The sequence below is a fragment of the uncultured Shimia sp. genome (genome assembly GCF_947493595.1).
In the GTDB taxonomy this organism is placed as follows: Bacteria; Pseudomonadota; Alphaproteobacteria; order Rhodobacterales; family Rhodobacteraceae; genus Shimia.
Window position 1 is genome coordinate 113,034 of record NZ_CANLRL010000006.1, and the last position, 54,192, is coordinate 167,225.

General features: G+C 57.6%; 61 protein-coding genes and 1 other RNA gene (2 of these 62 running past the window's edge). 26 read left to right on the forward strand and 36 right to left on the reverse strand.

The window, feature by feature from the left end; translation table 11 throughout:
* Nucleotides 1-58 carry the 3' end of a PAS domain-containing hybrid sensor histidine kinase/response regulator gene (locus Q0955_RS14725; RefSeq protein ID WP_299425413.1) on the forward strand. The gene continues 2,492 nt to the left of window position 1, outside the view, so only the last 58 of its 2,550 coding nucleotides appear in the window; its start codon lies beyond the left edge, outside the window; its stop codon occupies nt 56-58.
* Nucleotides 59-61: 3 nt separating this feature from the next.
* Here the strand turns inward: Q0955_RS14725 and Q0955_RS14730 are convergent, their stop codons facing one another.
* Entirely contained in the window at nt 62-970 is a 909-nt protein-coding gene (locus tag Q0955_RS14730; RefSeq protein ID WP_299425415.1) for a LysR family transcriptional regulator, read from the reverse strand.
* A gap of 90 nt (nt 971-1,060) precedes the next feature.
* On the opposite strand from Q0955_RS14730, the gene Q0955_RS14735 reads away from it, so the two are divergent.
* From Q0955_RS14735 to Q0955_RS14760, 6 genes are all read left to right on the forward strand, one after another.
* A complete protein-coding gene (locus Q0955_RS14735) occupies nt 1,061-2,245 on the forward strand; it encodes a lipid-transfer protein (protein ID WP_299425418.1) in 1,185 nt (394 codons plus the stop codon).
* A 4-nt stretch (nt 2,246-2,249) separates the two neighbouring features.
* Nucleotides 2,250-2,717 carry a MaoC family dehydratase N-terminal domain-containing protein gene (locus Q0955_RS14740; protein ID WP_299425421.1) on the forward strand — a complete coding sequence of 156 codons (468 nt, stop codon included), beginning with the start codon at nt 2,250-2,252 and terminating at the stop codon, nt 2,715-2,717.
* A gap of 12 nt (nt 2,718-2,729) precedes the next feature.
* Nucleotides 2,730-3,149: a MaoC family dehydratase gene (locus Q0955_RS14745; protein ID WP_299425424.1), complete on the forward strand. Its 420-nt coding sequence runs from the start codon at nt 2,730-2,732 to the stop codon at nt 3,147-3,149.
* 20 nt (nt 3,150-3,169) lie between these two features.
* On the forward strand, nt 3,170-4,318 hold the full coding sequence (locus tag Q0955_RS14750; RefSeq protein ID WP_299425427.1) for an acyl-CoA dehydrogenase family protein: 1,149 nt from the start codon (nt 3,170-3,172) through the stop codon (nt 4,316-4,318).
* 9 nt (nt 4,319-4,327) lie between these two features.
* The gene (locus tag Q0955_RS14755) at nt 4,328-5,152 is read left to right on the forward strand and encodes an SDR family NAD(P)-dependent oxidoreductase (protein ID WP_299425430.1); all 825 of its coding nucleotides are present in this window, start codon (nt 4,328-4,330) and stop codon (nt 5,150-5,152) included.
* A gap of 137 nt (nt 5,153-5,289) precedes the next feature.
* Complete coding sequence (locus Q0955_RS14760; protein WP_299425786.1) at nt 5,290-6,378, forward strand: CaiB/BaiF CoA-transferase family protein; 1,089 nt, start codon at nt 5,290-5,292, stop codon at nt 6,376-6,378.
* Between the two features lie 226 nt (nt 6,379-6,604).
* Here the strand turns inward: Q0955_RS14760 and hemE are convergent, their stop codons facing one another.
* The gene (gene hemE / locus Q0955_RS14765; RefSeq protein ID WP_299425433.1) at nt 6,605-7,639 is read right to left on the reverse strand and encodes a uroporphyrinogen decarboxylase; all 1,035 of its coding nucleotides are present in this window, start codon (nt 7,637-7,639) and stop codon (nt 6,605-6,607) included.
* Between the two features lie 198 nt (nt 7,640-7,837).
* Between hemE and hemC the strand changes: the two genes are divergently transcribed.
* Together hemC and Q0955_RS14775 are read left to right on the forward strand one after the other, a co-directional pair.
* Nucleotides 7,838-8,797, forward strand: a complete 960-nt coding sequence (gene hemC, locus Q0955_RS14770; RefSeq protein ID WP_299425435.1) for a hydroxymethylbilane synthase — start codon at nt 7,838-7,840, stop codon at nt 8,795-8,797.
* A gap of 105 nt (nt 8,798-8,902) precedes the next feature.
* The gene (locus Q0955_RS14775) at nt 8,903-9,469 is read left to right on the forward strand and encodes a hypothetical protein (protein ID WP_299425437.1); all 567 of its coding nucleotides are present in this window, start codon (nt 8,903-8,905) and stop codon (nt 9,467-9,469) included.
* 10 nt (nt 9,470-9,479) lie between these two features.
* Here Q0955_RS14775 and hemF read toward each other — a convergent pair whose 3' ends face one another.
* From hemF to clpS, 4 genes are all read right to left on the reverse strand, one after another.
* Nucleotides 9,480-10,373 (reverse strand): oxygen-dependent coproporphyrinogen oxidase, encoded by an 894-nt coding sequence (gene hemF, locus Q0955_RS14780; protein WP_299425440.1) that lies wholly within the window; start codon nt 10,371-10,373, stop codon nt 9,480-9,482.
* Between the two features lie 73 nt (nt 10,374-10,446).
* Nucleotides 10,447-11,247, reverse strand: a complete 801-nt coding sequence (locus Q0955_RS14785) for an SDR family oxidoreductase (protein WP_299425442.1) — start codon at nt 11,245-11,247, stop codon at nt 10,447-10,449.
* 45 nt (nt 11,248-11,292) lie between these two features.
* Nucleotides 11,293-12,276, reverse strand: a complete 984-nt coding sequence (locus Q0955_RS14790; RefSeq protein ID WP_299425445.1) for a class I SAM-dependent methyltransferase — start codon at nt 12,274-12,276, stop codon at nt 11,293-11,295.
* 27 nt (nt 12,277-12,303) lie between these two features.
* The gene (gene clpS / locus Q0955_RS14795) at nt 12,304-12,642 is read right to left on the reverse strand and encodes an ATP-dependent Clp protease adapter ClpS (RefSeq protein WP_299425447.1); all 339 of its coding nucleotides are present in this window, start codon (nt 12,640-12,642) and stop codon (nt 12,304-12,306) included.
* Between the two features lie 87 nt (nt 12,643-12,729).
* On the opposite strand from clpS, the gene Q0955_RS14800 reads away from it, so the two are divergent.
* Nucleotides 12,730-13,431 carry an HAD family hydrolase gene (locus Q0955_RS14800; protein ID WP_299425449.1) on the forward strand — a complete coding sequence of 234 codons (702 nt, stop codon included), beginning with the start codon at nt 12,730-12,732 and terminating at the stop codon, nt 13,429-13,431.
* A gap of 191 nt (nt 13,432-13,622) precedes the next feature.
* On the forward strand, nt 13,623-15,032 hold the full coding sequence (locus Q0955_RS14805; protein ID WP_299425451.1) for a D-alanyl-D-alanine carboxypeptidase family protein: 1,410 nt from the start codon (nt 13,623-13,625) through the stop codon (nt 15,030-15,032).
* Between the two features lie 84 nt (nt 15,033-15,116).
* Here the strand turns inward: Q0955_RS14805 and ccoS are convergent, their stop codons facing one another.
* From ccoS to ccoN, 9 genes are all read right to left on the reverse strand, one after another.
* On the reverse strand, nt 15,117-15,275 hold the full coding sequence (ccoS, locus tag Q0955_RS14810) for a cbb3-type cytochrome oxidase assembly protein CcoS (protein ID WP_299425453.1): 159 nt from the start codon (nt 15,273-15,275) through the stop codon (nt 15,117-15,119).
* A 1-nt stretch (nt 15,276) separates the two neighbouring features.
* Nucleotides 15,277-17,466, reverse strand: a complete 2,190-nt coding sequence (locus tag Q0955_RS14815; RefSeq protein ID WP_299425455.1) for a heavy metal translocating P-type ATPase — start codon at nt 17,464-17,466, stop codon at nt 15,277-15,279.
* Between the two features lie 3 nt (nt 17,467-17,469).
* Nucleotides 17,470-17,931 carry a FixH family protein gene (locus Q0955_RS14820; protein WP_299425458.1) on the reverse strand — a complete coding sequence of 154 codons (462 nt, stop codon included), beginning with the start codon at nt 17,929-17,931 and terminating at the stop codon, nt 17,470-17,472.
* Nucleotides 17,931-19,355, reverse strand: coding sequence for a cytochrome c oxidase accessory protein CcoG (ccoG, locus tag Q0955_RS14825; protein WP_299425461.1), 1,425 nt, complete (start codon nt 19,353-19,355; stop codon nt 17,931-17,933). Before ccoG ends, Q0955_RS14820 begins: the two co-directional genes overlap by 1 nt.
* A 133-nt stretch (nt 19,356-19,488) precedes the next feature.
* On the reverse strand, nt 19,489-20,484 hold the full coding sequence (locus Q0955_RS14830; RefSeq protein ID WP_299425464.1) for an AraC family transcriptional regulator: 996 nt from the start codon (nt 20,482-20,484) through the stop codon (nt 19,489-19,491).
* Nucleotides 20,485-20,801: 317 nt separating this feature from the next.
* Nucleotides 20,802-21,668 carry a cytochrome-c oxidase, cbb3-type subunit III gene (ccoP, locus tag Q0955_RS14835; protein ID WP_299425466.1) on the reverse strand — a complete coding sequence of 289 codons (867 nt, stop codon included), beginning with the start codon at nt 21,666-21,668 and terminating at the stop codon, nt 20,802-20,804.
* Nucleotides 21,665-21,850 carry a cbb3-type cytochrome c oxidase subunit 3 gene (locus Q0955_RS14840; RefSeq protein ID WP_299425469.1) on the reverse strand — a complete coding sequence of 62 codons (186 nt, stop codon included), beginning with the start codon at nt 21,848-21,850 and terminating at the stop codon, nt 21,665-21,667. The genes ccoP and Q0955_RS14840 overlap by 4 nt, the downstream gene beginning before the upstream one ends.
* Before the next feature lie 12 nt (nt 21,851-21,862).
* Nucleotides 21,863-22,594 carry a cytochrome-c oxidase, cbb3-type subunit II gene (ccoO, locus tag Q0955_RS14845; protein WP_299425472.1) on the reverse strand — a complete coding sequence of 244 codons (732 nt, stop codon included), beginning with the start codon at nt 22,592-22,594 and terminating at the stop codon, nt 21,863-21,865.
* A 15-nt stretch (nt 22,595-22,609) separates the two neighbouring features.
* A complete protein-coding gene (ccoN, locus tag Q0955_RS14850; protein WP_299425474.1) occupies nt 22,610-24,211 on the reverse strand; it encodes a cytochrome-c oxidase, cbb3-type subunit I in 1,602 nt (533 codons plus the stop codon).
* Nucleotides 24,212-24,431: 220 nt separating this feature from the next.
* Here ccoN and Q0955_RS14855 point away from each other — a divergent pair, with 220 nt between their 5' ends.
* On the forward strand, nt 24,432-25,271 hold the full coding sequence (locus tag Q0955_RS14855; protein WP_299425477.1) for a universal stress protein: 840 nt from the start codon (nt 24,432-24,434) through the stop codon (nt 25,269-25,271).
* Nucleotides 25,272-25,376: 105 nt separating this feature from the next.
* Here Q0955_RS14855 and fnrL read toward each other — a convergent pair whose 3' ends face one another.
* Nucleotides 25,377-26,117, reverse strand: coding sequence for a transcriptional regulator FnrL (fnrL, locus tag Q0955_RS14860; protein WP_299425479.1), 741 nt, complete (start codon nt 26,115-26,117; stop codon nt 25,377-25,379).
* Nucleotides 26,118-26,185: 68 nt separating this feature from the next.
* On the opposite strand from fnrL, the gene hemN reads away from it, so the two are divergent.
* Nucleotides 26,186-27,541, forward strand: a complete 1,356-nt coding sequence (gene hemN / locus Q0955_RS14865; RefSeq protein WP_299425481.1) for an oxygen-independent coproporphyrinogen III oxidase — start codon at nt 26,186-26,188, stop codon at nt 27,539-27,541.
* A gap of 45 nt (nt 27,542-27,586) precedes the next feature.
* On the opposite strand, the gene Q0955_RS14870 is transcribed toward hemN, so the two are convergent.
* From Q0955_RS14870 to Q0955_RS14900, 7 genes are all read right to left on the reverse strand, one after another.
* Nucleotides 27,587-28,033, reverse strand: coding sequence for a GNAT family N-acetyltransferase (locus tag Q0955_RS14870; RefSeq protein WP_299425484.1), 447 nt, complete (start codon nt 28,031-28,033; stop codon nt 27,587-27,589).
* A complete protein-coding gene (locus Q0955_RS14875) occupies nt 28,030-29,610 on the reverse strand; it encodes an ABC transporter ATP-binding protein (protein WP_299425485.1) in 1,581 nt (526 codons plus the stop codon). Before Q0955_RS14875 ends, Q0955_RS14870 begins: the two co-directional genes overlap by 4 nt.
* Entirely contained in the window at nt 29,607-30,713 is a 1,107-nt protein-coding gene (locus Q0955_RS14880; RefSeq protein ID WP_299425488.1) for an ABC transporter permease, read from the reverse strand. Before Q0955_RS14880 ends, Q0955_RS14875 begins: the two co-directional genes overlap by 4 nt.
* The gene (locus Q0955_RS14885) at nt 30,713-31,801 is read right to left on the reverse strand and encodes a microcin C ABC transporter permease YejB (RefSeq protein ID WP_299425491.1); all 1,089 of its coding nucleotides are present in this window, start codon (nt 31,799-31,801) and stop codon (nt 30,713-30,715) included. Before Q0955_RS14885 ends, Q0955_RS14880 begins: the two co-directional genes overlap by 1 nt.
* A gap of 4 nt (nt 31,802-31,805) precedes the next feature.
* On the reverse strand, nt 31,806-33,749 hold the full coding sequence (locus Q0955_RS14890; protein ID WP_299425494.1) for an extracellular solute-binding protein: 1,944 nt from the start codon (nt 33,747-33,749) through the stop codon (nt 31,806-31,808).
* A 238-nt stretch (nt 33,750-33,987) separates the two neighbouring features.
* Nucleotides 33,988-34,086: signal recognition particle sRNA small type (ffs, locus tag Q0955_RS14895), an RNA gene on the reverse strand.
* A gap of 64 nt (nt 34,087-34,150) precedes the next feature.
* Entirely contained in the window at nt 34,151-36,040 is a 1,890-nt protein-coding gene (locus Q0955_RS14900; RefSeq protein WP_299425497.1) for a bifunctional 2',3'-cyclic-nucleotide 2'-phosphodiesterase/3'-nucleotidase, read from the reverse strand.
* Nucleotides 36,041-36,250: 210 nt separating this feature from the next.
* On the opposite strand from Q0955_RS14900, the gene nudC reads away from it, so the two are divergent.
* The 3 genes from nudC (at nt 36,251) to Q0955_RS14915 (ending at nt 38,404) form a co-directional block, all read left to right on the forward strand.
* Nucleotides 36,251-37,225 (forward strand): NAD(+) diphosphatase, encoded by a 975-nt coding sequence (gene nudC / locus Q0955_RS14905; RefSeq protein ID WP_299425500.1) that lies wholly within the window; start codon nt 36,251-36,253, stop codon nt 37,223-37,225.
* Nucleotides 37,226-37,266: 41 nt separating this feature from the next.
* Nucleotides 37,267-37,734 (forward strand): SRPBCC family protein, encoded by a 468-nt coding sequence (locus Q0955_RS14910; RefSeq protein ID WP_299425503.1) that lies wholly within the window; start codon nt 37,267-37,269, stop codon nt 37,732-37,734.
* 127 nt (nt 37,735-37,861) lie between these two features.
* Nucleotides 37,862-38,404, forward strand: a complete 543-nt coding sequence (locus tag Q0955_RS14915; RefSeq protein WP_299425506.1) for a hypothetical protein — start codon at nt 37,862-37,864, stop codon at nt 38,402-38,404.
* On the opposite strand, the gene Q0955_RS14920 is transcribed toward Q0955_RS14915, so the two are convergent.
* Complete coding sequence (locus Q0955_RS14920; RefSeq protein ID WP_299425789.1) at nt 38,361-39,197, reverse strand: prephenate dehydratase; 837 nt, start codon at nt 39,195-39,197, stop codon at nt 38,361-38,363. The two genes, Q0955_RS14915 and Q0955_RS14920, sit on opposite strands and share 44 nt — an antisense overlap.
* 139 nt (nt 39,198-39,336) lie before the next feature.
* Here Q0955_RS14920 and Q0955_RS14925 point away from each other — a divergent pair, with 139 nt between their 5' ends.
* A complete protein-coding gene (locus tag Q0955_RS14925; protein ID WP_299425509.1) occupies nt 39,337-39,864 on the forward strand; it encodes a cytochrome c family protein in 528 nt (175 codons plus the stop codon).
* A gap of 69 nt (nt 39,865-39,933) precedes the next feature.
* Here Q0955_RS14925 and Q0955_RS14930 read toward each other — a convergent pair whose 3' ends face one another.
* Complete coding sequence (locus tag Q0955_RS14930; protein WP_299425512.1) at nt 39,934-40,428, reverse strand: protein-tyrosine phosphatase family protein; 495 nt, start codon at nt 40,426-40,428, stop codon at nt 39,934-39,936.
* A 111-nt stretch (nt 40,429-40,539) separates the two neighbouring features.
* On the opposite strand from Q0955_RS14930, the gene Q0955_RS14935 reads away from it, so the two are divergent.
* The 4 genes from Q0955_RS14935 (at nt 40,540) to recR (ending at nt 43,820) form a co-directional block, all read left to right on the forward strand.
* Nucleotides 40,540-40,818, forward strand: coding sequence for a hypothetical protein (locus Q0955_RS14935; RefSeq protein ID WP_299425514.1), 279 nt, complete (start codon nt 40,540-40,542; stop codon nt 40,816-40,818).
* 93 nt (nt 40,819-40,911) lie between these two features.
* Nucleotides 40,912-42,720, forward strand: a complete 1,809-nt coding sequence (locus tag Q0955_RS14940; RefSeq protein ID WP_299425792.1) for a DNA polymerase III subunit gamma/tau — start codon at nt 40,912-40,914, stop codon at nt 42,718-42,720.
* Nucleotides 42,721-42,818: 98 nt separating this feature from the next.
* Nucleotides 42,819-43,163: a YbaB/EbfC family nucleoid-associated protein gene (locus Q0955_RS14945; RefSeq protein ID WP_168591473.1), complete on the forward strand. Its 345-nt coding sequence runs from the start codon at nt 42,819-42,821 to the stop codon at nt 43,161-43,163.
* A gap of 66 nt (nt 43,164-43,229) precedes the next feature.
* Nucleotides 43,230-43,820 (forward strand): recombination mediator RecR, encoded by a 591-nt coding sequence (recR, locus tag Q0955_RS14950; protein WP_299425517.1) that lies wholly within the window; start codon nt 43,230-43,232, stop codon nt 43,818-43,820.
* A 68-nt stretch (nt 43,821-43,888) separates the two neighbouring features.
* Here the strand turns inward: recR and Q0955_RS14955 are convergent, their stop codons facing one another.
* The gene (locus Q0955_RS14955) at nt 43,889-44,644 is read right to left on the reverse strand and encodes a DUF1013 domain-containing protein (RefSeq protein WP_299425520.1); all 756 of its coding nucleotides are present in this window, start codon (nt 44,642-44,644) and stop codon (nt 43,889-43,891) included.
* 154 nt (nt 44,645-44,798) lie between these two features.
* Between Q0955_RS14955 and Q0955_RS14960 the strand changes: the two genes are divergently transcribed.
* Entirely contained in the window at nt 44,799-45,437 is a 639-nt protein-coding gene (locus Q0955_RS14960; RefSeq protein WP_299425523.1) for a ribonuclease T2, read from the forward strand.
* Here Q0955_RS14960 and Q0955_RS14965 read toward each other — a convergent pair.
* The 6 genes from Q0955_RS14965 to Q0955_RS14990 form a co-directional block, all read right to left on the reverse strand.
* Nucleotides 45,434-45,817, reverse strand: coding sequence for a hypothetical protein (locus tag Q0955_RS14965; RefSeq protein WP_299425526.1), 384 nt, complete (start codon nt 45,815-45,817; stop codon nt 45,434-45,436). The two genes, Q0955_RS14960 and Q0955_RS14965, sit on opposite strands and share 4 nt — an antisense overlap.
* A 134-nt stretch (nt 45,818-45,951) precedes the next feature.
* Entirely contained in the window at nt 45,952-46,515 is a 564-nt protein-coding gene (locus Q0955_RS14970; RefSeq protein ID WP_299425528.1) for a F0F1 ATP synthase subunit B, read from the reverse strand.
* Nucleotides 46,516-46,520: 5 nt separating this feature from the next.
* Nucleotides 46,521-47,042, reverse strand: a complete 522-nt coding sequence (locus Q0955_RS14975) for a F0F1 ATP synthase subunit B' (RefSeq protein WP_299425531.1) — start codon at nt 47,040-47,042, stop codon at nt 46,521-46,523.
* 81 nt (nt 47,043-47,123) lie between these two features.
* The gene (locus tag Q0955_RS14980; RefSeq protein WP_299425534.1) at nt 47,124-47,348 is read right to left on the reverse strand and encodes a F0F1 ATP synthase subunit C; all 225 of its coding nucleotides are present in this window, start codon (nt 47,346-47,348) and stop codon (nt 47,124-47,126) included.
* 55 nt (nt 47,349-47,403) lie between these two features.
* A complete protein-coding gene (locus Q0955_RS14985) occupies nt 47,404-48,162 on the reverse strand; it encodes a F0F1 ATP synthase subunit A (RefSeq protein WP_299425537.1) in 759 nt (252 codons plus the stop codon).
* A 2-nt stretch (nt 48,163-48,164) separates the two neighbouring features.
* Entirely contained in the window at nt 48,165-48,494 is a 330-nt protein-coding gene (locus tag Q0955_RS14990; RefSeq protein WP_299425540.1) for an AtpZ/AtpI family protein, read from the reverse strand.
* Nucleotides 48,495-48,834: 340 nt separating this feature from the next.
* Between Q0955_RS14990 and Q0955_RS14995 the strand changes: the two genes are divergently transcribed.
* A complete protein-coding gene (locus Q0955_RS14995; RefSeq protein ID WP_299425542.1) occupies nt 48,835-49,182 on the forward strand; it encodes a metalloregulator ArsR/SmtB family transcription factor in 348 nt (115 codons plus the stop codon).
* On the opposite strand, the gene Q0955_RS15000 is transcribed toward Q0955_RS14995, so the two are convergent.
* The 3 genes from Q0955_RS15000 to Q0955_RS15010 all read right to left on the reverse strand — a co-directional run bounded on the left by Q0955_RS15000 (nt 49,148) and on the right by Q0955_RS15010 (nt 51,538).
* Entirely contained in the window at nt 49,148-49,648 is a 501-nt protein-coding gene (locus Q0955_RS15000; RefSeq protein WP_299425544.1) for a ClbS/DfsB family four-helix bundle protein, read from the reverse strand. The genes Q0955_RS14995 and Q0955_RS15000 overlap by 35 nt on opposite strands.
* A gap of 127 nt (nt 49,649-49,775) precedes the next feature.
* Nucleotides 49,776-50,657 carry a DMT family transporter gene (locus Q0955_RS15005; protein ID WP_299425547.1) on the reverse strand — a complete coding sequence of 294 codons (882 nt, stop codon included), beginning with the start codon at nt 50,655-50,657 and terminating at the stop codon, nt 49,776-49,778.
* Nucleotides 50,654-51,538 (reverse strand): LysR family transcriptional regulator, encoded by an 885-nt coding sequence (locus tag Q0955_RS15010; protein ID WP_299425550.1) that lies wholly within the window; start codon nt 51,536-51,538, stop codon nt 50,654-50,656. The genes Q0955_RS15005 and Q0955_RS15010 overlap by 4 nt, the downstream gene beginning before the upstream one ends.
* 123 nt (nt 51,539-51,661) lie before the next feature.
* Here Q0955_RS15010 and Q0955_RS15015 point away from each other — a divergent pair, with 123 nt between their 5' ends.
* Nucleotides 51,662-52,207 carry an NAD(P)H-dependent oxidoreductase gene (locus Q0955_RS15015; RefSeq protein WP_299425552.1) on the forward strand — a complete coding sequence of 182 codons (546 nt, stop codon included), beginning with the start codon at nt 51,662-51,664 and terminating at the stop codon, nt 52,205-52,207.
* A gap of 63 nt (nt 52,208-52,270) precedes the next feature.
* Here the strand turns inward: Q0955_RS15015 and Q0955_RS15020 are convergent, their stop codons facing one another.
* Entirely contained in the window at nt 52,271-52,810 is a 540-nt protein-coding gene (locus Q0955_RS15020) for a prolyl-tRNA synthetase associated domain-containing protein (RefSeq protein ID WP_299425555.1), read from the reverse strand.
* Nucleotides 52,811-52,918: 108 nt separating this feature from the next.
* On the opposite strand from Q0955_RS15020, the gene Q0955_RS15025 reads away from it, so the two are divergent.
* Nucleotides 52,919-53,404 (forward strand): hypothetical protein, encoded by a 486-nt coding sequence (locus Q0955_RS15025; protein WP_299425557.1) that lies wholly within the window; start codon nt 52,919-52,921, stop codon nt 53,402-53,404.
* A gap of 158 nt (nt 53,405-53,562) precedes the next feature.
* On the forward strand, nt 53,563-54,192 hold the 5' end (the start) of the coding sequence (gene ffh, locus Q0955_RS15030; protein ID WP_299425560.1) for a signal recognition particle protein. 894 nt of this gene lie beyond the right edge of the window; only the first 630 of its 1,524 coding nucleotides appear in the window; the start codon lies at nt 53,563-53,565; its stop codon lies beyond the right edge, outside the window.

Sequence of the window (54,192 nt, forward strand, 5' to 3'; positions counted from 1 at the left end):
CCCAACCCTCTGGCGCGCCACACGCACGGATCTGAACGCACCGGACGTCGCCGAATAACCCCTAGGGCATTTCCGCCCCCAGCGTCGGTGGAAACTCCTGCACCGCCTTCAAGAACCAGCCCAGCGCCCGCCCCCGCTGCCCGCCACTGCGATAGGCCACCGCCATCGGCAACGACGTCTGTTGCGGGAAGTCCAAAATCTCAAACCGACTGCGAAAGTGGCGGCTCTGGGCATAGCTGTCCACCACAACACCCACCGCCTCACTGCGCTCAATCACCCCTGCGGCCATGGTGAAACTTGGCATGATGTGCAGCCGCCGCATCGGGTCCACTTCACCTGCCTGCACCAAATGCTGGATCGGTTCCGCATAAGGCCCGCTTGGCTCTGGCACAATCAGCGGCAACCCCGCCAAGTCCTCGCTGCTCACCGGGCGCCCCACCAACGGATGCCCCCGCCGCACAAAAAACAGCGCGTTGAGCGGCGGCAACGGATCACAGCGCACCCCAGCTTCCGCCATCAACGGCCGTGACGGGCCAATCACCGCATCCAGATCACCCTGCCGAAACAACTGCACCGCCGTCTCAAACGGGGCGCCGCGCAGATGAATGCGCACCTCCGGATGCGCCCCGACCAAAGCCCAAATCGCCCGGCTCATCAGCCCCTCCATCGAACTGGGTGACACGCCAATCCGCAGCACTTGTTCCCGCGTCTGCCGACCCTCATCAACATCCGCCACCAACTGATCCACATCCGCCAAAATCCGCGCCGCGCGATCAATAAACGCCCGTCCTTCTGCCGTGGCTGTCACCCCCCGCGCATGGCGTTCAAACAGCGCCGCGCCGACGTCCTGCTCCACGTCCGCCACCGCTTTGGTCACCGCTGATTGCGTGACATTCAGCGCCCGCGCGGCCGCCGAGATCGCGCCTTGTCGGTCCACCGCCACCACGTAGCGCAGCTTGGTCAGGTTCATCCATTCCCCCAATGAATAGCTCGAGAGAATATTGAATTTGCCAGATACCCCCGTCAATCCGATACTTCGCGTAAGCGAGGAGACATTCACATGAGCACAGAGACAATCGTTGCCGGCGTCGGCATGATCAAATTTGCCAAACCGGGCGCCTCAGATAGCTATGACCAAATGGGGGCTGCGGCCATACGCGCGGCATTGAAAGATGCCGGTCTGAGCTACAAAGACGTGCAACAGGCCTACGCGGGCTACGTCTATGGCGACAGTACCTGTGGCCAGAAAGCGCTCTACCACGTCGGCATGTCCGGCATCCCGATCATCAATGTGAACAACAACTGCTCCACCGGCTCCACCGCGCTCTACATGGCGCGCCAAGCCATCGAAAGTGGCATGGTCGACTGCGTGCTTGCGGTTGGATTTGAACAAATGCAACGCGGTGCCCTGACCAGCCACTGGACCGACCGCCCCACACCGTTTGATGACTTTGACACTGCCTGCGACACGCTTGTCGGCCACGCCGAAGTACCTCTTGCACTGCGCTATTTTGGCGGTGCGGGCAAATCACACATGGAGAAACATGGCACCGAACTGGCCGACTTTGCCAAGATCCGCGCCAAAGCCTCTCGCCACGCCACCAACAACCCTCTTGCCCTGTTTGCAACAGAGGTCACCACCGATGAAGTCCTGGCTGCGCCGGTCATGTGGGATGGCGTGATGACTCGCCTTATGGCCTGCCCGCCCACCTGCGGCGGTGCTGCCGCCATTCTCTGCTCTCCGGCTTTTGCCGCCAAGCACGGCATCGACGCCACTGTGAAAATCAAAGCACAATCCATGACCACCGACTACGCCTCCACCTTTGAGGCTCAGGACATGATGCAAGTGGTTGGCTACGACATGACCGCTGCGGCGGCCAAACAGGTGCAGGAAGCTTCTGGCATCTCTATCGATGATGTGGACGTGGTCGAATTACACGATTGCTTCGCCCACAACGAATTGATCACCTATGAAGGCCTCGGCCTCACGCCAGAAGGCACCGCGCAAAAGTTCATCGCCGATGGCAACAACACCTACGGCGGCAAGTTTGTGACCAACCCCTCCGGCGGCCTGCTCTCCAAAGGCCATCCTCTAGGGGCCACTGGCCTCGCCCAATGTTACGAGTTGACCCACCAACTGCGCGGCACAGCTGACGCCCGTCAAGTTGAGGGGGCAAGAACAGCCCTCCAACACAACCTAGGCCTCGGCGGTGCCTGCGTCGTGACCCTCTATCAGGCGGCATAACTCCATGGGCATTTTCAACCGATCCACCAAAGGCCATGTGACCCCACCCATTGAGGTCACCTTGGAACGCGGCGCGCTGGCGTTCTTCTCTGAAACCATTGGCGAGACAGACCCTGTCTACATTGATCCTGAAACCGCGCAGTCCGAAGGACACCCCGACATCCTCGCCCCCGCCACCTACGCTGTGGTGGTGGGCACCTTTGCCGACCAGGTCGCCCGCCGGAAAGATTTGCCCGACATTCTGGAACTGATCAACGGCGACCTGCGCGTACTGCTGCACGGCACCGAGGCCTACACCTACCACGGCCCGATGTTTGCCGGAGATGTGGTAACCGTGGAAAACGAGGTGACAGATTTCACCGACGCCAAGGGCGGCAAACTGGAAATCGCCCACATCACCACCCGCATCACCCACCCCACGCGCGGCCTCTTGGTAGAGGCCACTCGCGGCATCATCCACCGTCTGGGCTGAGGGAGAGACACAATGACCGTCACACCAACCAATGCCCAAGTCGGTGACAAGCTTCCTGAGCTCACCTTCGGCCCGATCTCCCGCACCACACTGGCGCTCTACGCTGGCGCATCCGGAGATCACAACCCGATTCACATCGATCTGGATTTTGCCAAAAACGCGGGCATGGACGACGTCTTTGCCCACGGCATGTTGTCCATGGCGCAATTGGGTCGCCTTGCCACCAATTGGGCAGGCCAAGACCGCATGCGCGCGCTGTCGACCCGCTTCACTGCGATCACCCCTGTTGGCGCCACCATCACCTGTACCGGCACCGTTGTGGACCGCCATGAGGAGCACGGCCGTGTCCTGCTCACCGTGAAACTCGCCGCCCATATCGACGACGGCACCCAAACCCTGCGCGGCGAAGCCAAAATCTGCGGCACGCCCTAAATTCACAATAGGATACTCCCATGCCCAATCACATGTGGATGAGCGAAGACCACGTAGCCTTCGCCGACACCGTCAAACGCTTCTTTGACGAAGAGGTCACCCCCAACAAAGACGCCTGGACCGAGGCTGGCGTCATCCCCAAATCCCTTTGGAAAAAAGCCGGAGACCTCGGCATCCTTGGTGCCACCTTCCCCGAAGAACACGGCGGACTTGGCCTCTCGCGCCACTTTGACGCCGTGACCTTTCTGGAGCAAACCAAGGCGGGCGACAGCGGCTGGGGTGTCTCCGTGCACAACATCGCCGCGCATTACATCACCGCCTTTGGCACCGACGAGCAAAAGGCCCGCTGGCTACCCGATCTGGCCACAGGTGACAAAGTCGCCGCCATCGCCATGACTGAACCCGGCACAGGGTCCGACCTGCAGGCTGTGAAAACCACCGCCATCCGCGACGGCAACGAATATCTCATCAACGGCTCCAAAACCTTCATCACCAACGGCGGTTCCGCCGACCTGATCGTGCTGGTCGCCAAAACCGACCCCAGCGCCAAAGGCCGAGGCGTTTCCCTGATTGTGGTGGAAACCGAAGGTCTCGAGGGGTTCGCCGTAGGCCGCTGTCTCAAGAAGATGGGCATGAAGCGCAACGACACCGCAGAGCTCAGCTTTACCGACGTGCGCGCGCCCCTCACCAACCTGATCGGCTCCGAGGAAGGCCAAGGCTTCATCCAACTGATGAAACAGCTGCCTTGGGAACGCTTGATCCTTGGCTACATGGCTCTGGGCGCTTCGCAATGCGCACTCGAGCACACGCTGGCCTATGTGAAAGAACGCAAAGCCTTTGGCAAACGGGTGATGGACTTCCAGAACACCCGCTTCAAACTGGCGGAATGCGCCACCAAAATTGAACTGCTCGCCTCTTTCTGTGACACCTGCCTGACCGAACTCGAAGCCGGGCAACTCACCGCCGAAAAAGCCGCCATGGTGAAATGGTGGGGCACCCAGACCCAATGTGAAATCGTCGACGAATGCCTCCAGCTACACGGCGGCTATGGCTACATGTCCGAATTTCCGATTTCGGAACTCTACACCGACGCCCGCGTGCAAAAGATCTACGGCGGCACCAACGAGATCATGAAAGAAGTGATCGCCCGCTCGCTGGACATCGACTGAGGACTGCAAATGAAACTCACCGGAAAAACCGCCTACATCACCGGCGCAGGCAACGGCATCGGCCGCGCCGTCGCCCTGAAACTCGCCGCTGAAGGCGCCAACATCGTGCTCAACGACCTAGAGGACGCCCCAGCCCAAGCCGTGGTTGAAGAAATCACCGCTGCAGGCGGCAATGCCATCGCCGTGGTTGGCTCGGTCACGGAAAACGGCTTTGCCGAGCGCTTCATCGGCGCAGGTGTGCAAAAATGGAACGCCATCGATATCATCGTCAACAACGCCGGCTATACCTGGGACAGCCTGATCGGCCACATGACCGACGATCAGTTTGACGCCATGATGGACGTGCACGTGAAAGCGCCCTTCCAAATCCTTCGCGCCGCCTCCGGCTTCATCAAAGGCCACGCCAAACAGGAAGCGCAAGAGGGCCGCGAGGTCTTCCGCAAGGTGGTCAACATCTCATCCATCGCAGGCACCGGCGGGAATGTCGGCCAAGCCAACTACTCCTCCGCCAAATCCGCCGTGCTGGGCCTGACCAAATCGCTGGCCAAAGAATGGGGCCGCTACAAAGTCAACGTGAACTGCGTCGCCTTCGGCTACATTGAAACCCGCCTCACCCAAGCCACCGACGACAAGAAATCCATCACTGTGGATGGCAACACCGTCGGCATCGGTATCCCAACCAAAGTCGCGGGCGGCTTTGCCGCCATGGTGCCCCTTGGCCGCCCCGGCACGCCCGAGGAAGCGGCAGACGGCGTTTACCTGATGTGCTGCCCCGAAAGCAATTACGTCTCCGCTCAAGTGCTCACAGTCGGCGGCGGGTTGAACGGGCTGTAAACCATGTAAAGCCAAATCGCAAAACTACGCGCCCGCGTCTTGTTAATTCTGACACAAAACTCTGCCTTCATGAGCCTGCAGAGTCGTGACGCCTCAAGCGCGCTGGAGCATCTGCGATGACCCAAAGGACCAAACCTATGCTGCAAGGCATCCGAATCATCGAAATCGAAGGCCTCGGCCCCGGCCCTTTTGCCGCCATGCATCTGGCAGACCTTGGCGCGGATGTGATCACCATCCATCGCAAGGGCGGCGGATCTATCACCGCCGACCAATCCGTGCTTGATCGTGGCAAACGCTCCATCGCGCTGGATCTCAAAGACCCCGATGACTTCTCTGTAGCCAAAAAACTCATCGATTCCGCAGATGCGCTGATCGAAGGTTTCCGCCCCGGCGTGATGGAACGGCTCGGCCTAGGTCCGGCGGACTGCCATGCCACCAATCCACGCCTGGTTTATGGCCGCATGACCGGTTGGGGTCAAACCGGGCCGCGCGCAGAAACAGCCGGCCACGACCTCAACTACATCGCCCAATCCGGGGCGCTCTGGTACGCCTCTGAACCCGGCTCCCCCCCGATCACTCCCGCGACCCTGGTGGGCGACATTGGTGGCGGCGCGTTGTATCTGGTGATCGGCATCCTGACCGGCATCTTGAATGCGCAGGAAATTGGCCAAGGCACGGTGGTGGACGCTGCGATTGTCGATGGCTCCGCTCACATGATGACGCTCTTGATGGCGCTGCGCCAAGCCGGTGGGCTGGCAATGGAACGTGGTCACAGCCTTCTTGACGGCCCACATTGGTCGCGCAGCTACGTCTGCGCCGATGGTGGCTATGTCTCCGTGCAAGCGCTGGAGCCACAATTCTACGCCGCCTTCCTCGACAAACTTGGACTGGCTGACGATCCCGAGTTTGCCAAGCAACACGATCGCGCCCTCTGGCCCAAACTCACAGCCCGCTTGACCGACATCTTTGTGCGCGAACCACGCCTACATTGGGATGACCTGTTTGCAGGCTCTGACGCTTGCGTCGCGGTTGTGCTCTCGCCGGAAGAAAGCGCAAATTCCGCGCATATGTCAGCCCGCCATGTCTGGCACCACACGGACGGCAACTTACAAGCCGCCCCCGCCCCGCGTTTTGACGACCACGTGGAAGACATCAAGCCCGCTCCCATGCGCGGCGAGCACACCGCTGCCATCCTCAAAGACCTCGGCATTGAACTGGACAGCTAAAACCCGTCCGCCCCCCCGACACACTCAAACTCACCCAGGTTTCTTCTTGCCAAAAATATCCCGGGGGAGTCGCACCAAAGGGGCGGCGGGGGCAGCGCCCCTTTTCCAAAACGCACCCTTGCGCACACCGCAACGCACGGTCTCTTAACGCAACGGAGGCGCGCCAATGGCGCACCTCCGCAAAACAGTCGCGATACAGACGTGATACCGACGTCAGAATCGGTGGTTAATTGCCACGCACCGTATCAATCATCAGCTGCACATTTTCCGGATCGGCGTCCGGGGTGATTCCATGACCCAGGTTGAAGATATGCGGCCCCTTGCCAAAGGCCTCGACAATCTTGCGGGTCTCATCAACCAGATCCTGACCACCGGTCACCATATGGGAAGACTTCAGGTTGCCCTGCACGCAGCCCGAGGACTGCACATTCGCCGCCGCCCAGTCCGGTGTCACACCATCATCCAGCGCCACACAGTCGGCTCCAGTGGCTTCAGCAAAGCCCACATAGCGGTCCCCTGCCCCACGTGGGAAGGCGATGATGGGTGTGTCCGGATGGCGCGCTTTCAAGGCCGCAATGATTTTCTTAGCCGGTTCAACAGCATAGCGATCAAAGTCCGCGCCTTTCAGCGAACCCGCCCAGCTGTCAAACAGCTTCACAACCTCAGCGCCCGCCTCGATCTGCTTAGACAGATATTCCACGGTGCCTTCGGTCAGAATATCAATGATCTGGTCAAAAACTTCCGGATTTTCATCCTTCAGCTTGTGCGCAGGGCCCTGATCCGGGGTTCCACGTCCCGCCACCATATAGGTCGCCACAGTCCACGGCATACCTGCAAAGCCAATCAGTGTTGTTTCTTCCGGCAATTCCCGGCTCAAAATTCGCACGGTTTCATACACCGGATTGAGCGTCTCGTGGATCTCGGAGACCGGCTTCAGCTTGTCAAAATCCGCCTGATTTTCGATGGTCGAAAGCCGTGGTCCTTCGCCGGTCACAAACCACAAATCCGCACCAAGCGCCTGTGGTAAAAGCAGAATATCGGCAAACAGGATCGCTGCATCAAAGCCATAACGCCGGATCGGTTGCAGGGTCACCTCAGCAGCCAGTTCGCTGTTGTAGCACAAGGACAGGAAGTCACCTGCCTCGCCACGTGTCGCGCGATATTCCGGCAGATAGCGGCCAGCTTGGCGCATCATCCAGATGGGAGGGGTGTCGAGTGTCTCGCCGGCCAATGCCCGCAGAATTTTCTTGGTCTGTGTCATGCGTCCCTCTTAGTCCTGCCCAATTCGCCGCTCGTTGATTTGAGTCAAGGAAGCCATGTGACTTTCCGTGCCTTTTCAACCCAACTCACCCGCCCTGCCAATTTGGCGAGGCTTCTCTACGCTAGGTCTCGCGCGCACCTCCTGTTGTCAACCCTTAGGACGCTTGCCAGACCCGCCACTCAGGATTAGACCGTCGCCATGACAGTGACTTTGCCAACCCCCGCCTCCCCGCTGAAAATCGGCACCCGCGGCTCCCCGCTGGCGCTTGCGCAAGCTTATGAAACCCGCCGCCGCTTGATGGCTGCGTTTGACTTGCCCGAAGAAGCTTTCGAGATCGTGGTCATCACCACATCCGGCGACAATGCGCAGCTGATTGCCAAGGACAAACCTCTCAAAGAGGTTGGCGGCAAAGGCCTGTTCACAAAGGAAATTGAAGAGGCCATACTGGTTGGCGGTATCGACATTGCCGTGCACTCGATGAAAGACATGCCGGTCCTGCAACCGGACGGTCTGCTGCTCGACACCTACCTGCCGCGTGAAGACACGCGCGACGCCTTTGTCTCTCCGCAGCATGCGACCTTGGCCGACCTGCCAGAAGGTGCGACCGTTGGCACTTCCAGCCTGCGCCGCCGTGCACAATTGTTGAATTACCGCAAAGATCTCAACGTCGTAGAATTTCGCGGCAACGTGCAAACCCGCCTGAAAAAGCTTGAGGACAAGGTCGCAGATTGCACCTTCCTCGCCATGGCGGGCCTCAACCGACTCGACATGAGCCACGTGGCATCCTCGGCGATTCAACCCGAAGAGATGTTGCCTGCCGTAGCCCAAGGCGCCATTGGCATCGAGCGTCGCGCCGATGACATGAGCACCGCCGCCTTGCTCGAAGCCATTCACGACGGCCCAACCGGCCAACGCTTGAACGCTGAGCGCGCCTTCCTCGCCGCACTGGACGGCTCTTGCGAAACCCCGATTGCTGGCCTTGCAGAGCTTGACGGCAGCACCCTCCGCCTGCGCGGCGAAGTGCTGCGTCCTGATGGTTCCGAAAGTCTGCGTGACGATCAAACTGCCCCCATTGAAGACGGTGCAGCATTGGGCGAGAGCATGGCAAAATACCTGCTAGAACGAGGTGGCGCAGGCTTTTTTGACTGGCGCAGCTGACACCAATTTTCGATTAATTTCCCCTTAACCGTGCCATTCCCGGCATGTTTCGGCCATGTTTTTAAAACACTCTGATCCCATCAACAGGGATCAGAGGACCAAGCCATGCACGCGTTGGGACAACTGGGCACTATCGACGATTATCGCTGGGACACATTGCAGCCACGGCCGTTAAACGCAGGGTATTGCGTTCGTGAAACCGACGGCGAGTTCCGTCATTCTTCTCTCAAAGAAACGCTACTACGCTTCATTGGGGTCGTGTTTGTCCTCAGTTCATTGGTGCAATGGAGCTTCCCGGACGCCAATTTTGCTGGCAACCCGATGATATCAAAGTCTTTGTTATCCATCGCTTTTGCGCTGATCGGCATGGCGGCCTACCGCTTCGCCATGAAGGGCCACCGCGCCGAAATCCGCTTTGACGGTAAGTCCCGCACCATCGTGCTCTGCGCCCTGAACCGCCGGGATCAACAGAAGGCCGCCCGCAAACTGCCGCTCCGCGACATCACTAGTATTTACGTGCGGCGCACCGATATGGCTGCTGGCAAAGCCGCCCTGCGCATCCGCTTGAAATCCGGCGGCGCAGAGCTCACCGCGTTACGCGGCGACCTGAGCGAAGTAGAAGCAGTCCACGCCTTACTATGTGGCAATATCCGCAAAGCGCAGCAGCGCTAACGTCCTGCTGTCACACCCATTTTGCCATGGGTGGCAAGCTCATTAGAACCGCATTTGCATCATGGCCAGTTTCCAGACCAAACTTGGTGCCGCGGTCATAGACAAGGTTGTATTCCGCATAGAGCCCGCGATGCACCAATTGCGCATCTTTTTCGGCCTCGCCAAAACCGTCAACACGACGCTTCTCAACCAAGGGTACAAAAGCCGGCAGGAACGCCTTGCCAATGTCCTGAATAAAGCCAAAGTCCGCCGCCCAATCACCGGTGTTGTGATCATCCAGAAAGATGCCACCAACCCCACGCGCGCGGTTGCGGTGCGGAATGTAAAAGTACTCGTCCGCCCAAGCCTTTAGCCGCGGGTAATGTTCGCTACCATGCGCGTCACAATGCGTCTTCTGCACCCCGTGGAAATGCGCGGTATCCTCGTCATACTCCAAACAGGGGTTCAGATCGGAGCCGCCACCAAACCACCAACCATGTGGCGTCCAGAACATTCGTGTGTTCATGTGCACCGCTGGGCAATGCGGGTTCTGCATATGCGCCACAAGGCTTATACCGCTGGCCCAGAACCGCGGATCTTCTTTCATACCCGGCAAGCCTTTGCGCGCCGCCATGGCGTTCTGCGCTCGCTCTCCCAACTCGCCGTAGACGGTGGAAATATTCACACCGACTTTCTCAAACACACGCCCGCCACGCATCACCGACATCAATCCGCCACCGGCGTCTGACCCGTCCGCACTGCTGCGCGTGGTCTCGGTCACTTCAAAACGACCCGCGGCTTGATCGGAAAACGGACCTTCACAGTGGCTGTCCTCCAACCCCTCAAAAGCAGCCACAATCTGATCTCGCAATTCACGAAACCATGCGCTGGCGCGTTGCTTTTCGGTGTCCATCTGATCAGACATGCCTGCCCCTCCGTTGTGTTCCGCACTGCCTATCATCGGCACAGAACAGACGCCAGCGGCAGAACAGCGCGGATTAATGCGCTGGCGTGCTCACCGTATCCAGAAGCGAGCGCCCGCCATCCACGGTCACAATCTGACCGGTCATAAACCCCGACGCCTCCGAGGCCAAAAACTGCACCGCATCCGCCAATTCGCCCGGCGCTGCAATCCGGCCCAGCGGCGTGTGCTGCTCAATTTCATTGCGACAATCGCGGTTGTCTTTCAAGGCGGTCTGCAGGCTTGCTGACATCACAGAGCCAATCGCCACCGCATTCACCCGGATACGCTCCGGCGCCAAAGCCACTGCCATGGCACGGGTCATTTGGTCCAATGCAGCCGTGGCAATCGAGTACCCCAGCAAATCGGGTTGCGAGCGCTGCGCCGCAATCGAGCTGAGGTTCACAATCGCCCCGGCAGGGCCTTCGTCGCGCCCTTCAGCCTGCTTGATCATGCGCTTAGCCACGATTTGGCTTAACCGCAGCGACGTCATCAGGTTCTGCTGGATCATCAGGTCCACCGACGTGTCATCCGGATTGAGCGGATCACTGGTGGTCACTTGCCGGCAGCCATTGATCAAAATGTCGATCTGATCAAAGGCGTCAATCGTGGCGGAGATCAGATTGTTGATCGTGAGCTTTTCACGCAGGTCGCCAGCGAAATACCGCACATTGCCCTCTTCAGGGCGCTCTCCAAATTCAGCGCACAGGCTCTTTTCATCCACATCGGCAAACATGACATTAGCGCCATGGTCCGCAAAGTGTCGCCCCACTGCCAGACCAATACCGTTGGCAGAGCCGGTGATAATGGCGGTTTTACCCGCGATATTAAAAGACATCTACGATCCCCATCACACTGTCCGTGAGCCTACACCAGCTCTGTGTCACCCTCTGGCCCGCGTAGGGCGCTGTGCATGCAATACCTTGAAACGGGTGTCCCCGGCAACGGCCTCGACAGATTGGAACGCATCCTGAAGCGTCGCCTCATAAGGCAGGTGACGGTTGGCGACCATCCAAAGATGCCCAGAGGGCGCCAGCATCTTGGCCGCAGCGCGGATAAAGCTCTCTCCCAAAGCGGGCTCTGCCTTCCGGCCAGTGTGAAACGGCGGGTTCATCACAACCGTATCCACACGGTGGCCTGGCTTGAAGTTGGTGGCGTCCGCCCAATGAAATTGTGCGCGCGGATCGCTCAGGTTTTCCTTGGCACATTCCAGCGCCACATGATCCGCCTCAACCAGATGCAACACATCAAACGCCTGACGCGCGGCCATCTCACAAGAGAGATAGCCCCATCCGGCCCCCAGATCCGCCACAACCCGCCCCAGTTTGGGCGGCAAAGCCGCTGCCAACATCTTGGACGCCGGGTCCACACCGTCTGCGCTGAACACGCCCGGACGGGTGATAAATCGATTTTCTATTTTTGCGGGGGCGCCTGCCAGCCAGTCGTCAAACGCACCGCCTTCAAACCAAAACAAGCGCCCATGGGATTTGGCAAAACTGCCCAATACATCGGCCCGCTTTCGACACTCTTTATAAAGCCCGTCAATGCCGTCGGTTTTCTGCCCATCCACAATGACAAGGTCTGCACACCTAGAAGCCCGCGCTATCAAATCCCGTGCCAGTGCCTTGGCACGCGGCAACACCACAACGGCGGCAGCGTAGCGACCTTCTTCAGCAACATCAGCGTCGTAGCCGACGCTAGAAAAGGCATCAAAATCGGGCTTCAGATGCTGAATCACATGCACCTGCACACGCGGCAAAGCGCTCAGGTCAAAGCCAACACGCGGCGCAAACACAGCAATCCGTCCGTCAGACGGCAAGGACAGGCCGTAGTCTTCTACAGCCAGTGACAATCGGGAATGGGACATTTTATGCGGTGAACCGGGCAGCCCCGGTCACTCCTTCTCCATCGTGCACTGCAGGGGATGCTGATGGCGCTGCGCCAAATCCATCACCTGAGTGACCTTGGTTTCTGCAATTTCGTGACTGAACACACCCACAACCGCCACACCTTTTTTGTGCACGGTGAGCATGATCTCAAACGCTTGCGCATGGGTCATCGAGAAGAACCGCTCCAGCACAAGCACCACAAACTCCATTGGTGTATAGTCATCGTTGAGCAACATCACCTTATAAAGCGGCGGCTTTTTGGTGCGCGTACGTGTCTCCAGCGCGACACCCAGATCGCCGCCATCATCGTCGCCCATGCTCATGTTCATCGTCTGCAATGGCATATTCACAAGAATCCGGTTTGTGGTTTGCTGTTTATATAGCCTGAAGTTGGCCATAGAAAAGAGGTCAGGAACAATCGGATCTTTTTCATGCCCAAGACCCTCACAACTGTTGCCTTTGATGCAGATGACACACTTTGGCACACAGACCGGTTTTTCCGTCTGACCCAAGCCAAATTTGCGGAGCTTCTTGCGGACTTTACGGAACCGGACCAACTCGAGGAACGACTGTTAGCGGCAGAGCGGCGCAATGTTGGGCACTACGGGTTCGGCACCAAGGGATTTGTCCTCTCAATGATCGAAACCGCCATCGAGGTCACCGAAGAACGTGTCCCAGCATCGGTGATTGCCGAACTGATGGCTTGTGGTCGAGACATGCTGCAGCACCCCATCGAGTTACTCCCGCACGCAAGGGAAGTAATTGAAACTCTGTCAAAAACCCATCGATTGTTGCTCATCACCAAGGGCGACCTGCTCGACCAGGAACGCAAAGTTGCCCAATCCGGTCTGGGTGAGGCATTTGAGTGGGTTGAGATTGTCAGTCACAAAACTGCCAACACCTACACAAGAGCGTTTAACACCTACGCAGACGGTCCAGATCGCGCCCTGATGGTTGGCGACTCAATGAAATCCGATATTGTGCCTTCCCTGTCTGTCGGCAGCTGGGCTGCGCATGTCCCCAATGGCCCAGCTTGGGTGTTGGAGCAGGCGGAAACACCAACAGACAACCCCCGATTTGTGGCGCTTTCGTCACTGTCAGAAATTTTGCCGCTGGTTGAAGAGATTGGCTAAGCGCGTCACAAAGCAGGTGTAGCGGCCAGCCACACTTTGGCCACAACATCTACTCCCCCACCTGAACAAGCCACTCCAAATCTGCAGAAACACACGCTTTATTCGTTTCCAACCCTGTGTTACGCTTCCTGTAATAATAATTGGTCAGACCGGAAAACCGGCGGCCTGAGGCAGAAAAAAGAGCAGTTCACATGAAGGCGCGGCGCATTCAGCCGGCCCGTTTCGGGCTATTTTTGGCGACACTGGCATTCTGTTCGGTGTTGACCCCCATGGTGTCTTTGGCAGCACCTTACGCAGCAATGGTGATTGACGCGCGGGACGGCAAAGTCCTGCACAGTCGCAATGCCGATACCCGATTGCACCCCGCCTCCCTGACCAAGATGATGACTCTCTACATTGCCATGGAAGCGGTGGAGAACGGCGAGATCAGCTTGGACACCAAGGTCAAAATCTCCAAAAATGCCGCCGCCGAACCACCTTCCAAACTGGGTTTGCAGGCCGGTCAGCGCATTGCGCTACGTTATCTCATCCGTGCGGCTGCCGTAAAATCCGCAAACGATGCTGCCACGGCCATTGGCGAGGCCATCGAGGGATCTGAGGCCGCTTTTGCCCGGCGCATGAACCGCACCGCCAAAGCGCTTGGCATGTCCAACACCACGTTCAAAAACATGCATGGTTTGACCCAGAGCGGGCACATGTCCACCGCACGTGACATGACCACGCTGGGCCGCCACGTGCTTTATGACTACCCGGACTATTATAACCTCTTCTCTCGCCGCTCGACCAGCGCAGGCATCAAGACCGTCAACAACACCAACCGCCGCCTTCTGGCTGCCTACAAAGGCGCAGATGGTATCAAAACCGGATACACCCGCGCCGCGGGCTTCAACCTTGTGGCCTCCGCAGAACGCGGCAACAAACGCGTGATCGCCACCGTGTTTGGCGGACGCTCGACCGCCACTCGCAATGCCAAAGTAGCAGAATTGCTGGATCTCGGCTTCAACCGATCCGCCAGCCGTGTCGCTTTGCGCAAACCTGGCTTGCCCGCCTACCAAGGCAAAACGCAGCCTGTAACCGGTAAAACAATCCGCGTGGCAACCGCCGTGAAAAAGTCGTTGCGCCCGGTCCTGCGCCCAACCGCCGCCACAGAAGACCAACCTTCCGCAGTTGTCGCCGCCGCCATGTCAGAGGCCACAGTCACCACAGAAACCTCGGTTGTGGCGGAAGCCACAATCATCGAGCACGACATTCAATCCGCTCTGTTGCAAGCCCAAGACAACACCGGCGTGACCCTGGTCAGCCTCCAAGAAGAGCCGACACCGCCACCGCAACCCAAGGTCGTGACCCGCATCTCCACCGCGGGCGGACGTCACTGGGGCATCAACGTTGGGCGCTACAACAGCCGTTTTGCCGCCGAAAAGATGCTGCTCAAGACCGCCCTAGCAGAGATGGCCACGCTGGATGGCAGTTTGCGCAAAGTCGTCAAAAACTCCCGTGGCTTTGAGGCCAACTTCCTTGGCATGTCCAAAGAAACGGCGGACTTGGCATGTCGCCGCCTGCAAGCGCGCCAGATCACCTGCTATACACTGGGCCCAGGTTAACCAGGTTAAAAAGACAACCAACTAGAAACGAAAAGACCGTCGCAGCCCCTGCGACGGTCTTTTTCATTGTGGCTTCAGGAAAATCTAGACCTTAGGCTTGTCGTCATACTGACCCGACAAAATGCGCTGTGCATCCCCTTCCGGATCATTATACTGATCAGATCGCACTGTGTAGACAAATGCGACCAAACCAACGCCCCCCAAAAACAACGAAATTGGAATCAGATAAGACAGAACTTGCATGTCATCCTCTCAGGCGCAGGGCGTTTAGGGAAACTGTAATCGAAGACGTGGACATCGCCAACGCAGCAATCAACGGCGTTGCCAGACCTGCCACGGCCAAAGGCACCGCGACGATGTTGTAGACCGTCGCAATTTGGAAGTTTTCACGGATACGTTTGATCGCGCTCTTGGCAACATCCACCGAATCCGGAATCGGCGAGAGGTCGCCCCCCAAAAGGACAATGTCAGACGCCACACGGGCCGCGTCCAACGCCGAGGCTGGTGAAATTGACACATGCGCCGAAGCAAGCGCCGCGGTGTCATTGAGACCATCGCCAACCATCAGCACAAAATGTCCGTCTGCCGCTAAGGTCTGCACACGCTTGGCTTTGTCTTCCGGCAAAGCTTCGGCCACCCATTTGGCAATGCCCAACCGGTCCGCCAGGCTTTCCACCGCACCGGTGGTGTCACCGGACATCAAGATCACCTCTTTGCCCGCTGCCTGCAGCGCCTTCACACAGGCCTCTGCACCATCGCGCAACGAGTCGGCAAAATAGAACCCAACGGGTGTGCCCTCCCCCACGCTCAAAAACGCGGCTGTCTGGGCCCCTGCCTTGGCGCCAACCCAGGCCGGGCGTCCCAGCCGCACCAACACGCCATCCAACATGCCTTGTGTGCCATAACCCGGCACCTCTTCAATTTCGCTCACCCGCGCCGGACGCACACCGGCCGCTTGCGCGGCTTTGGTGATCGCCGAACTCAGCGGATGCGCCGAGGCCATGGACAGCGCCAGCGCTACGGAGAGGGCTTTTTCTTCAAGTGTCTCAAGATTGATCAGTTCCGGCGCACCCGCTGTCAGCGTCCCTGTTTTGTCAAACACAACGGTGTCGACTTCTGCCAAACGCTCCAACGCGGTGCTGTGTTTGATCAGCATCCCTTTGCGGAACAGCCGTCCCGAAGCAGCAGTCGTCACCGCAGGCACAGCCAGTCCCAGCGCACAGGGGCAGGTGATGATCAAGACAGCCGCCGCGATGTTCAGCGCTGTGCGCATGTCAAACGTAAACAGATACCAGCCAAGAAAGCTCAGAGCAGACAGGATATGCACACCTGGTGCATAGAGTCTTGCGGCCTTATCGGCCAAAGACGTGTAATTTGACCGGCCAGACTCCGCAACCGCCACCAGATCCGCCATTCGGTGCAGACTTGTCTGTTCACCCACCGCGGTCGCGCGGATCATCAATGGCCCTGTCAGGTTCACTTCCCCCGCGCTCACCGCTTGGCCAGGCTCCGCAAACACAGGCAAAGTTTCCCCGGTCAGCAAGGACCGATCCAGTTCTGACCGCCCTTCGACAATCTCGCCATCCACAGGCATACGTCCACCCGGCTTCACCCGGATTAAATCGCCAACGGCAAGCTCTTTCACGGCAACCGTTTCGTCTTGACCGTCCACAACCCGCACAGCGCGAGGCACTTCCAAGGCCGCCAGTTCCTCTGCCGCAGATCGGGCCACCGCCCGTGTGCGGTGATCCAGATACCGACCTGCCAGAAGAAAGAATACAAGCGTCAATGCGGCGTCAAAATAAGCATGCTCGCCTGATAGCGTGGTCTCCCAAAGCGACGTGGCTACCGCCAGCACAATTGCCAGCACAATCGGCACATCCATATTCAGGCGCTTGTGCTTCAATGCGCTCCAGGCGTGCACGAAAAACGGCTTTCCCGAAAAGGCAATCGTCGGCAGCGCAATAGCCGCAGAAATCCAGTGGAACATGTCCCGCGTGGCCGCCTCAGCACCGGACCAAACCGACACCGACAACAGCATCACGTTCATCGATGCAAAGCCAGCCACTGCAAGTCGCATCAACAGATCGCGCCCGGCCTTGTCGTTTTGCGTCGCACTCAATGTGCCTGCATCAAGCTCGTGTGCCTCATAGCCCACTTTTTCCAGAACCGTTGCCAGCTCTTCAGCAGTCACATCAGACGCCGCTTCCACAGACGCGCGTTTGAGCGTCAGATTTACCCGGGCCGAATGCACCCCAGGATGACCGGAAAGCGCAGTTTCCACAGTGGAAATACACGCGGCGCAATGCACGCTTGGCACGGACAAAGCGATACGCGCGTCCTCCTGCAGAGCCCGTTCTGCCAGCGCTTCCGCTGCCGGAGCGGCATCACAGGCTGGACAGGCCGAGATATTTGGGCGCATCGCCGCAGTCATGGCTTAGCTCTTCTCCACACGCAGGATCACACGCTGCTCAAACGGCGTGCCGTCCAACGCAGTGGCATTCATACGAATGTTCCAATTGCCCGGCGCCAGTTCTTCACGGGCCACATAAGCTTTGCCATCAAACTGAAAGTCCGGTGTGCGGTCATCTTGAACATGGGTTGCCCGCCCAAGCACCGCATCCAGATTGGAGACCTGAACCGGCGCACCATGTTCATCGGTGATCGACAGGATCAACAAGCCGCCTTTGGCACGGGCGCTGACATCCCAGCCCAAGGCCTCTTGCGCGTCGCGGCGCGCGTCAAAACTCTGGCTGGCGACATAGGAATTTTTGACTTCCAGCCCCGGGAACGTGGCCACCGCATTCCATGCCAAAAACATGTTCACGGAGATGATGATGCCGAACGCTCCAACAAACACCATCAAGAAGTGTTTGCCAGTGAATTTTCTCTCAGCCATCACTGGCCCTTTCCATTAAATACAGTGTCTTTGTGCACCCGGTCCCCATTGCCTGTGTCCTCAAACCAGAAGCGGAAGTTGGTCAGACTGCCATTGGCTGGCGCCGATCCCGCTGGAGCAATGACATAAACACGTTGGTTTTTCATTTGGTCCGCTGGCACATTTACGGCCTCATATGGGGTGCCTTCAAGCTGCACCCGCAAGTTTGGCTCCCCTTTCAGAGAAATCCGGAACATGCGGTCTTCCCCATGCTTGTTGCGCAGACGCACCTCATAGGTGTTGCGAATTGAGCCATCTGACAAGGTCACAAAGGTGGGATTCCGCACCGGCGCAACGGTGGCTTCAATATCAGAGCGCATAAACAGAGCGACAACAAGCCCGATACCCACAAATGACCACAGCGATGTGTACATGATCGTACGAGGGCGGAAGATGTGTTTCCAAACGCTTTTGGGAGGATTACCTTCACGTTCCCGATCCTCATCGGAAAACGCCAGGTAATCAATCAAGCCACGTGGCTTGCCAACCTTTTCCATCATCTCATCGCAGGCATCAATACAGAGCGCGCAAGTGATACACTCCATCTGCTGCCCGTCGCGGATGTCGATCCCAACTGGGCACACATTCACGCAGGCCATACAGTCGATACAGTCGCCAAGTTCCGTGTCTTGGGTACGCTTGCCTTTGCCGCGCGGCTCTCCACGCCATTCGCGGTAGCCAACAGTCAAAGTGTCCTCATCCATCATCGCGGCTTGGATGCGTGGCCATGGGCAGGCGTAAATACAAATCTGCTCACGGGCAAATCCACCAAAGAAAAAGGTAGTGAACGTCAAAACCGCAACGGTGGTATAGGCGACCGGATGTGCATTACCTGTAACAAGATCCAAAGCCAACGTCGGCGCATCGGCGAAGTAGAACACCCACGCCCCCCCTGTGGCCATCGCAATGATGAGCCAGGAAATCCATTTGGTGACCCGTAGGCGCATTTTGCGGAAGTCCATCTTCTTCTGGCGATGTAGACGCAAGCGCGCATTGCGGTCGCCCTCAATCCAGCGCTCCACGAGAATAAACAAATCCGTCCAAACCGTCTGAGGACAGGCATAGCCGCACCAGACTCGGCCCAAGGCGGATGTGAACAAAAACAGCCCCAACCCCGCCATGATCAACAGACCTGCCACGAAGTAGAACTCATGCGGCCAAATCTCGATCATAAAAAAGAAGAACCGGCGGTTGGCGATATCGATCAAAACCGCCTGATCCGGCAGACTTGGCCCACGGTCCCACCGCAGCATCGGCGTCAGGTAATAAATACCCAACGTGATCGCCATAATGATCCATTTTAGATTACGAAACGGCCCATAAACGCGTTTCGGAAAAATTGGCTCTCGTGCCTCGTACAGGGACGGTGCAGGATTTTTGCTCACGGAATCACCCACATGTTTGGAGAGGAGATTTTTTCGATCTTGTCCCAACGATTGGACGTCAGAACATTGACCTGTGTCAAATCTCACATTTGTGACTCACCTTTTACACCTTTGAGGTTAGAACCACCCTGCGTCAGAGTAGCTCTGCGCGCATTTGCGCAGGGGTGCGACCGGTCCAATTCTGGAACGCGCGATAGAAGGAATTGGGGTCACGATAAGCCAGCAAATAGGAGATTTCCTCAACACTCATGTCCGCTTGACGTAAGTAATGTAAGGATAAATCAGACCGCGTGTCATCCAACACCGATTGGAAGGTCTGCCCTTCTTTGCTCAGATGGCGTTGCAAGCTGCGGCGGCTTGTCACAAGCCGGTCACTCACCGCATCCACCGACGCTTGGCCGGCCGGCAGGAGTTCCAAAAGCGCATTGCGCACCCGCACCGCCATAGACAGGTTCCGCCGATGCTCGGCCAGCTGCCGTGTCAATTCCCGCTCAAACCCAGCCCAAAGCTGCGGGTTCTCGGAGATCAACGGACGATACGCATCTTCCCGCGTCAGTGTCAGCCTTGGTCGTGGCGTGATCACTGCTTTGCGCCCGTAGTGGCGATCAAAAACCGCCTGATCTTCCATAAAGTCCGGCACGCCAACCTCCACCGGCAGGAAATCCACCCCGGTAAACGTGCGGCACATCTCCAGAAAATAGACCATCTCAAACGCCGCCATACATTTCGGCACATCCAGATTGGGTTCGGCCACATCAATATCCAAAACAAGATGCGACTCGGTTTCGGAAACCAAAAGCTTAATGGGTGCGACCAAGGGCTTAAACACCGCCTTGCGCCGCAAGCCCGTGGCGATATTGGGACTGCACGAAAAGGCAAACGCAGCGGGAATGAATGGTCCGCGCGCCATTGCCTTTGCCATCTCTACCACCACTTTGGGATCGTCTATTTCTTCTGAAATCGCGTCCCAGAGCGTGAAGAACTGCTGCGCGGTGACCCCACGGTTTTCCGTGTCGAAGAGATCAACCGGCATCTGGGCACGGCGCAAAACCCGCTCCGGAGAAATCCCGGAAGACCGCAACAGACCACCTGTCGATTTGTTGACCGGATACCGAACCAGCTTGTGCATTTGCGCCTCCCTCTAGGTGAGCTCAACATAAGCCAGATGGCACAGTTCGCCAACCAGATGGCGCAATCCGCGAGAAGATTCAAATGAGGGGAGTAATTGTGGGTGCCAATCTTTCCAGGAAACGCGCGAACAGGACGGAAAGATCGACACCCAACGAGCAGCTCCGGTTGCGGCGTGCTGCCCTTAAGACATTTCTACCAAGGCGGCGCGGTCAAAAACTTGATCTTTGTCAAATTGGCAAAAGAAACCTGTGGTTGGGCACAAAAAAGACCGCCCCGATGTCTCGGAGCGGTCCATGGTCTCACAGTGAGAGGTATTTACTCGCCGCCACCCAACTGGTGCACGTAAGCGGATACCGCACGCACTTGCGCTTCGGTCAAACGATTGCCCCAAGACGGCATCACACCGTAGCGGCTGTAGGTGACCGTCTCCTTGATGGAGTCGTAGTCCCCACCAAACAGCCAAATCGCATCCGCCAGGTTAGGCGCCCCCTGCGACCGATCTCCGGTGCCGTCTTCCATGTGGCAAGAGGAGCATTCATCCGCAAAGACTTCCGCACCTGCCGCCACAACGGAGGCGTCTTTCGCCTCACCAGACAGCGACATCACATAGTTCACAACCGCGTCGATCTGGTCGTCTTCAAGGTAATCATCCCCAAAGGCAGGCATCTCGGAATACCGCGCATCGTCGTCTTCCGTGTTACGGATGCCATGGTTGACCGTCAGGTAGATGTTCTCAATGTCACCGCCCCAGAGCCAGTCGTTGTCCAGCAGGTTGGGATAGCCAACCGCGCCAGCCGCACCAGAACCGTGACACTGTGCACACCAAGTTTTAAACACGGCACCGCCTGCAGATACTGCATAAGGGCCCAACTCAGGATCAGTGGTGATCTGGGTCAGCTCAGCGGCTTCCAGCTTGGCGTTGATTGGCGCCAGCTTGTCTTCGGCCGCCTGTATGTCAGCTGCAACGTTGGCACGTGTCGACCATCCCAGAACGCCTTTGGTGGCACCAGTGATACCCGGCCATGCTGGATACGCAATGACATAGCCAATGCCCCAGATGATGGTGACGTAGAACACCCACAGCCACCAACGCGGCATAGGATTGTCAAATTCTTCAATCCCATCCCAAACGTGGCCGGTGGTGTTTGGATCGCTGTCAAACTTTTTTGATGGCTTGCTCATGTCCGTGCCTCCTCAGTCGTGGCCGGTTTATCTTCATGACGGAACGGAATGCTGGCCGTGTCTTGGTACTCTTTGCTGGCACCAGGGCGGAACACCCACAGCACAATCGCAAGGAAGAACATGAACAAGAACAGAAGCATCCAGCTGTCCGCGAACTCTCGCAGGAAGGAATAGGTTTCCATTAGATCCCCTCCTTACCGCGACGCCGCCGGGGTGAAGGTCGAGAAATCAACCAACGTGCCCAACATCTGAAGATACGCAATCATCGCGTCCATTTCGGACACACCAGGCTGCCCGTCGAAGTTACGCACATTCACGCTCACTTCGCCGTAGCGCTCCAGAAGACCGTCATAATCGCTGTCCGGATCAGCCTGCGCCATGAAGTCAGACTGGGCATTTTCCAGCATATCTTCGGTGTAAGGCACACCCACAATCGCGTTCGCTTTCATCACGTCACCGATGTACTTGCCATCGATCATCTTCTTCTCGAGGAAGCCATACTTCGGCATGATCGATTCAGGAACCACGGACTGCGGGTTGCGCATGTGGTCCAGATGCCAATCATCGGAGTAACGGCCACCCACACGGGCAAGGTCAGGACCTGTCCGCTTGGAGCCCCACTGGAACGGGTGATCGTATTTGGATTCCGCTGCCAGCGAGTAGTGACCGTAGCGCTCCACCTCGTCACGCATTGGACGGATCATCTGGCTGTGGCAGACATAGCAGCCTTCACGCAGATAGATGTCGCGTCCCGCGAGTTCGAGAGGGGTGTAGGGGCGCATGCCCTCTACATCCTCAATGGTGTTTTCGAGCCAGAACAAAGGCGCGATTTGTACGATGCCACCGATGGTTACGACCAGGAAGCTGCAAACAAGCAGGAGGGTCGCGTTGGTCTCGAGGATCTTATGTTTGTCGAGAATAGCCATAGCTGCCGGCCCTCCTTATTCAGCCGGGACTGCGACGGACAGGCTGGCTTCTTTGGCCGGTGCCTTACGTACAGTCATCCACAGGTTGTAGCACATGATGATGGAACCGGTGAGGAACATAACCCCGCCCAGACCACGCACGATGTTCATCGGTTTCTTCGCAGCCACAGTGTCGGCAAAGGAGTTCACCAGGAAGCCATTGGCATCCACTTCACGCCACATCAGGCCTTCCATGATACCGGTCACCCACATGGACGCCGCATAGAGCACGATGCCGATGGTGGCGAGCCAGAAGTGCCAGCTCACAAGCTGCAGCGAGTACAAACGCTCACGTTTCCACAACACAGGCACCAGGAAGTAGAGACAGCCAAAGGTGATCATGCCGTTCCAACCCAACGCACCGGAGTGCACGTGACCAATGGTCCAGTCGGTGTAGTGAGACAGCGAGTTCACGGCGCGGATCGACATCATTGGACCTTCAAAGGTCGACATGCCGTAGAAACCCACCGAGATCACCATCATACGAATCACAGGGTCGGTGCGCAGCTTGTCCCAGGCACCAGACAGGGTCATCAGACCGTTGATCATACCACCCCAAGACGGCATCCACAGCACCACGGAGAACACCATACCAAGGGTCGAGGCCCAGTCAGGCAGCGCGGTGTAGTGCAGGTGGTGCGGACCAGCCCAGATATACAGGAAGATCAGTGCCCAGAAGTGGATGATCGACAGCTTGTAAGAGAACACCGGACGTTCGGCCTGTTTCGGGATGAAGTAGTACATCATGCCCAGGAAGCCCGCGGTCAGGAAGAAGCCCACAGCGTTGTGGCCGTACCACCACTGCACCATCGCATCTTGCACACCGGCCCAGACAATAACGGATTTGGAGCCGAAGATGGACACAGGAATGGTCAGGTTGTTGACCACGTGCAGCATCGCAACGGTGACGATAAACGCCAGGAAGAACCAGTTGGCCACATAGATGTGCGGCTCTTTCCGCTTGATCACGGTTCCGAGAAACACTGCCAAGTAAGCCACCCAAACAACGGTCAGCCACAGGTCAACATACCATTCAGGTTCCGCGTATTCCTTGGACTGCGTACCGCCCAGAAGGTAGCCTGTCGCTGCCAGAACGATAAAAAGCTGGTAGCCCCAGAAGACAAACCAACCAAGATTGCCCCCCCACAGCCGCGCCGCGCTGGTGCGCTGCACAACGTAAAAGGACGTCGCGATCAGCGCGTTACCGCCAAACGCAAAAATCACCGCCGAAGTGTGCAGCGGGCGCAAACGACCAAAGTTGGCGTAACCCTGTGCCCACTCAAAGTTGAGCACCGGGAAGGCCAGCTGGAACGCGATAAACACCCCTGCCAGAAACCCAACGACCCCCCAAAAAGCGGTTGCGATCACGCCGTAGCGGATCACGTCATCCATATATTCATCCTGCGCATGCACCGTGACGGTGCCCATGCCACGCAGGACCCAAATAAACAGCCCAAAGGACACGCCCGAAATAATCAGGGCGTGTACCATATAAGCTAAATCACGCGCATAGTTGGCCGCTATCAACGCAAAAAACGTGATGAGGCCTAGCGCGATCAGCTTGAAGTAATTTACCATTTCGCGTCCCTTCGTCTTGCCCTGCCCGATTCTTCTCCGGGCTTGGGGCGGATTTGACCAATCGTCTTTTGCAGGTGCAGCGAAACTTTCGCTTTGATCTGGGTCAAGGAAACTGACGGAGATCTCTGTCTGTATCTACTTCAAGAGAAACGGCTTTATCTACACCTACAAAGAAAAGTCGTATGCAATTTACACCTTTCCATAACACGGGTGAGTGACAATGAACTACAAATCTTTGCTGTGCGTTCTGACGGACTCTGACTTCACGGCTGCGCCTTTGGCGCAGGCAATTGCCCTGGCGGAAGCTCAAGATGCGCATCTGGATGTGTTGGCGCTTGGGGTTGATCGTTCGCAAACAGGCTACTTCTATGCGGGTGCCGACGCGCTTTTGATGCAGGAAATGCTCAAACGCGCCCATGAAGAGGCAGACGCTATCAAAGTGGCGGCAGAGGCTGCTTTGTCCAACACGGACATCCGCTGGGCCTGCGATACCGGCGTCACACAGATTGCCGACCTGGGGCGACATGTGGCCGCACGCTCGCGTTTCTCCGACCTTGTCGTCCTGCCAAAGCCCTACGGCAAGAATCAAGGCACTGAGCTCGAACCCACTTTGGAAGCGGCCTTGTTTGAAGGTCAGGCCCCGGTCCTGATGGTGCCTGAAACCGCAGCGCCCATTGCGACCCCCAAAACCATTTCTATTGGCTGGAACGAAAGCGCTGAGGCGCTGGTTGCCACCCGCGCGGCGCTGCCGTTCCTGAAAGCGGCAGATCTGGTGCATGTGGTGGTGATTGATCCCCCCACCCACGGCCCAAACCGCTCTGATCCCGGCGGGCTAATCTCGCAATTTCTGTCGCGCCATGGCGTGCGTGTCGAGGTTGACGTGCTGTCCAAAACCCAGCCCCGCGTCTCTGACGTGCTGCTGCGCCACGCCACCGACACCAAGACCGATATGATTGTAATGGGCGCCTACGGCCATTCGCGGTTCCGCGAAGCCATCTTGGGCGGTGCCACCCGCAACATGCTGGAACAAGCCGATATTCCGGTGTTCCTGTCGCACTAATCAAACCCATTTTGCCAGCCGATGTGTCGTGGGACACGCATCGGCTTGGCAAAACAAAAGGCGGGGACTACCCCGCCTTTTTCTATGTCTGAATGTGCGCTGTCCTTAGGCCATCATCCCACCGTCGGCGTCATCACCTGCCTCGTCCATCAGGCGCTCAAAGCTGGGCACCGTCACGTGGCGTTTGCCTTGCAGCTCGATCACCCCGTCCCGCTTGAGCGCAGACATCTGGCGGCTCACGGTTTCAAGCGTCAACCCAAGGTAGTCGGCCATCGCTTCGCGGGTCAGCGGCAGATCAAACACAATCTTGCCAATGGTGCCTTCCAGTTTCAGCGAGGCATCCCGACGCCCGATGATCGACAGCAGGCTGGCAATTTTCTCCCGCGCTGTCTTGCGGCCAAGCACCAACATCCACTCGCGCGCAGCGTCCAATTCATCCAGCGTCATTTCCAGCAACCGCTGCGCCACATGAGGTGTTTCCACCATCATGGCCTCAAACGGTTTGCGTCGGAAGCAGCACATCACCAGATCCGTGGTCGCAACCACGTCATAAGACGCGGTTTCCCGTCCCGGTCGACCAACAAAATCACTGGGCAGCAAGAGGCCCACCATCTGTGTCCGGCCGTCTTCCATCGTTTGCGTCAACGAGGCGATTCCTGACACGACAGAGCCCACAAACTCCATGCGGTCGCCGGACCAGATCACAGTCTGGCCTGCTTCAAAGCTGCGGTAGTATTTGATTCCATCCAAGGTCTCGAGTTCGTCCGCATCACAGCGCGCGCACACAGCACGGTGTTTGATCGGGCAACTTTCGCAGCCAATTGTAAGGTCCAATGTCTCGTTCATAACCTGTTCATACCTAGACTTGATCTGGGTCAAGGGTTCGCATTTCCCATTTCTCTATGAGTACGCTCATGGAACAGGAAAAACAATTGGCCAAACTCGGACTGTTTGACGCGAAAGTTCCGCGTTACACAAGCTATCCGACAGCCCCGCACTTTAACAACGACGTGACGCCAGACACTTATAAGGCGTGGATTGAAGCGATTCCAACCGGTTCGCAAGTCTCACTTTACGTGCATGTGCCGTTTTGTCGCCGCCTCTGCTGGTTCTGCGCCTGCCGCACCCAAGGCACGTCCACGCTCTCTCCGGTTGCCGCGTATGTGGAGACGTTGAAGGACGAACTCAAAATTCTAAAGGCGTCACTGCCTAAAGACGTCACACTCTCTCGTTTGCATTGGGGTGGCGGCACGCCAACCCTGCTTGACCCTGGCATGATGGAAGACTTGGCTGGCGCCATCTTCGACGTCGCGCCCATGGCAGCGGACGGTGAGTTCTCGGTTGAGATTGATCCAAATGAGATCGACGACGCGCGTCTGGCTGTACTTGCCAAAGCAGGCATGAACCGCGCCTCCATTGGCGTGCAGGATTTTGACGACGAAATCCAAAAAACCATTGGCCGTATTCAAGGCTATGACATCACCCGCGATGCGGTTGAGATGATCCGCGCACATGGCGTGAAAAGCGTAAACGCCGATATTCTCTTCGGCCTGCCACATCAGACCCAGGCCCGCATCACTGAAAGCGTCCAGAAACTCCTGTCGCTCTCCCCCGATCGCGTGGCGCTTTATGGCTATGCCCACGTGCCATGGATGGCCAAGCGGCAACAAATGATCCCGTCAGACGCGCTGCCAACCCCACAAGAACGCCTCGCGCTCTATGAAACCGCGCGCAAGCTCTTCCTCTGGGACGACTACGACGAAATTGGCATCGACCACTTCGCCACCAAATCAGACGGCCTGTCCGTGGCCCAACGCAATGGCACACTGCGCCGTAACTTCCAGGGCTACACCGACGACACGGCTGACGTGTTGCTTGCGGTTGGTGCGTCGTCCATCGCGCGCTTCCCGCAAGGGTTCGCACAAAACGCGCCGGCCACCTCGGCTCACACTGGCGCGATCCGTGAAGGACGTTTCTCTACCTCTCGTGGCCACACCTTCACCGACGATGACCGCCTGCGTGGCCGCCTGATCGAAGCTCTGATGTGTGACTTCCGCATTGATGCGGATGAGATTGTTAACCGTTTTGACATCACCCGCGCCGAGCTCAATGAGATGTTCTCCAAAGTCACGGCAGAATTTCCAGACGTGCTGGCACTGGAAAGCGGCGCTTTGGTCATCCCGGAGGCAACACGCCCGCTGACCCGCATCATTGCGCGCGCGTTTGACGCCTATGACATGAGCAAAGCTCAACACAGCGCGGCAATCTGATCTCTCCGACCTATTAAGACAAAAAGGCCGGCCCCCTGGGCTGGCCTATTTTGGTTCTGGCACCCACTGGTAACACGTGTCGAACTCTTCTTGGGTCGTTACCTCAAACCCATGCAGGCGGTAGAATTTGTTGGCCGGGCTCCCATTAAGCGCCATCAACCGCACTGGCAGGTCACGCTCCGACGCATCACGCAAAATCCATTGCAGGATCATACTCCCGATCCCACGCCCTTGCTCCTCAGGCGCGATATAGAAATGATCGAGGTACAGGTGGTCCTCGCAGTCGCGCAGCTCAAAAAAACCCAGCAATTGTTTGCCGGAAAATACCAACGTGGTGTCTTCGGGCACAAACGTGTCCAAAAACCGCCGCCGCGCCCGCTCCTGATTGAACCGACCCACAGCTTCAAGACTTGGCCGCATCGCCTTCACACGAAGGTTGGCCAATCGCTTTGCATCAGTTGGCTTGGCAGCATCAAAACGAAGACTGGTCACCCTGGGGCCGCCGCCAGCAATTCACGTGTGTAATCGGTCTGTGGGTTGTCAAACAGCGCCTCAGAGTCACCATGCTCCACCACATCCCCCGCCTTCATCACCATGATTTTGTGGCTCATCGCCCGCACCACATGCAGATCATGGCTGATGAACAGATAGGCCAACCCATATTTTTTCTGCAAGTTCCGCAGCAGGTCCACAATCTGCACCTGCACCGTCATATCGAGCGCCGACGTCGGCTCATCCAGCACAACCAGCTTGGGCCGCAAGATCATCGCCCGCGCAATGGCAATCCGCTGCCGCTGACCTCCGGAAAACTCATGCGGGTAGCGATCCATCGCCGCCGGATCGAGGCCCACCTCAACCATAACCTCGCCAACCAGCGTACGCGTGTCGCGCCCATCCGGGTTGCCATGCACACCAAGCCCTTCGGAGATGATCTGTTCACAGGTCATACGTGGGCTCAGGCTGCCAAACGGGTCTTGAAACACAATCTGCATGTCCTTGCGCAACGCTCGCAACTCTTTGGTGCTCCACTGCCGCACATCATGGCCGTCGAAGGTGATTTTGCCCTCACTGCCAATCAACCGCATGATCGCCAAGGCCAGCGTGGTCTTGCCGGAGCCACTTTCCCCCACAATGCCCAAGGTCTCCCCCGCCCGCACGGACAGGCTGGAATCATTCACCGCTTTCACATGGCCAACCGTTCGCTTGAGCAATCCCTGCTGGATCGGGAACCACACCCGCAAGTTCTCAGTCGACACCATTTCTTCGGCGTTGCTTTCCACCGGCTCAGGAATGCCGCTTGCCTGCGCACTCAACAGAAGCTGCGTGTAAGGATGCTGCGGATTGTCGAAAATCTCGGACACCGGTCCGGCTTCAACAATCTCGCCATCCTTCATGACGCACACTTTGTCGGCAATCCGCCGCACCACGCCAAGATCATGGGTGATGAATAACAACCCCATGCCTTCGCTGGCCTTCAACTCCGCAAGCAGCTCCAAAATCTGCGCCTGAATGGTCACGTCCAGCGCCGTCGTTGGCTCATCGGCAATCAGGATGTCCGGCTTGTTGGCCAGCGCCATAGCAATCATCACCCGCTGCCGCTGCCCACCGGACAGCTGGTGGGGATAAGAGCTCAACCGTTGTTCTGCATCACGCAGCCCAACCTTCTCCAGCAACTCCAACACCCGCGCACGCGCCTTATCACCAGTTACCCCTTGGTGCAGCGCCAGGCTTTCCGCCAGTTGCTTATCGATGGTGTGCAACGGGTTTAACGAGGTCATCGGCTCCTGAAAGATAAAGCTGATGTCGTTGCCGCGCACCTTGCGCAGCAGCTTACCCGATGCGCCAACCATCTGTTGACCGTCATAGGTCACCGAGCCCGCAACCTCTGCGCTCTCCGGCAACAAAGACACGGTAGACAAGGCTGTGACCGACTTGCCGGACCCGGACTCGCCTACCAACGCCACGGTCTCACCGCGATCCACGGTGAAGGACACGCCTTTCACGGCTTCAACCCGCTCTCCGTCCTGCCGGAATGCCACGCGTAGGCCTTTGACCTCCAAAACGCTCATGAAAAAGTCTTCCTTGGGTCAAACGCATCGCGCACGCCTTCAAAGATGAAGACCAGAAGCGACAGCATGATGGCAAAGGTGAAAAACGCGGTGAAAGCCAACCACGGCGCCTGTAGGTTTTGCTTCGCCTGAAGTGTCAGCTCGCCAAGGCTTGGCGCCGAGGACGGCAAACCAAAGCCTAGGAAATCCAGCCCAGCCAGCGTGCTGATCGTGCCCGTCACGATAAACGGCAACATGGTCACGGTCGCCACCATCGCGTTAGGCAACATATGGCGGAACATGATCACCCGGTTGGACACGCCCAGCGCTTTGGCCGCACGCACATATTCAAGGTTGCGCGCCCGCAGGAACTCTGCCCGCACTACACCCACCAACGCTGTCCAACTGAACAACACTGTCAGTAAGACCAACAGCCAGAAGCTGCGCCCCAAAATCGCGAACATAATGATGATGATATACAGACTTGGCGTCGCCCCCCAAATCTCGATCACCCGCTGAAAAATCAGATCCACCCAACCGCCAAAATAGCCTTGAACAGCGCCTGCGAAGATACCGATCAAGCTCGCCGCTGTGGTCACCACCAAGGTGAAGATAATCGACAGTCGGAAGCCATAGATCACGCGCGCCAACACATCACGCTTGCGGTCATCGGTGCCCAGCCAATTCTGGCTGTCAGGCGGCAACGGCGCCGCACCTGCGCGATCCACGGGGGTGTCGTAGCTGTAGGGGATCGGGGGCCAGAGCGTCCAACCTTTTTTGAAATCTGCATGGTCAAAGGTGCCATCCGCAACCTGTTCCAGCATGTCTTCCGGCACATCAAAACAATCTTCAATACCGCCGGTAGTGATCAAACACTCCACCACAGGATCGTTGTAAACCGCCTCGGTTTTGAAGTCCCCGCCAAAGGTGGTCTCAGGGTAAAAGTTGAAGATCGGCGTATAGAATTCCCCCCGATAGTTGATCAGGATCGGCCGGTCATTTGCGATAAACTCCGCAAACAGCGACAGCACAAACACCACCGAAAAAATGACTAAAGACCAAAGGGCGCGCCGGTTGCGCTTAAAATTGCTCCAGCGCCGTTGATTTAGGGGAGACAATGCCATCAGCCTTCCCTCTTCTCAAAATCAATCCGCGGATCGACAAACACATACATCATGTCAGAAAGGATCCCGACCACGAGGCCAATGAGGCCAAAGACAAACAACGTGCCAAAGATCACCGGATAGTCCCGCGCCACAGCAGCTTCAAAACCCAGCCGCCCCAATCCGTCGAGCGAGAAGATCGTCTCGATCAGCACCGATCCGCCAAAGAACACGCCGATAAACACAGCCGGAAAACCCGCGATCACAATCAACATCGCATTGCGGAACACATGGCCATAGAGCACACGCTTTTCCGTCAGCCCTTTGGCCCGCGCCGTCATCACATAGTGTTTCTTGATCTCATCCAGAAAGCTGTTCTTGGTCAGCAACGTCAGCGTCGCAAACGCCGCAATGGTCGAGGCCAGAACCGGCAAAGTTATGTGCCAGAAGTAATCCAACACTTTTCCGATCATCGTCAGGTCTTCAAAATTGTCCGATGTCAGTCCGCGCAGTGGGAAAATCTTCCAATAGGACCCTCCAGCGAAAAGCACCAATAGCATGATCGCAAACAAGAACCCCGGAATGGCATAGCCCACAATAATTGCACCAGACGTCCAGGTATCAAACGGCGTGCCATCTTTCACTGCCTTGCGAATACCGAGGGGTATCGACACCGCATAAGCAATCAAAGTTGCCCAAAGCCCCAGCGTTATCGACACCGGCATTTTCTCAAGCACCAGATCGATCACGCTGATTTTGCGGAAATAGCTCTCACCAAAATCCAAGCGCATATAGTTGCCCATCATGGTCAGAAAGCGCTCCAACGGCGGCTTATCAAAGCCAAACTCTTTCTCCAGCTCCTCAATGAACTCTTTGGGCAAGCCCCTTGCCCCCAAATATTCACTATCAGAGCCGAAGGTCTCCTCCGTGGCGATGTCTTCACCACCACCGGCAAAGCCCGCAAACACGTCGCCTTCGCCCTGCATCTTGGCAAGAACCTGCTCCACAGGCCCGCCAGGAACAAACTGCACCAGAGAGAAGTTGATGATCATGACCCCAAGCAAGGTTGGGATCACAAGCAATAGTCGTCGGAGGATATAGGCGCCCACCGGATTACTTCCGCAACGCGCCAGAGGCGATCAGCGCCTCATGCTTGTCTTTGTTGTACCACCAGAAATCGAGCACACCGACCGCATAAGGTGGCAGCTCTTCTGGACGTTCGTACATATCGAAATACGACACCCAGCTTTCACCGACATACCCTGAATGTGCCATGATGCGCTCATAGCGCAGGGCCCGGTCCAAAGCTGTCAACGCCACCACTTCGTCTTCACGTGTTGTGGTCGCCAGCGCCGCATCAATGATCGCATCCACTGCCGAACTACGCAGCGCGGCCGGGTTATACGTAGACACCTCTGCGGTTTTGGACCCAAACATCTGGTGCAAGCCCGTGCCAGCGGCGGCAAAAGACCGATAGCGGTTGTAGATCATATCATAGTCTTTATCGATCCACCGCTGCTGCGCCTGCGCACTGTCAACCTTATCGGCTTTCACTTTGATGCCCCAATTGGCCAGCGTTTTTACATAGGTTTCAATCAGCGCGAGGCGGGTTTCATCCCAGGTCGCAATCACAAGGCAATCCAGCGACATCTGCTTGCCGTCACCATCCACCATTTGTCCCGCATCATTCACGGTCCATCCGGCTTTCTCAAACAACTTCAGCGCCGCGCGCTTGTTGCGGCGGTCAATCGGATTGGACGCGTTAGACGTGTGTGGCACAACCGCCGGCTCCGTCAGCATTTCTGCGGGAATTGCATCGCCCAGCGATTTCAGAAGCGCAAGTTCCGCGCCTTCCGGCACCCCTTTGGCTTCCCACTCTTGGCCTTCAGCAAACGAACTGCGCTGCGTGGTCAACTCATACTGGAGCGATTCACGCACCCACTCAAAGTTAAACGCCAAAGACAACGCATGGCGCACATCGCGGTTGTCCAGCGGCGCGCGCAACGTGTTATACAACATGCCAAAATTTGTCGGCGCAGACCCGCTGGGCAGCGCCTCTTTCTTCACTGTGCCGTTTTGGATGCCAGGGAAGTCATAGCCCGTCGCCCAACGCTTGGTAGACCCTTCTGAGCGGTAGGTGAACTCCCCCGCCTTAAACGCCTCAAACTCAGCGGTTGCGTCGGTGAAATACTCAATCCGAACTTTGTCGAAGTTGAACCGGCCAACGTTGGCCGGGTGATCCCAACCCCAATAGTTTGGATTACGGACATATTCGACGTAGCGGTTAAACTCATAGTCGCCAACTTGATAAGGCCCGGAAGCCATCGGTGCCAAGATCGACGGTTCATCCAACCGCTCACCGGTCTCTTTGTACCAGGCTTCTGAGAAAATCGGCGTCCCACCCACCTGGCTAATCAATGACCGGCGCGAAATGCCCTCGGCGAAGGTGTATTTGATTGTATGATCGTCAATCACCTCAACGCCGGTGATCCGCTCTTTCACAGACCGCGCATAAGACCGGATGGCCTGCTCCAAGAACAGGTTGTGGGTAAACGCCGCGTCCTGCGCCCGAAGCGGGGAGCCGTCGCTAAATACCACATCATCACGCATGTGGAACACACACCATTCCTGACTCTTGGGGTACTCCACCTCTTTGGCAATCAAGCAATAGCTGTCCGTAATGGAATCCGCTGGCGCACCGCCGCCCCAAGGCATTTCGGCAAACATGCTTTCGGCCACAACACCCGCGCTGCTTTCCGGGTTGCCCCCTTTCCAGGAATACCGATTGAACCCGTCAAAGGTCCCGCGTGTGCTCAGGGTAATTGTGCCGCCTTTGGGGGCATTAGGGTTCACGTAGTCAAAATGCGGATAATCCGCCGGATACTGCAAGTCGCCAAAAAACGAATAGCCATGGGAGCGGATGAGTTCGTCCTCATTGGCCCATGCCATCCCGCCGCCAAGTCCGGCACCAATCGACAATGCGCTCCCGCCCATCAATCGCAGCGCCCCACGGCGATCAAACATTGGCCCGGCAATTTTGAATGTCTTTTCTTTCATTTGGCCCCTCCTGCGCCCGCGCGCTTGTCAGCGGAATTCTTACCTTTCAAGCTAAAGGGGGTGGGCAACAACATTCAAGTTCGGAATGTATCAACAGGCCGTGATTCCGCCCAGAGGCGGCAAAATCTCGCTTTTCTTAACACTTTCAATGCTCTGAGCTTCTGGGACCGAGTGGTGAGGCACCACCAAACCCACCGAAAAAACGGCAATCCATCACGTTCTGAAATGCAGGGAGATTGGGTGAGAGGCTGGACAACGACCCAAGCGGGGCTCGTTACGGCTGCTTCCTTCCGGATCTGACCGGGTTGGCGAGGCGCTCGCCCGCGCCAACCTCTCAAGAGGCGATATAGGCGGAACGGATCGAAGATGCAAGCCAGCCCACTCAAATGCTGCCTAACTTTTCAAAGCCGCGCCATATCCAGCTCAAAGCGGGCAAATCCACCCTCAACCGCGCCCAACCTGCGCATTGGTAACCCGGCCAAGTCTAGATACGCCGCCGCCCCCGGTCCCGTGTCAAACACGGCTTTCACGCCTTTCATCCGGTGCAACTGCCAAGTCTCTAACGTCTCGTCGCGCTGTCCCGATGTCTCCGCGATGTGCTGCGCCAAAATATCTCGCACCCGCGCGGGCGCAATCTCCACCGCTCGCTCTTGTCCCATGGCAGGAAAATTCCCACCGCCTCCGCCGCGATAATCGTTGGTCACAAGCAAGAAGTCCTGTGAAGGCGCAATTTGCACGCCCCGCCAGCAGATATCTCCGACCCGCCGGGCCTGCGGGTTGATCAGACTGCCATCCATCGCATAACGCGCTGGTTGCGACAGATCGACCGTGTACGACAGCCCATATATGGCCTCGCGATTATAGGTTGGCGTGTCCCTGTCATAAAGGAACTGCCCCTCCTCTCCGGCAAACAACTGATTGTATACGGCACAGCCTTTCTCCAGCCACTCCACCACATCCCGCCCGCACGTTTGGATCACGCTGACGTGGTTGGAATAGGGCTGCATATCCGCAATGACCCGCGCCGACACTGCCCCCGGGGCCACATCAACATAGTGAAACGGCCCTGCACGTCCGCCACATTTCAAAGGGGCCACTGAGGCCACCAACGGCATGTCTTCCAACCCGCTTCCGGCCAACTCGCGCCGCGCAAAGGCTAGCTTTGCCTCCGCCACCAACCGCGACGCGCAATCGTCCTTCACCATCGAAAAGTAGCTTGTCACTGGCCCCTTCACGGTGCCAATGGTGCGGCGCATATTGGCCAGGGTTTGGGCATGAGCCCCCTGCACGGCCGAAACGATGCGGGGCGATTCCACTGGCGCTGCGCCTTTTTCGGCGCGCAGATCATGCACCTGGACCTCTTGTGTCTCTACCTGCCATCCCTCGGCGCCGCGCACCAATGACAGATCAATCTGCCCCACGTGGGTCGCATAGACGCCCGGCATCACTGCAGGTGTGCCATGTAACGTCCCAGCCACCGGGTCTATTGCCTCGGTCAGTCCAAAACTGGGCGAGGGAAACACGCGGTGCACGTGCCCCGCGACAACCACATCCACACCGTCCAATCCGGCCAAAGGAACAGAAACATTTTCTGTTTCCTCAGTATGGTGATCGTCTCTGACGCCACTATGCGCCAAAGCCACAATTACATCCGCGCCTTGTCGTCGCAATTCCGCCACCTGCCGCCGTGCCGCCGCCATCATGTCCTCCGCAACCAGACGCCCGGCAATGCGCAACGCGTCCCAAGCCACCACTTGTGGAGGCAAGACCGAAAACACTCCCACCTGCAGATCATGATCCTGCCCGCGCTGATCTGTCACCGAGCGTGTCAACAACACATGAGACTGCCACAAATCCGCATAGACCGACGCATCCCGGTCTCGGCTCAAGCGCAGATTTGCACAAAGCACAGGGGGTAAAAGCGCCTGAAGCGCCGCCCGCACGTCCTCGGCTGGCATGTTGAACTCGTGATTGCCCAGCCCGATGGCATCATATCGCAAGGCATTCATGGCTTTCACAACCGGATTGTCCGCCCCAACACCAGCGCCTCCCTCATAAGGGTCAGCGATCGCGGCGCCTTCCAAAAAGTCGCCATTGTCGAACACCAGTGTCGCCGGCACCTCTTCCCGCGCAGCCTCAATCACCGTTGCCGCGCGCGCCAAAGACCCCAGCTCTGTCGCGCTGTCCTTACTGTAATCGTAATCAAGCAGCGTCGCATGCACATCGCTGGTCGCCATGATGCGCAGAGCAACACGCGCTCTTTCAGACCCTTTCAGGCGTGTGTGTGACACAACAGTTCCTTAGATTCGTTCCGGCGCCTAGGAGGACTAAATTCAAGTCGCACAGCCATCAGGCCACCCTAGTCCTGCCCAGTGTGCGCAACTTTAGAATGATTGTAAATCACAAACTAGCGCACCTTTGAGTACAAACCGTTCTATTCAAACAGATGTGATTGCAGCCCACCGCGCAACATGCCACCTCTGTGCCAACAGGAGAGCACAATGCGACACGCCGAAACCGTTACCTTTGGGGGGTCCGCCCTCAACCGCGCCGCCGAAATCCGCGGTGAAGACGCCAACGCCCACGTCACAAACCCCAACAGCCGCAGCATCGTCCTCTGGCGTGGCAAGCCGCTGTTTTGTGGGGAAAACTGCGCCCAATTGGCCTACCTACCCACCAACCATCCGCTGCTTCAAGAAGCCAAAGAGCCGCCGGTTCCACCAATCTTCCTGGGCCTTTCAGAGGACGGAAGTGCGCTCTACGCCCACGACATTTCCGCCTGGACCCCACCGGAACTGGACGAAGCCCAACTCCAGCAGTTCTTTGACCCCACCCAACAGCATCACCCGGCTCTCCCTGCCGATCATCTGTTTGTCGAGATACGCGGTGTCATGGCTCATCTTTCGCCACGCGACGCCGAACTGGCGGCCACTGCACGTTCCATTTTTGCTTGGCACCGCTCCCACCGTTTCTGCTCCAACTGCGGCGAGGAAAGCCGCATGGCGCAATCCGGCTGGCAACGGGATTGCCCCGCTTGCGACACCTCCCACTTTCCCCGCACCGATCCAGTGGTGATCATGCTCGTCACCAAAGGCAACAAGGTGCTGATGGGCCGCTCTCCCGGATGGCCCGAGGGCATGTACTCCCTTCTCGCAGGGTTTGTGGAACCCGGCGAAACACTCGAAGCCGCTGTCCGGCGCGAGGTCTTTGAAGAGGCAGGCGTGCGCGTCGGCGCCGTGTCCTATCTCGCCAGCCAGCCCTGGCCGTTTCCCTCGTCTCTGATGTTTGGCTGCGCCGGCGAAGCACTGAACGACGACATCACTCTGGACCCAAATGAAATCGAAGATGCACTCTGGGTCAGCCGCGAAGACATGCTCACCGTGTTCTCCGGTCAACACCCCACGTTGAAACCTGCACGCAAAGGGGCCATCGCGCACTTCCTTCTGCGGAACTGGCTTGCGGACAGGCTCGAATAACGCGACTATAGCCGCAAAATAGCAGCAGACGCAGAGGCACCATGGAACTCACCGGCAGAGAAGACGTCGACATCCCTATTGCACAGGCATTTGACATGCTGACGGATGTCGAAGTGTACGAACGCTCCGCCCTGCGCCGCGGTGCAGAGGTCACCCGCCTCGACTCTCTGGCCCGCCCCGGCGTGGGTGCCAAATGGGAAGTCGGCTTCCAGTTTCGCGGCAAATCCCGTGAGCTAAATCTGGAAATGACCGGATTTGACGCGCCCAATGAGATCGAGATGAAAGCCATTCTGCAAGGCTTGGAGACCGACATCAAAATCGAACTGGTCGCCCTCTCGCGCACCCGCACCCGCATTCAGTTCTGGTCCGGTATGCGCGCCAACAGCCTGTCAGCACGACTTTTGTTGCAGTCGCTCAAACTGGCCCGCAGCTCGCTGAACAAACGTATGGGCAAACGAATGGCAGCGCTGCGCGACGATTTGGAAGACCGCTACTCGCGTATGGCTTAAGGCCTACCAATCCACACACGCGTAAGTGGTTGCGCTTACCGCACACCATGGCCACATTGGCATTGTACAAGTGTGGGTAAAACGTTTTGTGGCTCCGTTACTTCGCAAGCCAATCTGGCATACAGCCATGGAGTATGCGCCATCTTTGGCCTTTCTCGCTGTGTCTCTGACAACTGACAGCCTGCGCAGCGCAGGCTGGAGTGGCGCAGGCCTCGCGCTGATCACCTGCTGTTTGTATGCTAAGCGCATCCTGTCACCGCACAGCTTATTCCTGGGCATCAACCTCTACTTGCTGAGTATTACCCCCACGATCGAGGCCCTCTATGCCTTGGACCTGGAGGCGGCCGGAGCAGTGTTAAATACCTACGCGCAACCTCTGCTATTCTTGTCGATATTGACTACAGGCTGCATTCTCGCGGTGGTTTCAAAAACCGGCTTCCTCAATATCCCTCACGTGAATGACAGCCAATCAACCAAACAAAGCAACCGTATCCTGATTGGTGTCAGCACAGCAGCAACGGTTTGGGCGCTGTCCTTTGACAGCAACCGATTTTTGCAGATGTCGCTTCCGATGATACTGCTCTTTGCAACACACAGAGCACTTGCCGCCCGTGCGATACGTAAGTCTACCGAACCGCGTCGCGCTCCGCTGGGTACACCCCCAGAATAGTCACGTCATTGGTGAAATACCGCAGCTCATCCATCGCCAGTTGGACAGAGCGATCCTCTGGATGGCCTTCAATATCGGAGTAAAACTGTGTCGCGGTGAAGCTGCCGTTGACCATATAGCTTTCCAGCTTGGTCATGTTGATGCCGTTGGTGGCAAAGCCGCCCATCGCCTTATAGAGCGCCGCAGGAATGTTGCGCACTTCAAACACAAATGTGGTCATCATTTTGTGGTCCGTGCGACGGGCATAATCCGGCTCACGCGACATAATCAGGAAGCGCGTGGTGTTGTGACCGTGGTCTTCCACATCTCGCGCCAGCACATCCAGCCCATAGATCTCCGCCGCCAGCTCTGACGCCAACACACCTTCGTTGCGAGTCTTATGCTCAGCCAACTCCCGTGCGGCCCCAGCGCTGTCCGCTGCAGAGTACCCTTTCATGCCATGCGACTTCAGGAAATTGGCTGACTGCGGCAACAGCACCAGATGCGCCCGCACCGTGTCGATCTCCTCCATCGGTACGCCCGGCAAGCCCATCAGACTGATCCGCACCCGTACAAAGGCCTCATCAATGATGTGCAAGCCGCTTTCCGGCAACAGACGGTGAATGTCCGCAACACGCCCATAGGTGGAGTTCTCGATTGGCAACATGGCCAGATCCGCCTGACCACTCTTCACCGCGTCAATCACCTCCTCAAAGGTGCGGCACGGCATCGCCTCCATTTCCGGCCGCGCTTTGCGGCAGGCTTCGTGGGAGTAAGCGCCCGCTTCCCCCTGAAAGGCGATCCGATTGGTCAATTGGTCCATTTTGTCCCTCTTCTCCCCGGTTTCTGCGCAATTTTTGTACCGAGGGCGTTTCGTCGCGGTAACTATACCTTGCGTTCGCTTAGGGGAAGCGGATAGATAGCCGACAAACGCCACGAGACGGAAACGTAGCATGTTCGACACGATGACAATGACCAAAGTAGTGGGCGCCCTCTGTGGGGCTCTGCTGGTATTCCTGCTGGGCGGCTGGGCCGCTGAAATCCTGTACCACACCGGCCCCAAAGGCCACGGTGACGATCACGCCCAACAGGCGTATGTGATCGAAGTGGAAGGCGGCGACGACGCCGGTGCCGCAGTTGAAGAAGGTCCCTCTCTGGAAGAGCTGCTGGCTGCTGCTGACGTCGACAAAGGCGCCAAGGTCTTCAGCAAGTGTAAAGCCTGCCACAAACTGGACGATGGTGCGAACGGCACCGGTCCTCACCTCTACGGTGTGGTTGACCGCGCCGTGGACTCTGTTCCTGGCTTCAACTACTCCGGCGCGCTCGTTGCTGTCGCTGACACTTGGTCCGCGGAGAACCTCGACGGTTTCCTGACAAACCCAAAAAGTTTCGCACCAGGCACCAAAATGGCTTTCTCCGGTCTGAAAAAGGCCACCGACCGCGCCAACCTGATTGCCTACTTGGCGACCATCGGCGGCTAAGCCTTACCGGTTTTGTGAATTTGGAAAGACCGCAGCATCGCCTGCGGTCTTTTTCTTTTGGTCTTCTGCCTAGGCTTGTGTGAGCACGCCATGTGTGGCCCAGGCCATCTGCGCATCGGTCTCCACCGCACAGGGCCGCACTTCGCGCAATCGTGCCAAAGCGTCAGATGGTGTTTCCCCTCCATCAAGCAGCACGCGCAGCAAAACCATACCTGAACGGCCGCACCCCCCCTTGCAGTGAATCAAGACGCGCGCGCCTGCGGCCACTTGCCCTGCCACATCCTCACAAAGCGCCGCCCACCGCACTCCCTCCTGTTCCGATGGGTTCTGAAAATCAACAATAGGCCTGTGCCACCACGCAATCTGATGCTCAGCCAACAGCGTTCCAAGGCCTTGCGCACCCGCCGCATCCAGTTCGTGCGCTTCGGTCAAAGTCAGGACCAGAGACGCCCTCCAAGCCGAAATGGTCTCAACAGCTTCCGCCACATCTCCATCGCCGCCCGGGATCGGGGAAATTCCCAGAGCACCTTCACCGAGCTCTAAAGTTGCAATCGCGAATCCCATTTTTCATCCTTTGCCTGAGTGTGCCTGGACAGAGGATTACAACCCCTGCCGAGTCGTCGACTCACCCGATTTTTGATACAATGTGACGCCTCTTTTCAGGAGGACCAACCCATGAAACTCAAGACAATTTTCCTAACCACAACTTTAATTCTAGCGTCCGCAAGCCTCGCAACGGCCGGTATCGGCAACGGCAAAGGCGTCGACAAAGGCAACAAAAATGGCTGGGGCGATTCTGGCGGCGGCTATGACGGCAAATCTCCCAAAGGCCTCAACGTGAGCGGTGACAACGGTCGCGTAGATAATGGCGGCGGCAATGGTGGTGAGAACCTTGAAGGCAACACCCCCAACAAAAACGGTGAAGACGGCGGCGGTGACGACGATCCAAATTGATGTGATCTGACGCTTCATTCACAACAATCGAACGCCCTGCAAATTGCAGGGCGTTTTGCACATGGAGTTGCTGGACGCAGACCGTTCCAGCGCATAGTTTGCCAAGGACAAACGGCACGAGGCACCATGACCGACTCTCCAGACACCGCCTATCAGGTTCTCGCACGCAAATACCGCCCCGAAACCTTTGCGGATCTGGTTGGGCAGGACGCGATGGTGCGCACCCTGAAAAACGCCTTTGAAGCGGATCGGATTGCGCAGGCCTTTGTCATGACCGGCATCCGCGGCACCGGCAAAACCACCACCGCGCGGATCATCGCCAAAGGCATGAACTGCATCGGCCCCGATGGCGGCTCTGGCCCCACCACCGAGCCCTGTGGTGTCTGCGAGCATTGCACCGCCATCATGGAAGGCCGCCACGTCGACGTGATGGAGATGGACGCCGCCTCCCGTACCGGTGTGAATGACATCCGCGAAATCATCGATTCCGTGCACTACCGTGCCGCCTCCGCGCGCTACAAGATCTACATCATCGATGAGGTGCACATGCTCTCCACCAGCGCGTTTAACGCGTTGTTGAAGACGCTTGAGGAACCGCCCGCGCACGTAAAATTCATCTTTGCCACCACCGAGATTCGCAAAGTCCCGGTCACGGTACTGTCGCGCTGCCAACGCTTTGATCTGCGCCGCATTGAGCCCGAAGACATGATTGGCATGTTGACCCGCATCGCCACATCCGAGGGTGCGGAGATTGCCGACGATGCGCTTGCGCTCATCACCCGCGCGGCTGAAGGCTCTGCACGGGACGCCACCTCTCTGCTGGACCAAGCGATTTCCCACGGTGCTGGAGAAACCACCGCGGATCAAGTCCGTGCCATGCTGGGGCTTGCGGACCGGGGCCGCGTGCTCGACCTGTTTGACATGATCCTTCGCGGCGATGCCGGTGGCGCACTCAACGAGCTGTCCGCCCAATATGCCGCTGGGGCTGATCCGATGGCGGTGCTGCGCGATCTGGCGGAGATCACCCACTGGGTCTCAGTGGTGAAGATCACCCCTGAAGCTGCCGAAGACCCCACTGTCAGCCCGGACGAACGCGCCCGTGGTCAGACCATGGCGACCGACTTGCCGATGCGCGTGCTCACCCGCATGTGGCAGATGTTGCTCAAAGCACTTGAAGAAGTCGCCGCCGCGCCCAACGCCATGATGGCCGCCGAAATGGCGATCATTCGCCTGACCCACGTCGCGGACCTGCCCAGCCCGGAAGAACTTGTGCGCAAACTGCAAGACACGCCCCCTCCCCCCACACCACCCAACGGTGGTGGCGGCTACGGTGGTGGCCCAGGCGCAGGTAGCACCAATGCACAAGGCGGCCCAATGGCTGGCGGTAGTGGCCCAATGCATGGCGCGCCAACAGCCCACGCCGGCGGCGGCACCGTGACAGCGCTGGCCGTGCAGAACGACGCTGCTCTGGCCAAATACCCAACCTTTGAACATGTAGTGGAACTGATCCGCCAACGCCGCGACGGCGTGCTGCGCGTGCATGTCGAAGAATACGTGCGCCTCGCCAACTACCAGCCCGGCCGCATCGAGTTTCAACCCGCGCCCGGTGCCCCCAACGATCTGGCGCAAAAGCTGGGCAGCCAACTGCAACGCTGGACCGGCACCCGCTGGGCGGTGATCTTGGTGAACGAAGGCGGTGCGCCTTCGATTGCCGAAATCCGCGACGCCGCTGAAAACGAAATGCGCGAGCAAGCGCTGGGCCACCCGCTGGTACAGGCGGTGATGGAAGCCTTTCCAAAATCTAAAATCACCGACATCAAATCCCGTCGTGAATTGGCAAATGAAGCGCTTGCAGAAGCTCTGCCCGAGGTCGAAGACGAATGGGATCCGTTTGAAGAGTGAGCCATTCTAGCGCTTAACGCTATTTGCCATCAAACCCTTGTTTATAAGCCACCTGATCCGTATCTAGGCGGCAAGCAATCACATTTAGGAGAGACCCAATGCTCAAAGGACTCGGCAATCTCGGCGACATGGCCGGCATGATGAAAAAAGCCCAGGAAATGCAGACCCGCATGACCGACATGCAGGACGAGCTGCACAACATCATGGTGGTGGGCGAAAGCGGCGCCGGTCTGGTGAAAGCCACCGCCTCTGCCAAGGGCGAGCTGAAAGCATTGGACATCGATCCTTCGATCTTCAACGGCGACGACAAGGAAGTGGTCGAAGACCTGATCCTGGCCGCAATCAAAGACGCGCAAACCAAAGCCAGCGACCGCGCGCAAGAAGAGCTTGGCAAAATCACCTCCGAGCTTGGCTTGCCAGCGGACATGAAACTGCCGTTCTAAGGTAGGTGTGTTCCGGGTTGGTTCTTGCTATAGTCCAACAAAAGGCATGCCAGAAAAGGCCCGGACATGAGCAGTTCCGAAATTGACACACTGATAGAGATGATGGCCAAGCTGCCCGGGCTTGGCCCCCGCTCAGCCCGGCGCGCGGTGCTGCACCTGATCCGTAAACGCGCACTTTTGCTCACACCATTGTCTGACGCCATGTTGCAGGTCGCCGCCACCGCGCGTGAATGCCTGAACTGCGGCAACGTGGGCACCTCCGATATTTGTGACATCTGTTCTTCCGAGAAACGCGCCACCGGTGTGCTGTGCGTGGTCGAAGACGTGGCTGACCTCTGGGCCATGGAACGGGCGCAGGTGTTTGACGGCCGCTATCACGTACTTGGTGGCACTCTCTCCGCGCTAGAAGGTGTTGGCCCTGAAGAGCTCTCTATCCCGCGCCTGATGGACCGCGTTGTCAGCGAAGGGATCTCTGAGGTCATCCTCGCGCTCAACGCCACCGTGGATGGCCAAACCACTGCGCACTACATTGCGGACCAATTGGAAGAGCACGTGCGCCTGACATCTCTGGCGCAGGGCGTGCCGGTGGGGGGCGAGCTGGATTACCTCGACGAAGGCACCATCAGCGCGGCCCTGACAGCCCGCAAAACCCTCTAATCCTCCCCTAAAACAAAAAAGGCCGCGCTGGGTAAGCACGGCCTTCCAATCTTGTACTGTTACAGCGCTTACCGCGGCTGCTCTTCCTCATCGCCACCCGGCAAGTTGAAGAAGCTGTCCGCATCCGCAAAGTCGTCGTCAGAGCGCTTATCGGTGTCATCTTCATCGTCATCCGCCAGAGAGAAGGTCTCCAGACCCTCAATCGAGGTCGGCATCTTCGGCTCCGCGTCCATCTCCAGCGATTGCTCGGTAGAGACCAGCTTACGACGCTCGTCATCCGACATCACAACGCCTTCGGCAGCGCGCTTAGCCGCAGCCTTCTGAACTGCTGCGTCAAGCTCAGACTGCTTACACAGGCCCAGAGCCACAGGATCAATCGGCTGAATGTTCGCGATGTTCCAGTGGGTCCGCTCACGAATCGCCTGGATGGTTGGCTTGGTGGTGCCCACCAGTTTGCTCACCTGACCGTCAGACAGTTCCGGGTGGAACTTCACCAGCCACAGAATAGACGCAGGGCGGTCTTGGCGCTTGGACAGCGGGGTGTAGCGTGGGCCGCGGCGTTTTTCTTCACCAGACGCCGCTGCGTTGAACTTGAGCTTCAGTTTCGCCAGCGGATTTTTCTCCGCTGCATCGATGTCCGCTTGAACCAGCTGGTTGTTGGTGATCGGGTCAAACCCCTTCACGCCCGCAGCCACATCGCCATCTGCGATGCCCTGAATTTCCAGCTCGTGCATGCCAACAAAATCCGCGATCTGTTTGAAGCTGATCGTGGTGTTGTCCACCAGCCAGACGGCAGTGGCTTTGGGGTGCAGCAGCTTGGCCATATCTCTACTCCTTACGACGTTTTTCCCCTGAAAAAGGATACAGATTTCCCGGCGCCTGACTTTTGCCAGACGGCACCGATGGTCTGGTGCGGGTTTCCGTTGTAGGGGAACTTGAGCCCGATATAGTGCGGCTGAACAAAAAAGGAAAGAGTGAATGCGTTCATTGCTGGGTATAGCCCTTGCCCTGTTGGTTTCTGGGCAGGCAATTGCCGACGGCGATAAAGCCGGTGAGTTTGACTATTATGTGCTGGCACTCAGCTGGTCCCCCAACTGGTGCGCCATCGAAGGCGACGCCAAAGGCAGCCCGCAATGCGATGACAGCGAAGACTTTGGCTGGGTTATGCATGGTCTCTGGCCACAGTATCATCGCGGCTGGCCGTCTCACTGCGTCACATCAGAACGCAATCCGCCGCGCCATGTGACCAACTCTATGGCCGACATCATGGGCACCTCTGGCCTGGCTTGGTACCAGTGGAAGAAGCACGGCAAGTGTTCCGGCCTGTCCGGCGAAGACTACTTCGCCACCGCGCGCAAAGCCTATGAGAGCGTCACCCGCCCGGCTGTGTTCCGCAAGCTAGACAAAACCGTGAAACTGCCCGCCTCCGTGGTGGAGGATGCATTCCTCAAAGCCAACCCACAGCTTGAGCCGGACATGCTGACCATCACGTGCCGTGACAGCTTCATTCAGGAAGCCCGCGTGTGTTTGTCCAAAGACCTGACACCGGTGCCCTGCGGCCGAGACGTAATCAAAGACTGCACGCTCCCCAACGCGCGCTTTGATCCCGTCCGCTAGACCTTATTGATACGCAGCGCGCCTCCACGCGCGTCTGCGCATTTCTCTGCGGAGAAATCGGCGCTGTCCGCACTGGTGTTCACAGCCTTCACTGTGCCGGCGCTGCGGCGCATGTAAAACGGCACAAAGCCCTCCGCGATCCCCGACCGGGACATGGCGTTCATTTCACCACAATAGACCCGATCGCCATTGCTCAGCGCCATAATCTCAAAGTTCTGAAACCGCGCTTCGCCAGGGAGGTCCGTCTGGACCGCCAATTGGTTTTTGGCCCAATACACCTCACCGGGTTCCAGCGGTGCGGATTTGGTTGAAACTTTTGTGGTGCCACCGGAGCAGCCCGTGGCCGCCGCGATTACCAAAAAAAGTGCCACCTTATACATCTCAAAACTCCCAGGTCGTGTCTCCGTTGGTCAGAGAAACACCATGAGAATGCGGCTGAAAGGCGGCAAAAATGCAGAAAACCCGGCCCATTCAGGACCGGGTTTTCTTAAACTTGTTCAGACAATCAGCAGGCTTAGTGCAGCTTGGCGTCTACTTCAGAGATACCAGCGTCGATCAGCTTGTTGGCTTGCGCCGCTGTCATCTGCTGGGAAATCACGTCACGAGCTGCGCTTACGGCGACAACAACCGCCTGATCGCGAACTTCTTTGACAGCCGCGGCTTCTGCCGAGGCAATCTGGTCTTCCGCAGCGGCCAGACGGCGCGCGATAGAAGCTTCCAGATCAACTTTTGCCTGGTCCGCAGCTGCCTGAGCTTCGCTCTTGGCGTGCTCTACGATGCGGGCAGCTTGCTCCTGAACTTCTTTCTGTTTGCGCTCATAAGACGCCAGAACCGTCTGGGCTTCCTCACGCAGGGCGCGGGCTTCGTCCAGTTCGGATTTGATGTCGTCTGCACGTTTGTCCAGAAGGCCGCCCAGAATGGAGGGCACTTTGAAGTACATCAGGATTGCGACAAACAGGATAAAACCCAGTGTCACAATAAAGTCAGTGTTGCGCAGCGAGAAGAATGGACCGCTTGCGGCCAGCGCCGGGGTGGCGCTCAGCGCCATGACAGCTGCAACTGTGGTCAGTTTACGCATGTGTCTTAGCCCTTCATCTGCGCATCAACGGCTTTTGCCACATCCGCATCATCAGCTGTGCCACCCAGGGCAGATACCAATTCAACAGTGGTGGTGTTGGCCACGTCTTTGATGCTTTCCAGCGCACCGGCACGGATCGCGGCAATCGCCTTCTCCGACTCGGCAGCCTTCGCTGCAATATCTGCGTCCGCCTTTTCGGTGGCCGCGTTCAGGTCAGCCTGGATCTCCGCTTTGGCTTCGGCAACGATACGCGCTGCTTCGGCTTTGGCGTCGGCGAGGGCTTTGTTGTAAGCCTCTTCCGCTTCCACGGCTTTCGCCTTCAGCTCTTCAGCTGCGGCGATGTCATTCGTAATGGTCCCCTGACGCTCTGCCAGAACCGCAGCGATGCGCGGCAGCGCAATGCGCGACAGGACGAGGTAGATCACAACAAGTGTGATCAGAAGCCAGACCACCTGGTTGCCCCAAAACGAGGGTTCCAGCTGCGGCATTGGATGTACCGCTTCAGCGGCGTTGGTATTGGTCGCCATAGCGTCCTCCTTGGGAACTTCCTGGTTACACTGGGTGAGCGCGTGGCGCCCACCCAGCCGTAAGGATGTATTCCGCTAGGCTTAGACGGCGAACATCAGCAGCAGAGCGATCAGGAACGAGAAGATGCCCAGTGCTTCTGCAAACGCGATGCCGATGAAGAGAGTTGCAGTCTGGGAAGCAGCTGCGGATGGGTTGCGCAGAGCGCCGGCCAGGAAGTTGGCAGCAACGTTACCAACACCAAGTGCTGCGATGCCTGTACCCATGCCTGCGAGACCTGCGCCGATGTGTGCGAGTTGACCTTCCATGAGTGTATCTCCTTACGATTGGAAGTTAATAGATAGAGTTCGAGTTCTGGGACCGTTAGTGCGAAGGATGCAGCGCATCTTTCAGATATACACAGGTCAGAATGGTAAAGACGTAGGCCTGGATGAAGGCAACAAGCACCTCAAGGCCATACATTGCGGTGATCGCGACCACGGACACCGGGCTGATCACCGCCACAGCAGCAAAGCCTGCGAACACTTTGATCACGGCGTGACCGGCCATTACGTTGCCTGCCAGACGAACGCTGTGACTCACCGGACGGACAAAGTAGGAAATCACTTCGATCACGGCCAGCACCGGACGCAGCGCCAGCGGCGCGCTGGACACCCAGAACAGGCCAAGGAAGCTTGCGCCGTTTTTCACAAAGCCAACAACGGTCACGGTCACAAACACCAGCAGCGCCAGCACGATGGTCACGGCAAAGTGGGATGTGGTTGTGAAGGAACCAGGGATCAGACCCAGGAAGTTGGACATCACGATGAACATGAACAGCGTCATGATATATGGGAAGAACTTGACGGCGTCTTTGCCGGCTACGTCTTCGACCATTTTGTAGATGAAGCCATAGGCCAGCTCACCGATGGACTGTCCGCGGCTCGGGATGATCGCGCGACGACGTGTGCCCACAACCATCATGGCAACTACCGCCACAACAGCCAGCGCCATCCACAGGGTGACGTTGGTGATGGTGAACAGGCCAACTTCGTGGCCGCCAAACAAAGGCTTCACCAGAAACTGATCCATTGGGTGGAATTCTAGGCCGCCTTGTTCTGCGCCGTGTGCTTCGCTTGCCACGTTCAGTCCCTCTCGTCTCTCTCAGTGGCCTCAGCCACTTGTTTCTTTTCGATCTCTTTGGCGCTGTTCAGCATCGTTTTGACGCCAGCGGCCAGACCAAGCATTGTAAACAGCACCAGAAAAATCGGGATTGTCCCGAACAGGCTGTCCAGCCCGTATCCGATGCCAAATCCGATCCCAAGACCGGAAACCATTTCGATGACCATGCGCCAGGCCAAATTGGCCGCCGAATAGTGCTCATCAGCGCGGGGTTTTGGGTCTTGAGCCTTCTTGGCTGCTGCGATCCGGTCCTCCAGACGTTTCATCTGGTCTTTGTGGTCGGTCTCGCTCACGCGCAATTAACCCCTCGCTAACGTTGGCGCATTGCTACGGTGCAGCACGTTCTGAGTCAATGCGTGAATCGAGGTTGCGGCAATCGGCATAAATCATTGAAAACATTCACGATAACCCCAACCCCATGATGACTGGCCGTCGACCATTGTTGCCTGACTGCCTCAATTCCCGCCTCACGACGATATTCAACGATTTGGTTGATCTTTGCCGCGCCGCGGCTCTGGCACCCGCATTTCTGGTTCGGTCTGACCCATTGCTGACGCTAATGGATTGCCCCTAGGGCGCTCCGGGCGCGCCCCTTCATTGACCCCACCCGCCCTCACCCGTTAGGCAGGGCGCATGTCAAATCCACTCGACACCGTCTTCTCTGCCCTCGCTGACCCAACACGGCGCGCGATCCTCAACATGTTGCTTGAGGATGATATGGCCGTGACCGATGTGGCGGAGCCGTTTGACATCTCTCTCGCCGCAATTTCCAAACACCTGGTGATCCTGACCAAAGCTGGCTTGATTGCACAAGAGAAACGCGGGCGGGTGAAGTGGTGCAAACTGCAACCGGACGCCATGCGTGCCGCCTCGGTCTGGATGCAGGGCTTTGGGCAATTTGAACCGGTCAATCTGGATGCCTTTGAGCGCTTCCTTGAAACCGAGCTTACGCCGCCGTCTCCCGCAGACACGCCCGAATAAACTTTGCCGCCGATCGGTAATGTGACGACGCCGCCGCCTCCGCCCAGCGTCCGGTGGTCCAGTTGTTGTTGCCACCTTTCATCGCCTTGCCATACAGCGCCTCTTGATCCAGACCATCAATCAACTGATGCCACCGCAAATGCGCCGCCTCAAACCCAGCCTTGGCCGTGCCCCAATCCACATCCTGATGTTTGGCCAGCAAGTCTGCGTTATACGCTTTAAGCTGGTTCCACTTATATCCTGGCGCCGGAAAGGCCACCGCTATACCCGCCTGCCCATCGGCATACCAACCTAAAAACAAATCAATCCAATGCGCGCGATGTACCAACACGTCGCGCATGCTCCAATTGTCTCCATGTTGATACAGCGCCAGATCCGGCGGCACGGTCGCAATCACTTTTTGAAGTTTCTTAAATTCAACGTCGGCAACGGCCAACAAATCCGCTTTGGTCGTAGCTGCAGGCATAACGCACCTCCCGCTCAAAGATACTTGCGCGCCACATCTTCATCTTTGACGTGAGTCAAGGCACCCAATGAGCGAATCTGCAGGAAAAAATTGGTAGCACCCAAAATCTGCCTTAGCCAGGCGCGTCTTATCCCTCGTTTTCAAGCAGCATCCACAGCGCCACACAGGTCAGGCCAATGCCAATCAGCACAAAACCACTGGGCGCCCCATGCCCCAAGCCGATCTCCCACAAGATCACCCAGCTGGGCACCAGATAGGTGTAGGCCATAACCTTGGCACTGGGCAGGTGCAGCGTGGCAAACTGCAACAAAACAAAGGTCGCTGCGGAGGCAAACACCGCCAAATAGACAATGGTCCCCCAGACCAGCGGTTCCAGCGCCAGCCACTCTGTTGTCCAAAGATCGCGCCACCCAACGCCGGTCAGGATCACCAACCCGGCAATCAGGGTGCCAAAGGTGAACACCACCGGCGCTTCGCCACGGTTCAACTTACGGACCATCGGCGTATAAAGCGCGTGCAACATGCAGCCCCAGAAATAGTAGATTTCGCCCTGCCCCACTTCAAAGCGCAGAAACGCCTGCCAGTCAGCCCGAAAAATAACCCACAGCGCCCCGATGCCGCCAATGCCCAGTGCCACAAACATGCGCTTGGTGGTGATCTGACGCAGTAGAACCCAGCCAAATCCGGCCGACATGAGCGGCGTCAAAGTGAACACCGCTGCCGTGCTCACTGGATGGGCGGTCTTCAATCCCTCAAACATCAGCACAAAATAGCCCGCAAACAGCCCGCCAAGGATCAGATATCGCCAAGGCGCACGCCATGCAGTGGCCGGGAGGCCTTTGGTGGCCAGAGCCGCCACCCCAATCACCCCCGCCGCAATCAAAAAGCGCACCGCGTTAAGTGCCGCGGGTTCCACCGCATTGGCGCTCATTGATCCAAGCGAAAACGACCCGGCCACCAATGCGGAGAACAGCAACATGGCCAAATGGCCGCGCAAATGTAGCGTCATCGCGTGGAAGTCCAATCCTGCGCCCGCTCTTTGAGGAACGCCAAAAACGTCTGTACTTTGATGGTGCGGTGTAGATCTACATGGGTGATCAGACGCACATTGATTGCCCACTCATCTCTGGGCGCCAAGACCTGCGTCAACGGTTCACCCGGTTCGACATCCCATACAGGCAAAAACCCCAAACCTGCGCCTTGACGAATCCCTGCGGCGGTGGCCCGGTCAGACGACGAGCGAAACACCACATTTTCACGCGGCACCTGCGTCTTCAGCCACCGGTAGAAAGGCGCCCGGCTGTCTGGATTGTCGTGCCCAACAAAGCGATGGTTCACCAAATCTGCTTCATCTTTTGGCGCGCCATATTTGGCAATATACTTATCCGCGCCGTACATCGCTGCGGGCAAATGCGCGAGCTTTTGCACCACATTGTCCGGCTGCACCTCGCCATCTCCGGCCCGGATCGCCACATGCGCCTCGCCATATTCCAGTCGGAACACCCGATCTCCGGTCAAAAACCGCACCATCAGATCTGGATGTGCTGCCTGAAAATCCGCAAGGATTGGCGCCACCAACGGGGCAAACCCGCCCAACGCCGTGACCACCAATTCACCGGACACATCCGCGCCGCGACCTTTGATACGGCCCTCCAATTGACCCAGCTGATCGTCCGTGGTCTGTGCCACGCGCATCAGGTCTTCCCCCGCTTCCGTTGGCGTATAGCCCCGCGCATGGCGCTGAAACAGCTTCACGCCCAACTGCGCCTCTAACGCGTCAATGTGGCGGATCACCGTGGCATGGTGCACACCCAAAACTTCTGCCGCGCCACTCACAGTGCCCAGTCGAGCCACCTGAAACGCCGTGCGCACCTCATCCCAATTCTTCATGTCCTGACCTCACTGCGCTTTGTGCAAATTCAAACACGTCATGCGCATTTGCTGCGATTGCGTGTGAAATTGCAATACCCCATCTTCTCCTCAATCACAGACACACTCGCATGGAGATCCACAATGACCCACACAGTTCTGCACATCGACAGTTCCGCACGCTTCACCGATTCCGCCTCCCGCACCGCCTCTGCGGCACTGGTCGCTGAGCAAGACGCCAGCCACGTCATCCGCCGCGATCTGGCGGAAACCACGCTGCCGTTTTTGGACGAGGCCTTCACCCAAGCCACCTTCACCCCGCCAGAAGCCCGCACCGGCGCCCAGAAAGCCGCGCTGGAAATTTCTGACACGCTGGTTGCAGAGCTTCAGGCGGCAGACACCATTATTATTGGCGCCGCGATCTACAACTTTTCCATCCCGGCGTCGCTAAAGGCCTGGATCGACCAAGTGGCCCGCGCTGGCGTGACTTTTGCCTACACCGACACCGGCCCCAAAGGCCTGCTCGAAGGCAAGAAAGTCATTGTCACCTTTGCCTCCGGGGGCACCGAAATTGGCTCCGACATCGACTTCGCCTCAAACTATCTACGCTTTGTCTTGGGCTTTTTGGGCCTCGCAGATGTGACCATCCTCAACAAAGACGGTGCCGAAGTGGCCGCCAAAGCCGCCTAAGCTTCTTCTTGCCCAAAATAGCCTGGGGGAGTCACATCTTGGATGTGACGGGGGCAACGCCCCCTACCCCAACTCCAGCATCTCGGGCGCCACGCCCAGTTTCTCAAGGAACAGCCAAAGATCACCCACATTCATCGCCACCGTGCGATCATTCACCAGCGGATGCATGTAGATCTTCTCAGCCTCTTTCACGGCTGCATCAATAAAGAACCGCATACCCGCCTCGGCCCCGTTGATCATCGCCAAAGGCGTCACCGCCCCGGGCCGCACCCCCAGGTTCTGCAACAACCGATCTGCCGACCCAAACGACAGCCCGCCCACGCCCAGCTGTTTGCCCAAGGCCTTTAGATCAATCTCGCGATCCTGCTCCAGCGTCACCAGATAATTGCGCTTCTTCTTGTCTCGCAAATACAGGTTCTTGACGCGAAACGCGGTCTCGCCCTCCACCTGCATGGCGTCCTCTACAGACTTGGCATCCTCCACCGTGCGCAGCGGCACATGTTCGTGCAGCACGTAACCCAGCCCCCAGTCCTTCAACTGCGTCAAAAGCGCGTCCGAACTCACCGGTAACGTGTCTTGAAACTGAGATGATGCATCCGCCATATTGCGATCTCCTTATCGCGATCCCCGACATGCTTCTTCTGCGCAACACTGCTAACCGTCAAGAAAATTTGCCTTGAACAATGTCGATTGCCACCGCAAATCTAAGCCATGCGAGTGACCCGAGACACCCCGACCCTTCTTGTGATTGACTGGGTGCGTTGGCCACTTGCAATTTTGTCTGCGGCAGTTTTCCTGATTGGCGTTTGGTTTCTTTTTCGACCTAATGAAGCGCTGGATGGCGAGGCGCTTATTGTCGGTGTCACGTTCATACTTATCGGCGGCGCTATTTTTTGTTCCGCGTCCCAGCGTAGGCGTCTAACCTTAAACCGCGATACTGGCATCGTGGAGTTACGCGTGCATTCGCTTTTAGGAACTTCGGTTCAAGAATACCCACTGGATACGCTCCGGGCCGCGCGTTGCGAGCGGGTCGAGGACGAAAACACATACTATAACCTTTTTTTGGAGTTCACAGACGAAACGATCCCTTTGAATTCTTCCCTTGCTTCTTGGGAGCTAGAACCCGAGGCCCACATTCACATCAACACCTGGCTCGCAAACCACGCCCCTGTTGACTCTACACCTCCTTCGGCGTAAACGCGCAGCACTTCCGGGAGTCCGTCAAACTTCCGGTCCCAGGCATCATGCCGGGATCGCCCCCCATCAGCGCGTCGCGCCCATGGGGGACATTGGCGTATGGGCGGTTCGTACCTATGTTCGGGCCATGTTTGAAACGGTGAAAGGAACCGGCAGCGATGTTTGAAAATCTAAGCGAACGCCTCTCTGGAGTCTTTGATCGTCTCACCAAGCAGGGTGCCCTGTCTGAGGACGACGTCAAAACCGCGCTGCGCGAAGTGCGCGTTGCCCTTTTGGAAGCCGACGTTTCGCTGCCCGTCGCCCGCGACTTCGTCAAAGCCGTGCAGGAAAAAGCCACCGGTCAGGCTGTCACCAAATCCGTGACACCGGGCCAGCAGGTTGTAAAAATTGTGCACGACGCGTTGAAAGACGTGTTGGCCGGGGATGAAAACGCCGAAACCGGCGCGCTCAAAATTGACAGCCCACCCGCACCGATCCTGATGGTCGGTCTGCAGGGTTCTGGTAAGACCACCACCACCGGTAAGCTCGCCAAACGCCTGACCGAGAAAGACGGCAAGCGCGTGTTGATGGCCTCGCTCGACATCTATCGCCCAGCCGCGATGCAACAGCTTCAGGTACTTGGCACCCAGATCGGCGTCGACACCCTGCCCATCGTGGCCGGTGAGTCCGCCGTACAGATCGCCAAACGCGCCAAGCAACAGGCGACACTGGGCGGCTATGACGTCTACATGCTCGACACCGCTGGTCGTTTGCAGATCGACGAAGTCCTGATGAAAGAGGTCGAGGAC

What these genes read in the sequence shown, in the direction of transcription:
- Q0955_RS14730 (WP_299425415.1), bottom strand. Translation starts at nt 970, where the DNA reads ATGAACCTGACCAAGCTGCGCTACGTGGTGGCGGTGGACCGACAAGGC.
- Q0955_RS14735 (WP_299425418.1), top strand. Translation starts at nt 1,061, where the DNA reads ATGAGCACAGAGACAATCGTTGCCGGCGTCGGCATGATCAAATTTGCC.
- Q0955_RS14740 (WP_299425421.1), top strand. Translation starts at nt 2,250, where the DNA reads ATGGGCATTTTCAACCGATCCACCAAAGGCCATGTGACCCCACCCATT.
- Q0955_RS14745 (WP_299425424.1), top strand. Translation starts at nt 2,730, where the DNA reads ATGACCGTCACACCAACCAATGCCCAAGTCGGTGACAAGCTTCCTGAG.
- Q0955_RS14750 (WP_299425427.1), top strand. Translation starts at nt 3,170, where the DNA reads ATGCCCAATCACATGTGGATGAGCGAAGACCACGTAGCCTTCGCCGAC.
- Q0955_RS14755 (WP_299425430.1), top strand. Translation starts at nt 4,328, where the DNA reads ATGAAACTCACCGGAAAAACCGCCTACATCACCGGCGCAGGCAACGGC.
- Q0955_RS14760 (WP_299425786.1), top strand. Translation starts at nt 5,290, where the DNA reads ATGCTGCAAGGCATCCGAATCATCGAAATCGAAGGCCTCGGCCCCGGC.
- hemE (WP_299425433.1), bottom strand. Translation starts at nt 7,639, where the DNA reads ATGACACAGACCAAGAAAATTCTGCGGGCATTGGCCGGCGAGACACTC.
- hemC (WP_299425435.1), top strand. Translation starts at nt 7,838, where the DNA reads ATGACAGTGACTTTGCCAACCCCCGCCTCCCCGCTGAAAATCGGCACC.
- Q0955_RS14775 (WP_299425437.1), top strand. Translation starts at nt 8,903, where the DNA reads ATGCACGCGTTGGGACAACTGGGCACTATCGACGATTATCGCTGGGAC.
- hemF (WP_299425440.1), bottom strand. Translation starts at nt 10,373, where the DNA reads ATGTCTGATCAGATGGACACCGAAAAGCAACGCGCCAGCGCATGGTTT.
- Q0955_RS14785 (WP_299425442.1), bottom strand. Translation starts at nt 11,247, where the DNA reads ATGTCTTTTAATATCGCGGGTAAAACCGCCATTATCACCGGCTCTGCC.
- Q0955_RS14790 (WP_299425445.1), bottom strand. Translation starts at nt 12,276, where the DNA reads ATGTCCCATTCCCGATTGTCACTGGCTGTAGAAGACTACGGCCTGTCC.
- clpS (WP_299425447.1), bottom strand. Translation starts at nt 12,642, where the DNA reads ATGCCATTGCAGACGATGAACATGAGCATGGGCGACGATGATGGCGGC.
- Q0955_RS14800 (WP_299425449.1), top strand. Translation starts at nt 12,730, where the DNA reads ATGCCCAAGACCCTCACAACTGTTGCCTTTGATGCAGATGACACACTT.
- Q0955_RS14805 (WP_299425451.1), top strand. Translation starts at nt 13,623, where the DNA reads ATGAAGGCGCGGCGCATTCAGCCGGCCCGTTTCGGGCTATTTTTGGCG.
- ccoS (WP_299425453.1), bottom strand. Translation starts at nt 15,275, where the DNA reads ATGCAAGTTCTGTCTTATCTGATTCCAATTTCGTTGTTTTTGGGGGGC.
- Q0955_RS14815 (WP_299425455.1), bottom strand. Translation starts at nt 17,466, where the DNA reads ATGACTGCGGCGATGCGCCCAAATATCTCGGCCTGTCCAGCCTGTGAT.
- Q0955_RS14820 (WP_299425458.1), bottom strand. Translation starts at nt 17,931, where the DNA reads ATGGCTGAGAGAAAATTCACTGGCAAACACTTCTTGATGGTGTTTGTT.
- Q0955_RS14830 (WP_299425464.1), bottom strand. Translation starts at nt 20,484, where the DNA reads ATGCACAAGCTGGTTCGGTATCCGGTCAACAAATCGACAGGTGGTCTG.
- ccoP (WP_299425466.1), bottom strand. Translation starts at nt 21,668, where the DNA reads ATGAGCAAGCCATCAAAAAAGTTTGACAGCGATCCAAACACCACCGGC.
- Q0955_RS14840 (WP_299425469.1), bottom strand. Translation starts at nt 21,850, where the DNA reads ATGGAAACCTATTCCTTCCTGCGAGAGTTCGCGGACAGCTGGATGCTT.
- ccoO (WP_299425472.1), bottom strand. Translation starts at nt 22,594, where the DNA reads ATGGCTATTCTCGACAAACATAAGATCCTCGAGACCAACGCGACCCTC.
- ccoN (WP_299425474.1), bottom strand. Translation starts at nt 24,211, where the DNA reads ATGGTAAATTACTTCAAGCTGATCGCGCTAGGCCTCATCACGTTTTTT.
- Q0955_RS14855 (WP_299425477.1), top strand. Translation starts at nt 24,432, where the DNA reads ATGAACTACAAATCTTTGCTGTGCGTTCTGACGGACTCTGACTTCACG.
- fnrL (WP_299425479.1), bottom strand. Translation starts at nt 26,117, where the DNA reads ATGAACGAGACATTGGACCTTACAATTGGCTGCGAAAGTTGCCCGATC.
- hemN (WP_299425481.1), top strand. Translation starts at nt 26,186, where the DNA reads ATGGAACAGGAAAAACAATTGGCCAAACTCGGACTGTTTGACGCGAAA.
- Q0955_RS14875 (WP_299425485.1), bottom strand. Translation starts at nt 29,610, where the DNA reads ATGAGCGTTTTGGAGGTCAAAGGCCTACGCGTGGCATTCCGGCAGGAC.
- Q0955_RS14880 (WP_299425488.1), bottom strand. Translation starts at nt 30,713, where the DNA reads ATGGCATTGTCTCCCCTAAATCAACGGCGCTGGAGCAATTTTAAGCGC.
- Q0955_RS14890 (WP_299425494.1), bottom strand. Translation starts at nt 33,749, where the DNA reads ATGAAAGAAAAGACATTCAAAATTGCCGGGCCAATGTTTGATCGCCGT.
- nudC (WP_299425500.1), top strand. Translation starts at nt 36,251, where the DNA reads ATGCGACACGCCGAAACCGTTACCTTTGGGGGGTCCGCCCTCAACCGC.
- Q0955_RS14910 (WP_299425503.1), top strand. Translation starts at nt 37,267, where the DNA reads ATGGAACTCACCGGCAGAGAAGACGTCGACATCCCTATTGCACAGGCA.
- Q0955_RS14915 (WP_299425506.1), top strand. Translation starts at nt 37,862, where the DNA reads ATGGAGTATGCGCCATCTTTGGCCTTTCTCGCTGTGTCTCTGACAACT.
- Q0955_RS14925 (WP_299425509.1), top strand. Translation starts at nt 39,337, where the DNA reads ATGTTCGACACGATGACAATGACCAAAGTAGTGGGCGCCCTCTGTGGG.
- Q0955_RS14930 (WP_299425512.1), bottom strand. Translation starts at nt 40,428, where the DNA reads ATGGGATTCGCGATTGCAACTTTAGAGCTCGGTGAAGGTGCTCTGGGA.
- Q0955_RS14935 (WP_299425514.1), top strand. Translation starts at nt 40,540, where the DNA reads ATGAAACTCAAGACAATTTTCCTAACCACAACTTTAATTCTAGCGTCC.
- Q0955_RS14945 (WP_168591473.1), top strand. Translation starts at nt 42,819, where the DNA reads ATGCTCAAAGGACTCGGCAATCTCGGCGACATGGCCGGCATGATGAAA.
- recR (WP_299425517.1), top strand. Translation starts at nt 43,230, where the DNA reads ATGAGCAGTTCCGAAATTGACACACTGATAGAGATGATGGCCAAGCTG.
- Q0955_RS14955 (WP_299425520.1), bottom strand. Translation starts at nt 44,644, where the DNA reads ATGGCCAAGCTGCTGCACCCCAAAGCCACTGCCGTCTGGCTGGTGGAC.
- Q0955_RS14960 (WP_299425523.1), top strand. Translation starts at nt 44,799, where the DNA reads ATGCGTTCATTGCTGGGTATAGCCCTTGCCCTGTTGGTTTCTGGGCAG.
- Q0955_RS14965 (WP_299425526.1), bottom strand. Translation starts at nt 45,817, where the DNA reads ATGTATAAGGTGGCACTTTTTTTGGTAATCGCGGCGGCCACGGGCTGC.
- Q0955_RS14970 (WP_299425528.1), bottom strand. Translation starts at nt 46,515, where the DNA reads ATGCGTAAACTGACCACAGTTGCAGCTGTCATGGCGCTGAGCGCCACC.
- Q0955_RS14975 (WP_299425531.1), bottom strand. Translation starts at nt 47,042, where the DNA reads ATGGCGACCAATACCAACGCCGCTGAAGCGGTACATCCAATGCCGCAG.
- Q0955_RS14980 (WP_299425534.1), bottom strand. Translation starts at nt 47,348, where the DNA reads ATGGAAGGTCAACTCGCACACATCGGCGCAGGTCTCGCAGGCATGGGT.
- Q0955_RS14995 (WP_299425542.1), top strand. Translation starts at nt 48,835, where the DNA reads ATGTCAAATCCACTCGACACCGTCTTCTCTGCCCTCGCTGACCCAACA.
- Q0955_RS15000 (WP_299425544.1), bottom strand. Translation starts at nt 49,648, where the DNA reads ATGCCTGCAGCTACGACCAAAGCGGATTTGTTGGCCGTTGCCGACGTT.
- Q0955_RS15005 (WP_299425547.1), bottom strand. Translation starts at nt 50,657, where the DNA reads ATGACGCTACATTTGCGCGGCCATTTGGCCATGTTGCTGTTCTCCGCA.
- Q0955_RS15010 (WP_299425550.1), bottom strand. Translation starts at nt 51,538, where the DNA reads ATGAAGAATTGGGATGAGGTGCGCACGGCGTTTCAGGTGGCTCGACTG.
- Q0955_RS15015 (WP_299425552.1), top strand. Translation starts at nt 51,662, where the DNA reads ATGACCCACACAGTTCTGCACATCGACAGTTCCGCACGCTTCACCGAT.
- Q0955_RS15020 (WP_299425555.1), bottom strand. Translation starts at nt 52,810, where the DNA reads ATGGCGGATGCATCATCTCAGTTTCAAGACACGTTACCGGTGAGTTCG.
- Q0955_RS15025 (WP_299425557.1), top strand. Translation starts at nt 52,919, where the DNA reads ATGCGAGTGACCCGAGACACCCCGACCCTTCTTGTGATTGACTGGGTG.